The sequence below is a fragment of the Verrucosispora sp. WMMD1129 genome (assembly GCF_029581255.1).
GTDB lineage: Bacteria > Actinomycetota > Actinomycetes > Mycobacteriales > Micromonosporaceae > Micromonospora > Micromonospora sediminimaris.
Window position 1 is genome coordinate 5,377,529 of sequence record NZ_CP120741.1, and the last position, 57,671, is coordinate 5,435,199.

The 57,671-nt window shown below is 71.2% G+C and carries 50 protein-coding genes and 2 pseudogenes (1 of these 52 cut by a window edge); 35 read left to right on the forward strand and 17 right to left on the reverse strand.

The window, feature by feature from the left end; all coding sequences use genetic code 11:
* Positions 1-88: 88 nt before the first annotated feature.
* Positions 89-1,441, forward strand: a complete 1,353-nt coding sequence (locus O7624_RS25115; protein ID WP_282237489.1) for a DedA family protein — start codon at positions 89-91, stop codon at positions 1,439-1,441.
* Positions 1,435-1,767 (forward strand): annotated as a pseudogene (locus tag O7624_RS25120) (lytic transglycosylase domain-containing protein); the annotation flags it as partial. The gene O7624_RS25115 and the pseudogene O7624_RS25120, both read left to right, overlap by 7 nt.
* Here O7624_RS25120 and O7624_RS25125 read toward each other — a convergent pair.
* The gene (locus tag O7624_RS25125) at positions 1,713-3,842 is read right to left on the reverse strand and encodes an efflux RND transporter permease subunit (RefSeq protein WP_282237490.1); all 2,130 of its coding nucleotides are present in this window, start codon (positions 3,840-3,842) and stop codon (positions 1,713-1,715) included. The pseudogene O7624_RS25120 and the gene O7624_RS25125 sit on opposite strands and share 55 nt — an antisense overlap.
* 169 nt (positions 3,843-4,011) lie before the next feature.
* Here O7624_RS25125 and O7624_RS25130 point away from each other — a divergent pair, with 169 nt between their 5' ends.
* From O7624_RS25130 to O7624_RS25140, 3 genes are all read left to right on the forward strand, one after another.
* Positions 4,012-4,527 carry a MarR family transcriptional regulator gene (locus O7624_RS25130; protein WP_282240757.1) on the forward strand — a complete coding sequence of 172 codons (516 nt, stop codon included), beginning with the start codon at positions 4,012-4,014 and terminating at the stop codon, positions 4,525-4,527.
* 3 nt (positions 4,528-4,530) lie between these two features.
* The gene (locus O7624_RS25135; protein ID WP_282237491.1) at positions 4,531-6,222 is read left to right on the forward strand and encodes a CocE/NonD family hydrolase; all 1,692 of its coding nucleotides are present in this window, start codon (positions 4,531-4,533) and stop codon (positions 6,220-6,222) included.
* Positions 6,223-6,385: 163 nt separating this feature from the next.
* Positions 6,386-7,282, forward strand: coding sequence for a hypothetical protein (locus O7624_RS25140; protein ID WP_282237492.1), 897 nt, complete (start codon positions 6,386-6,388; stop codon positions 7,280-7,282).
* Between the two features lie 77 nt (positions 7,283-7,359).
* Here O7624_RS25140 and O7624_RS25145 read toward each other — a convergent pair whose 3' ends face one another.
* Entirely contained in the window at positions 7,360-7,563 is a 204-nt protein-coding gene (locus tag O7624_RS25145; RefSeq protein WP_093401468.1) for a cold-shock protein, read from the reverse strand.
* A gap of 237 nt (positions 7,564-7,800) precedes the next feature.
* Between O7624_RS25145 and O7624_RS25150 the strand changes: the two genes are divergently transcribed.
* Both O7624_RS25150 and O7624_RS25155 read left to right on the forward strand, forming a co-directional pair.
* The gene (locus tag O7624_RS25150) at positions 7,801-8,409 is read left to right on the forward strand and encodes a VTT domain-containing protein (RefSeq protein ID WP_093401467.1); all 609 of its coding nucleotides are present in this window, start codon (positions 7,801-7,803) and stop codon (positions 8,407-8,409) included.
* Between the two features lie 129 nt (positions 8,410-8,538).
* Positions 8,539-8,862 (forward strand): nuclear transport factor 2 family protein, encoded by a 324-nt coding sequence (locus O7624_RS25155; RefSeq protein ID WP_282237493.1) that lies wholly within the window; start codon positions 8,539-8,541, stop codon positions 8,860-8,862.
* 12 nt (positions 8,863-8,874) lie between these two features.
* Here O7624_RS25155 and O7624_RS25160 read toward each other — a convergent pair whose 3' ends face one another.
* Entirely contained in the window at positions 8,875-9,528 is a 654-nt protein-coding gene (locus tag O7624_RS25160; protein WP_282237494.1) for an MBL fold metallo-hydrolase, read from the reverse strand.
* A 6-nt stretch (positions 9,529-9,534) separates the two neighbouring features.
* The gene (locus tag O7624_RS25165) at positions 9,535-10,251 is read right to left on the reverse strand and encodes a maleylpyruvate isomerase family mycothiol-dependent enzyme (RefSeq protein ID WP_282237495.1); all 717 of its coding nucleotides are present in this window, start codon (positions 10,249-10,251) and stop codon (positions 9,535-9,537) included.
* Between the two features lie 258 nt (positions 10,252-10,509).
* On the opposite strand from O7624_RS25165, the gene rsgA reads away from it, so the two are divergent.
* The 3 genes from rsgA to O7624_RS25180 all read left to right on the forward strand — a co-directional run bounded on the left by rsgA (position 10,510) and on the right by O7624_RS25180 (position 15,446).
* Entirely contained in the window at positions 10,510-11,553 is a 1,044-nt protein-coding gene (rsgA, locus tag O7624_RS25170) for a ribosome small subunit-dependent GTPase A (RefSeq protein WP_282237496.1), read from the forward strand.
* 277 nt (positions 11,554-11,830) lie between these two features.
* Positions 11,831-14,773, forward strand: a complete 2,943-nt coding sequence (gene uvrA, locus O7624_RS25175; protein WP_282237497.1) for an excinuclease ABC subunit UvrA — start codon at positions 11,831-11,833, stop codon at positions 14,771-14,773.
* Positions 14,774-14,939: 166 nt separating this feature from the next.
* Positions 14,940-15,446, forward strand: a complete 507-nt coding sequence (locus O7624_RS25180; protein ID WP_093401462.1) for a Rieske (2Fe-2S) protein — start codon at positions 14,940-14,942, stop codon at positions 15,444-15,446.
* Positions 15,447-15,501: 55 nt separating this feature from the next.
* Here O7624_RS25180 and O7624_RS25185 read toward each other — a convergent pair.
* A pseudogene (locus O7624_RS25185) lies at positions 15,502-18,753 on the reverse strand (penicillin acylase family protein).
* Between the two features lie 190 nt (positions 18,754-18,943).
* Between O7624_RS25185 and uvrC the strand changes: the two are divergent.
* A complete protein-coding gene (gene uvrC, locus O7624_RS25190) occupies positions 18,944-21,049 on the forward strand; it encodes an excinuclease ABC subunit UvrC (RefSeq protein ID WP_282237498.1) in 2,106 nt (701 codons plus the stop codon).
* A gap of 86 nt (positions 21,050-21,135) precedes the next feature.
* Here the strand turns inward: uvrC and recQ are convergent, their stop codons facing one another.
* The 5 genes from recQ to O7624_RS25215 all read right to left on the reverse strand — a co-directional run bounded on the left by recQ (position 21,136) and on the right by O7624_RS25215 (position 27,464).
* Positions 21,136-23,016: a DNA helicase RecQ gene (recQ, locus tag O7624_RS25195; RefSeq protein WP_282237499.1), complete on the reverse strand. Its 1,881-nt coding sequence runs from the start codon at positions 23,014-23,016 to the stop codon at positions 21,136-21,138.
* 114 nt (positions 23,017-23,130) lie between these two features.
* Positions 23,131-24,762, reverse strand: coding sequence for an alpha/beta hydrolase (locus O7624_RS25200; RefSeq protein WP_282237500.1), 1,632 nt, complete (start codon positions 24,760-24,762; stop codon positions 23,131-23,133).
* Positions 24,763-24,881: 119 nt separating this feature from the next.
* On the reverse strand, positions 24,882-25,586 hold the full coding sequence (locus O7624_RS25205; protein WP_348774964.1) for a response regulator transcription factor: 705 nt from the start codon (positions 25,584-25,586) through the stop codon (positions 24,882-24,884).
* Positions 25,583-26,758, reverse strand: coding sequence for a histidine kinase (locus O7624_RS25210; protein WP_282237501.1), 1,176 nt, complete (start codon positions 26,756-26,758; stop codon positions 25,583-25,585). Before O7624_RS25210 ends, O7624_RS25205 begins: the two co-directional genes overlap by 4 nt.
* Positions 26,759-26,810: 52 nt before the next feature.
* A complete protein-coding gene (locus tag O7624_RS25215; RefSeq protein WP_282237502.1) occupies positions 26,811-27,464 on the reverse strand; it encodes a hypothetical protein in 654 nt (217 codons plus the stop codon).
* Positions 27,465-27,708: 244 nt separating this feature from the next.
* On the opposite strand from O7624_RS25215, the gene rapZ reads away from it, so the two are divergent.
* From rapZ to O7624_RS25255, 8 genes are all read left to right on the forward strand, one after another.
* Complete coding sequence (gene rapZ, locus O7624_RS25220; protein WP_093401610.1) at positions 27,709-28,581, forward strand: RNase adapter RapZ; 873 nt, start codon at positions 27,709-27,711, stop codon at positions 28,579-28,581.
* Entirely contained in the window at positions 28,578-29,549 is a 972-nt protein-coding gene (gene yvcK / locus O7624_RS25225; protein ID WP_282237503.1) for a uridine diphosphate-N-acetylglucosamine-binding protein YvcK, read from the forward strand. Before rapZ ends, yvcK begins: the two co-directional genes overlap by 4 nt.
* Positions 29,550-29,603: 54 nt before the next feature.
* A complete protein-coding gene (gene whiA, locus O7624_RS25230; RefSeq protein ID WP_093401454.1) occupies positions 29,604-30,584 on the forward strand; it encodes a DNA-binding protein WhiA in 981 nt (326 codons plus the stop codon).
* Positions 30,585-30,832: 248 nt separating this feature from the next.
* Positions 30,833-31,837, forward strand: a complete 1,005-nt coding sequence (gene gap / locus O7624_RS25235) for a type I glyceraldehyde-3-phosphate dehydrogenase (protein WP_093401453.1) — start codon at positions 30,833-30,835, stop codon at positions 31,835-31,837.
* Positions 31,834-33,033 (forward strand): phosphoglycerate kinase, encoded by a 1,200-nt coding sequence (locus O7624_RS25240; protein WP_282237504.1) that lies wholly within the window; start codon positions 31,834-31,836, stop codon positions 33,031-33,033. The genes gap and O7624_RS25240 overlap by 4 nt, the downstream gene beginning before the upstream one ends.
* A complete protein-coding gene (tpiA, locus tag O7624_RS25245) occupies positions 33,033-33,824 on the forward strand; it encodes a triose-phosphate isomerase (RefSeq protein ID WP_093401451.1) in 792 nt (263 codons plus the stop codon). Before O7624_RS25240 ends, tpiA begins: the two co-directional genes overlap by 1 nt.
* A 95-nt stretch (positions 33,825-33,919) precedes the next feature.
* Positions 33,920-34,180, forward strand: coding sequence for a preprotein translocase subunit SecG (secG, locus tag O7624_RS25250; RefSeq protein ID WP_093401450.1), 261 nt, complete (start codon positions 33,920-33,922; stop codon positions 34,178-34,180).
* 136 nt (positions 34,181-34,316) lie between these two features.
* Positions 34,317-34,661, forward strand: a complete 345-nt coding sequence (locus tag O7624_RS25255) for an RNA polymerase-binding protein RbpA (protein ID WP_281603492.1) — start codon at positions 34,317-34,319, stop codon at positions 34,659-34,661.
* A gap of 23 nt (positions 34,662-34,684) precedes the next feature.
* Here the strand turns inward: O7624_RS25255 and pgl are convergent, their stop codons facing one another.
* The 5 genes from pgl to tkt all read right to left on the reverse strand — a co-directional run bounded on the left by pgl (position 34,685) and on the right by tkt (position 41,713).
* Positions 34,685-35,449, reverse strand: a complete 765-nt coding sequence (gene pgl, locus O7624_RS25260) for a 6-phosphogluconolactonase (protein ID WP_282237505.1) — start codon at positions 35,447-35,449, stop codon at positions 34,685-34,687.
* 58 nt (positions 35,450-35,507) lie between these two features.
* Positions 35,508-36,524: a glucose-6-phosphate dehydrogenase assembly protein OpcA gene (locus tag O7624_RS25265; protein WP_210938482.1), complete on the reverse strand. Its 1,017-nt coding sequence runs from the start codon at positions 36,522-36,524 to the stop codon at positions 35,508-35,510.
* 31 nt (positions 36,525-36,555) lie between these two features.
* Positions 36,556-38,127 (reverse strand): glucose-6-phosphate dehydrogenase, encoded by a 1,572-nt coding sequence (zwf, locus tag O7624_RS25270; protein WP_093401446.1) that lies wholly within the window; start codon positions 38,125-38,127, stop codon positions 36,556-36,558.
* A 248-nt stretch (positions 38,128-38,375) separates the two neighbouring features.
* Positions 38,376-39,557 (reverse strand): transaldolase, encoded by a 1,182-nt coding sequence (gene tal, locus O7624_RS25275; RefSeq protein ID WP_282237506.1) that lies wholly within the window; start codon positions 39,555-39,557, stop codon positions 38,376-38,378.
* Between the two features lie 17 nt (positions 39,558-39,574).
* Positions 39,575-41,713 (reverse strand): transketolase, encoded by a 2,139-nt coding sequence (gene tkt / locus O7624_RS25280; RefSeq protein WP_282237507.1) that lies wholly within the window; start codon positions 41,711-41,713, stop codon positions 39,575-39,577.
* Positions 41,714-42,002: 289 nt separating this feature from the next.
* On the opposite strand from tkt, the gene O7624_RS25285 reads away from it, so the two are divergent.
* From O7624_RS25285 to O7624_RS25295, 3 genes are all read left to right on the forward strand, one after another.
* Positions 42,003-42,959 carry a heme o synthase gene (locus O7624_RS25285; RefSeq protein ID WP_282237508.1) on the forward strand — a complete coding sequence of 319 codons (957 nt, stop codon included), beginning with the start codon at positions 42,003-42,005 and terminating at the stop codon, positions 42,957-42,959.
* Positions 42,960-43,150: 191 nt separating this feature from the next.
* On the forward strand, positions 43,151-43,486 hold the full coding sequence (locus O7624_RS25290; protein WP_093401442.1) for a hypothetical protein: 336 nt from the start codon (positions 43,151-43,153) through the stop codon (positions 43,484-43,486).
* A 6-nt stretch (positions 43,487-43,492) separates the two neighbouring features.
* Entirely contained in the window at positions 43,493-44,422 is a 930-nt protein-coding gene (locus O7624_RS25295) for a hypothetical protein (protein ID WP_282237509.1), read from the forward strand.
* Positions 44,423-44,461: 39 nt separating this feature from the next.
* On the opposite strand, the gene O7624_RS25300 is transcribed toward O7624_RS25295, so the two are convergent.
* A complete protein-coding gene (locus tag O7624_RS25300; RefSeq protein WP_282237510.1) occupies positions 44,462-45,415 on the reverse strand; it encodes a COX15/CtaA family protein in 954 nt (317 codons plus the stop codon).
* A 178-nt stretch (positions 45,416-45,593) separates the two neighbouring features.
* Between O7624_RS25300 and O7624_RS25305 the strand changes: the two genes are divergently transcribed.
* The 10 genes from O7624_RS25305 to O7624_RS25350 all read left to right on the forward strand — a co-directional run bounded on the left by O7624_RS25305 (position 45,594) and on the right by O7624_RS25350 (position 53,957).
* Complete coding sequence (locus tag O7624_RS25305) at positions 45,594-46,331, forward strand: HTH domain-containing protein (RefSeq protein ID WP_282240759.1); 738 nt, start codon at positions 45,594-45,596, stop codon at positions 46,329-46,331.
* Complete coding sequence (gene sufB, locus O7624_RS25310; protein WP_093401439.1) at positions 46,328-47,758, forward strand: Fe-S cluster assembly protein SufB; 1,431 nt, start codon at positions 46,328-46,330, stop codon at positions 47,756-47,758. Before O7624_RS25305 ends, sufB begins: the two co-directional genes overlap by 4 nt.
* 56 nt (positions 47,759-47,814) lie before the next feature.
* A complete protein-coding gene (sufD, locus tag O7624_RS25315) occupies positions 47,815-48,957 on the forward strand; it encodes a Fe-S cluster assembly protein SufD (protein WP_282237511.1) in 1,143 nt (380 codons plus the stop codon).
* The gene (locus O7624_RS25320) at positions 48,957-49,283 is read left to right on the forward strand and encodes a non-heme iron oxygenase ferredoxin subunit (protein WP_093401437.1); all 327 of its coding nucleotides are present in this window, start codon (positions 48,957-48,959) and stop codon (positions 49,281-49,283) included. Before sufD ends, O7624_RS25320 begins: the two co-directional genes overlap by 1 nt.
* Positions 49,283-50,056 (forward strand): Fe-S cluster assembly ATPase SufC, encoded by a 774-nt coding sequence (sufC, locus tag O7624_RS25325; RefSeq protein ID WP_093401436.1) that lies wholly within the window; start codon positions 49,283-49,285, stop codon positions 50,054-50,056. Before O7624_RS25320 ends, sufC begins: the two co-directional genes overlap by 1 nt.
* Before the next feature lie 27 nt (positions 50,057-50,083).
* Complete coding sequence (locus O7624_RS25330) at positions 50,084-51,388, forward strand: cysteine desulfurase (protein WP_282237512.1); 1,305 nt, start codon at positions 50,084-50,086, stop codon at positions 51,386-51,388.
* Positions 51,388-51,864: a Fe-S cluster assembly sulfur transfer protein SufU gene (gene sufU / locus O7624_RS25335; protein WP_093401434.1), complete on the forward strand. Its 477-nt coding sequence runs from the start codon at positions 51,388-51,390 to the stop codon at positions 51,862-51,864. The genes O7624_RS25330 and sufU overlap by 1 nt, the downstream gene beginning before the upstream one ends.
* Positions 51,861-52,280 carry a metal-sulfur cluster assembly factor gene (locus O7624_RS25340; RefSeq protein WP_282237513.1) on the forward strand — a complete coding sequence of 140 codons (420 nt, stop codon included), beginning with the start codon at positions 51,861-51,863 and terminating at the stop codon, positions 52,278-52,280. The genes sufU and O7624_RS25340 overlap by 4 nt, the downstream gene beginning before the upstream one ends.
* A gap of 312 nt (positions 52,281-52,592) precedes the next feature.
* The gene (locus O7624_RS25345; RefSeq protein ID WP_282237514.1) at positions 52,593-53,264 is read left to right on the forward strand and encodes a LysE family transporter; all 672 of its coding nucleotides are present in this window, start codon (positions 52,593-52,595) and stop codon (positions 53,262-53,264) included.
* Between the two features lie 30 nt (positions 53,265-53,294).
* Positions 53,295-53,957 (forward strand): acVLRF1 family peptidyl-tRNA hydrolase, encoded by a 663-nt coding sequence (locus O7624_RS25350; RefSeq protein WP_282237515.1) that lies wholly within the window; start codon positions 53,295-53,297, stop codon positions 53,955-53,957.
* Positions 53,958-54,035: 78 nt separating this feature from the next.
* On the opposite strand, the gene O7624_RS25355 is transcribed toward O7624_RS25350, so the two are convergent.
* Positions 54,036-54,947: a neutral zinc metallopeptidase gene (locus O7624_RS25355; RefSeq protein ID WP_282237516.1), complete on the reverse strand. Its 912-nt coding sequence runs from the start codon at positions 54,945-54,947 to the stop codon at positions 54,036-54,038.
* Positions 54,948-55,178: 231 nt separating this feature from the next.
* On the opposite strand from O7624_RS25355, the gene O7624_RS25360 reads away from it, so the two are divergent.
* The 3 genes from O7624_RS25360 to O7624_RS25370 all read left to right on the forward strand — a co-directional run.
* Positions 55,179-56,783, forward strand: a complete 1,605-nt coding sequence (locus O7624_RS25360; RefSeq protein ID WP_282237517.1) for an ABC-F family ATP-binding cassette domain-containing protein — start codon at positions 55,179-55,181, stop codon at positions 56,781-56,783.
* A 146-nt stretch (positions 56,784-56,929) separates the two neighbouring features.
* The gene (locus tag O7624_RS25365) at positions 56,930-57,157 is read left to right on the forward strand and encodes a helix-turn-helix domain-containing protein (RefSeq protein WP_007072022.1); all 228 of its coding nucleotides are present in this window, start codon (positions 56,930-56,932) and stop codon (positions 57,155-57,157) included.
* Positions 57,158-57,215: 58 nt separating this feature from the next.
* Positions 57,216-57,671 carry the 5' portion of an enoyl-CoA hydratase/isomerase family protein gene (locus O7624_RS25370; RefSeq protein ID WP_282237518.1) on the forward strand. It continues 312 nt past the right edge of the window, so 456 of the gene's 768 nt are visible here — the first part of the coding sequence; the start codon lies at positions 57,216-57,218; the stop codon falls past the right edge of the window.

Below are 57,671 nucleotides of genomic sequence, written 5' to 3' on the forward strand. Positions count from 1 at the left end.
TCGGGGTCACCGGAGAGTGGGGCGGCGCGGTGACGGAGGGCACTGTCACACTTGCAGGGCAGTTCTGCCGAGGTGATCCGGGGGCGCCGTGCACGATCTGCTCAGTTCGGTGCAGAGCCTGCCGCCGTCGCTGATCTACGTGGTGGCGGCGCTTATCGTGGCCGCCGAGACGGCACTGATCATCGGGTTGGTCGCGCCCGGGGAGGCGACCCTGCTGCTGGTGGGCTTCCTCACGTACACCGGCACGTTGCGGTTCGGACCGGCGTTGCTGGTGATGATCGCCGCCGCCGCGTTGGGGGACGCGTTGGCGTTCCGCGCCGGCCGGCGCTACGGGCCACGGCTGCGGGCCAGCAGGTGGGGTGCCCGGGTGGGGCCGGAGCGGTGGGCCCGCGCCGACGCGATGCTCGACCGGATGGGTGGGCGAGGTGTGCTGACCGCCCGCTGGGTGGCGTTCGCCCGCACGCTGGTGCCCCGGCTGGCCGGTGCGGCGGGGATGCCGTACCGCCGGTTCGCGCCGTGGAACCTCGCCGGGGTGAGCAGCTGGGTGGGTGCCTCGGTGCTCGTCGGGCATCTGGCCGGGGAGTCGTACGAGACGGTCTCCCGGCTGCTGGGTCGGGCCACCGGAGCGGTGCTGGTGCTGGTGGCGGCGCTGGTCGCGGTGGTGCTGGCCGGTCGCTGGCTGGGCCGAAACCCCGATCCGGCCCGGGCGTTGCTGACCCGGGCGGCCCGGCTGCCGCCGCTGCGGTGGCTGTCGGCCCGCTACGGGCTGCTGTTCTTCCTGCTGAGCCTGCGCCTCGGGCCGGCCTGGGCGTTGCTGGCGAACCTGGCCGTCGGGGTGGTGCTGCTGTTCGTGGTCGCGTTGATGATCGCCTGGGTCCTGCGGGTGGTGGTTCGGCAGAGTGGGTTGGCTCTGGTCGACGGGGCGATCGCGAGCTGGTTCGCGGCGCGGCGTACGCCCGATGCGGTGGAGGCGACCCAGGCGGCGGTGTCGCTGCTGCGTGGCTCGTCGCTGATCGTGATGGTGGCGGTGGTCGCCCTGATTCAGGCGTGGCGGCAACGACCCTGGCGGGCGGACCTGCTCAGTGTGGTCGGTACCGTCGGCGCATTCGTACCGCTGGTGGTGTTGGCGGCCGTGGCGGATTTGGCCGCCGGTGGGCGGGTGGTGCTGTTCTCCACCCAGAACGTCGTGGTGACGGCGAGCCTGTGCACCCTGGCGTGGCTGTTGTCGCGGGGTGCCCGGTGGCCGGTGGCGGTGGCCGCGTGGACCGTGGCGGCGGCCGGTGTGGTCGCCATCGGCGGCGCCCGGCTGTATCTGGGGTTGAGCACGGCCAGCGGTACGGTCGGCGCGGTGCTGCTCGGTGCCGCCTGGACGGCGGTGTTCATGGTCGCCTGGGCCACCCGGGACCGTGCGGTGACGGGCGGTAGGTCCGCCGTCGGGTGATGCCGGACACCGCGACCTGGATGAACCAGCGTTTCGGGCAGAGCTACGACGTCTGGGACTACCAGGACAACGCCTACCTTGGCGGCACCTACCTGGCCTGGCTGACCAAATACATCGGCGACATGTACTTCGACGCCGACTACCGGCTCGACGCCGACCTGTGCACCTCCGAGCTGAACTCGTGCCTGTTGAACGCGATCATCGCGGCCTACAACTACGGGCACGGGGCGGTGGCCCGGGAGGGGGAGCCGCTGACCATCCCGAACCCGAGCTACGTGCGCAACGTCCGGGCGCTGATGTCGGAGTGCGTCTGCCTCGGGTTCTGATCGGCGCTGACCCGGCCGGGCCACCAGAACCGTTCCCCGAGCAGGAACGCCAGGGCTGGGACGACCACCGTGCGGACCAGCAGGGTGTCCAGCAGCACGCCGAGGCAGACGATGATCCCGATCTGGGTCAGGGTGATCAGCGGTAGCACGCCGAGGACGGCGAAGACGGCGGCCAGCAGGATCCCGGCGCTGGTGATCACGCCGCCGGTCACGCGCAGCGCGGAGAGCATGCCCTCGCGGGTGCCGGCGGTGCGGGCGTCCTCGCGGGCGCGGGTGACCAGGAAGATGTTGTAGTCCACGCCGAGCGCCACCAGGAAGACGAACGCCAGCAGCGGCACGGTGGTGTCCAGGGCGGGGAAACCGAGCACGTGGTCAAAGAGCAGCCAGGCGCCGCCGAGGCTGGCGAAGTAGGACGCGACAACGGTGACCACGAGCAGCACCGGGGCGAGCAGGCCGCGTAGCAGCAGGACCAGCACGGCACCGACCAGGAGCAGGATCAGCGGCAGGATGACGCGTAGGTCCTCCGCGTCGGCCGCCGACGCGTCGTACGTGCCGGCCACGGTGCCGCCGACGATGGCGCCGGCCGGGGTGTCGCCGCCTGCCGGGGCGGGCGGCGCGGAGTCGGGTACGGCGGCGACCGCGTCCCGCAGGGCCTCCAGCGTTCGGTCGGAGGCGGTGGTGCCGGGCTCGGCCTCGAGGACCACGTCGACCTGAGCGACGGTGGGGCCGGCGGTGCCGGGACGGGCGGAGGCGACCCCGGGCACCTCGGCGGCGGCCGCGGTTACCGCCGGTACGGTGTCGGGTCGGGTCATCACCGCGACCGGCTGGGTGGTGCCGGCGGGGAAGGCGCGGGCGAGGGTCTCTGCTCCGGCGACCGCTTCGGGCTGTACCCGGAACTGCTCGGTCTCCGACAGCCCGGTCCGCAGGCCGAGGCCGCCCAGGGCAAGCGCGGCCAGCAGCAGCGTGGCCAGGACCGCGACGGGCACCGGTCGGCGGATCACGGCGGCGCCGAGCCGGCCCCAGACCCGGCCCTCCCGACCTTCGCTGCCGACGTGCGGTACGAATGGCCAGAACAGGCGCCGCCCGAGCAGCACCAGCGCGGCCGGCAGCACGAGCAGCGCCGACGCCATGGCCAGGAGGATGCCGGTGGCGCAGGCGACGGCGAGGGCCCGGTTGAGTTCCCGCTCGCTGAGCAGCAGGGTGAGCACCCCGAGCATGACGGTGCCGCCGCTGGCGAGGATCGGTTCGGCGGTGCGGCGCAACGCGGCGCGCATGGCGGCGAAGCGGTCCGCCTCGCGGCGCAGTTCCTCCCGGTAGCGGGCGATCAACAGCAGGGCGTAGTTGGTGGCGGCGCCGAAGACGAGGACGCTGGCGATGCCGGAGACGGCACCGCCGGCGAAATTGATGCCGACGGCGGGGATCACCGTGTCGAGGGCCCGCAGGGCGACCTGTTCGGTGGCGGCCACGACGGCCAGGGGCACCATCCACAGCAGTGGGCTGCGGTAGGTGACGAGCAGCAGCAGCGCGACCACGGCGGCGGTGACGGCGAGCAGGGTGGTGTCGGCGCCCTCGAAGACCTTGGTGAGGTCGGCGGTGAAGGCCGGGGGGCCGGTCACCTCGACTGTCAGTTCGGCCGGCAGCGCCGTCAGCGCCTCGCGGACCTCGGCGACGGTGGCGGCCACCGCTTCCTGACCACCCTCGGTGCTCAACGGCACGGCGACCAGGGCGACGGTGCCGTCGGGGGACAGTTGCGGCGGCGCGACCTGACCGCCGACGGTGAACCCGCCGAGGGCACCGGTGCCGGTGGTGACGGCGGTGCGGTCGGCGTCGGTCAACGGCGCGCGGTCGTCCCGGGTGACCACGACGATGGCCGGCTGGACGTCGCTGGCCGGCAGTTCGTCCTGCAACCGCTCGACCTGGGTGGATTGCCAGCGGTCGGACAGGCCGGTGGCGGAGACGGGTGCCGGGTTGTCAGGGGTCGGCAACCAGAAGACGGCCGCGCCCACGGCGAGCGCCGCGAGGATGGTGAACCAGGCGTTCAGGCGACCGCCCGCCACGCGGGTGAACACGGACATCAGGACCCCCAGGCAAAAGTATCTAGACAGCCGAGATTTTCGCCTATCAAGAGAGACGCTGCAACAGCTCAGTGGTAGAGAATCTCGGCAAACGAGACGAGGGTCTCTCTCGGTTATGCTGCGAACCCGGGACGTCGGGAGGAAGCGGCGGGACGTGGCAGCTCACGGTATGTACCGCAGGCGCGACACGCGCCGGGACGTGTTGATCGCCGAGATCACGGCCGAGCTGCGCCGCTACGGCGTGGACGCGCAGCACGTCGGGCACGCCTTCGCCGGCCAGCACGGCCTCAACGCCACCGACCTGCAGGCGCTGATCGCCGTGATGGACGCCGAGCTGGTCGGCGACCCGATCACGCCGGGTCGGCTCGGCGAGCACCTAGGGCTCTCCTCCGGCTCGGTCACCGCGCTGATCGACCGGCTGGAACGGGGCGGGCATCTGCGCCGGGACCGGGACACCACGGACCGACGCAAGGTCCTGCTGCGCTACGCCGAACGCGGCGCCGAGCTGGCGATGGGCTTCTTCCGGCCGCTGGGCGAGCGCACCGACCGGGTGATGGCCGGATTCCGTGACGACGAACTGGAGGTGGTGTACCGGTTCATGACGGCGATGGGAGCCTCGCTGCGGGAGCACCGGGACGAGGTCCGTGCCGCCCGGACCGAGCCGCACCGCCGCCGGTCGGAGTGAGTCGTGCTTGATCGTCTGGCGGCCGGGCTCGCCGCTGCCGCCCTGCGACTGCCACCGGCGCGGACCCGACGGGTCACCGTCACCCGGGACATCGCGCTGCGGGTACGCGACGGGGTGATTCTGCGCACCGACCACTACGCTCCCGACCTGCCCGCCGCGCCCACCGTGCTGATCCGCACCCCGTACGGTCGGGCCGGACCGATGCGGCTGCTCTGCCGACTCGCCGCCGAGCAGGGATTCCACGTGGTCATCCAGTCCTGCCGGGGCACGGGCGGCTCCGGCGGCGAGTTCGAGCCGTTCGTGCACGAGCGCGACGACGGCCTGGACACGCTCGACTGGCTGCGTCGGCAGCCGTGGTGGATCGGCGCGTTCGGCATGTTCGGCGCCAGCTATCAGGGATTCGTGCAGTGGGCGCTCGCGGCGGACGCGGGCCCGCAGCTGCGCGCGATGGTCGCGGTCGCGACCGCCTCCACCACCCGTGACTCCACGTACGCGGGCGAGTCGTTCGCCCTGGACACGGTGCTGACCTGGGCCGAGCTGCTCCAGGCGCAGACCGTGCCGTGGCTGGCCCGCCAGTGGGAACTCAAACGCGGCCAGCCGAGGCTCACCGCCGCACTGGCCCACCTTCCGTTGATCGAGGCGGACCGGGTCGCCACCGGGGTGACCGTGCCGTTCTTCCAGGAGTGGCTGCGGCATCACACCCCACAGGCCGACTACTGGCGCAGTCGGGTTTTCGACGACCGACTGCACCTGGTCAGCTCCCCGGTGGCGATGGTCAGCGGCTGGCACGACATCTTCCTGCCGGCCCAACTGCGCGACTACACGGCGCTGCGGGCCACCGGTGCCCGTCCACGCCTGGTGGTCGGGCCGTGGACACACGGCAGCCCCGGGCTGTTCATCGCCGCCCTGCGTGAGGGGCTGAGCTGGCTCGGCCTGCACCTGTCCGACGATCAGACTGGTGATCGGCGGGCCGTAGGTGCCGTCCGCCCGCCCGATGATCCGGTGCGGGTGCACGTCGGTGGTGCCGGCGGGGGCTGGCGTGACCTGCCCGACTGGCCGCCACCCGCCGACGTCGTGCGGTGGCACCTGCACCCGGGGGCGACCCTGAGCCCGTCGGACCCGGTGCCGTCACCGCCGGACGGGTTCTGGTACGACCCGGCCGACCCGACACCGTCGCTGGGTGGTCCACTGCTGGTGGCCCAGCGGGCCGGACCGTTCGACAACCGCCCGGTCGAGGCCCGCCCCGACGTGTTGACCTGGACCAGTGAGCCCTTGGCCGCCGGGATCGAGGTGGTCGGGCCGGTCCGCGCCCAGATCCACCTGCGCAGTGAGCTGACCCACCTGGACGTCTTCGTGCGACTGTGCGACGTGGATGGTCGGGGACGTTCGTGGAACATCTGCGACGGTCTGGTCCGGCTCGACCCGCAGCGGTTCCCCGCCGACGACACCGGCGCCGTCGTGGTGCCGGTCGAGATGTGGCCCACCGCCCACCGCTTCGCCCCGGGGCACCGACTGCGGCTGCAGGTCTCCGGTGGGGCCCACCCCCGCTACGCGCGTAACCCCGGGACCGGCGAACCGCTCGGCGCAGCTGTCACACTCCGTGGTGGATTCCGGGAGATCCTGCACGACCCAGATCATCCGTCCGCAGTGGTCCTACCGGTCGTCCACTCTGCCTCTCAGCCTTCTCCAAGCTGAATCAAAGCGCCTCTGAGCTGGGCATTCTCTAACAACCCGAGCTATCGTGGTGATACGCCCGGCGCCGTGCACCCGATCGGCCGGGCCCGCCGGTGAGCCCCTCCACCGCGTACGCGGTGTCACCGTCGCGCCTGGTCCCCAACGAGTATGCGAAGGGGGAGCCATGACGCGGGCCCCGGCAAATCTGCTCGCCGTTCGTAGTCTGCTGCTTGAGCATCTCAACCGTGACCCCAACCGCAGCCGCGACGCCGACCTCGAACCCAACGAGGTCGGCATCGTCGGCGACGCCAACCACCGAGGGGGCTACCACTGCGGGTCGGACCGGGTCGTCACCAACGACTACTCGGTGGTCGAGTCGCCCCGCGACCGCAACGGCCTGACCCTCGACGCGGCCGCTCTGGACGTGGGGACGTTCCAGCTCAGTTCCAACGGCCGTACCCACAACCTGTTCACGTTCTCGGCCTGGTGCGTGGCGCAATGCGTCGCCAACGCCCCGGACACCCGCGACATCCGCGAGATCATCTACTCGCCCGACGGCAAAGTGGTCCGGCGCTGGGACCGGCTCGGTCGCCGCAGCACCGGCGACCGGTCCCACCTGTGGCACACCCATTTCAGTTTCTTCCGGGACTCGATCAAAGCGAACCGCGACCAGCGGCCGCTGTTCCGCCGCTACCTGACCGCCATCGGACTGCTGAACTCCGAGGAGGGGGAGAACGACATGACACCCGAGGAACACAACTGGCTCAAGACCGTCCACCGCAACCTCACCGTCCTGGACGGACGCAACCCGGTCGGGCAGACCTACACCCGGATGGCGATGGGCGAGGATCACAAAGATCCCGACTTCCGGGTCTCCCACCCGACACTGCGCACCATCGGCGCGCAACTCACCGCACTACAGAACACGGTGGACTCGCTGATGAACCGGGACTTCACCGACGAGCAGGCGATCGTCACCGGAGTGCTGGCGGGTCTCACTCCGCAGGAGATAGCGGCGGCGATCCCGCCCACCGTGGCGCAACAGGTCGTCAGCGAGTTGAGCCGCCGACTGGCGGCCTGAGGCGACGCTCCGACGGGTGGCGGCCAGTACCGGCCGCCACCCGCCGCCGTGCGATCAGCCCCGCCGGACCGTACGAGTCAGAGCGGACGGACGTTGTCCGCCTGCGGGCCCTTCTGCCCCTGGGTCACGTCGAACTCGACCTTCTGGCCCTCGGTCAGTTCGCGGTAACCGCCGGACTGGATGGCCGAGTAGTGGACGAAGACGTCGGGCCCTCCGCCGTCCTGCTCGATGAAGCCGAAGCCCTTTTCGGAGTTGAACCACTTCACGGTGCCGGTTGCCATGCGTACTCTCTCCCTGTTCCATGCGGGCGACCGCTGGCTTGCGCGCCGGTGATCGCCCAATACCTTCCCGACAGTAACCGGTGAATAGCGGATTTGCCGGGCGAAGCGCCTCAGGCGTTGCGGCGGATGGGCTCCGACGCGGCGGGCGCGATCAGGGATCACCCTCAGGGGCGCCACCCGGAGGATGGGGAGGAAACCCGATGTCCACGGTGGCGAGCAGGTCTTAGCGTACGAGGCATGGCGGACCAGTTGGCCCAGGTCGGAGAGCTTCCCGTGGTGGTGCTGATGGCGGTGCTCGGGGTGGTCATGCTCTTCGACGCGGTGCCGCTGTTCGGCGTCCTCGTGCCCGGTGACGTGGCGGTGCTCGCCGCAGTGGCGGTCGGCAGCCCCGCCACCGGGTTGGCGACCTTCGTCGCCGTGGTAACCGGCTGTCTCACCGGTTGGTCGTTGAGCTTCCTCGTCGGCCGGCGGTGGGGCGACCGGCTGCGGCGCAGCCGCTTCGGCGGTTGGGTCGGCGAGGCGCGGTGGGCGGCAGCGGAGACCATCCTGCGCCGCGACGGCGGCCGGCTGGTGCTGATCGCGCCCTTCCTGCCGGTGTTCAACGCCCTGCTGCCCCTGGCCGCAGGCGGGCTGCACATGTCGTACCGACGATTTCTCGGGTTCGCGGCGCTCGGCGCGGCCGGATGGGCCGGTCTCTACCTGGTGGTGGGTACGGCGTCGCGGACACTGGCCGGGCTCCTGCCCGCCGGAGCGAGTCCGCTACTGGTGACCATGCTGGGCGGACTGCTGCTGGCGGCCCTGGTGCTGCTCGGCACCCGCCGGCGGTTGCGCGCGGCCACCCGCTGAACCGACCGGTCCGGGAACTCGACGACAGCCTCGGCTCTGATCGAACCCGGGGTGGCTGTCGCACCCGTCGGGCAGGATCAGCAGCGTCCAGCCGCACCTGCTTGAGGCCCCTCGGGAGAGAACCCTGCCATGAACGCCGTACCGGCGCTGATCCGTCGTTACTTCGCGCTCGCCGGCGAAACCGACAGCGACGCCTACTTCGCGCTCTTCGCCCCCGACGCCGTTGTCGAGGACGAGGGCAGGACCCACGAGGGCATCGCCGCGATCCGGGCCTGGCGGCGGGAGGTGCCGCTGGTGTCGTACGAGATCACCGACGTGACGCAGACGCCGGAAGGGACCGTGGTCACCGCCACCATCACCGGTGACTTTCCCGGCAGCCCCTTCGCCGGCCTGCGGTACCGCTTCGAGGATTACGACGACGACCAGATCCGACGGCTGCGCATCGCTCCCTGAGCAGCGCGGCTGTCACCAGCCTCGGGCGCGCCACTCGGCCAGGTGGGGGCGTTCCGCGCCGAGCGTCGAGTCCCGACCGTGCCCGGGGTAGAACCAGGTCTCGTCAGGCAGCCGGTCGAACAGCTTGTGCTCGACATCGTCGATCAGCGCGGCGAACCGCTGCGGATCCCGGTCGGTATTTCCCACCCCGCCGGGGAAGAGGCTGTCGCCCGTGAAGAGGTGCGGCACGCCACCGGGGTCGCGGTAGAGCAGCGCCACCGAACCCGGGGTGTGCCCCCGCAGGTGGATGACCTCCAGGGCGCAGTCGCCGACCGGTACGACGTCGCCCTCGGCGAGGGTCTGCGCCTCGATCGGCAGCCCGTCGGCGTCGTCGGCGTGCACCAGCGCACGGGCGCCGGTCTTGGCCACCACCTCTTCCAGACCCACCCAGTGGTCCATGTGCTGATGGGTGGTCACCACCGAGGTGAGCCCCGCGTCGCCGATCAGCTCCAGCAGGCGGGGCGCCTCGTTGGCGGCGTCGATCAGCACCTGCTCACCGGTGCCGCCGCAGCGCAGCAGGTACGCGTTGTTGTCCATCGGACCGACCGACACCTTGGTGATGGTCAGCCGGTCGAGTTCGCGTACCGCCGGCGGGCCGCCGGGGGTGACTTCTCCGCTGTAGGTCATGGCTCCCTAGATCCATTCGGGCGGGTGGGGCAGCTGCCCGTCGGGGGTGACGGTCAGCGTGGCACCGGGGTCGCGGCCGGTCAACCACGCGGCGAGTTCGGCCGCCGCACCGGTGACGACCGGTGCCTCCGCCCGGTCGCCGAGCACCAGTTCGTGGCTGCTGCCGTCGAAGCGAAGCACCATCGCTGGTACGTCGTCCCGGTCGGCGAAGCCGCTTGTCACCTCGTGCAACAGCCGGTGGCCGAAGTCCGGTGACCAGTCCGTGGGCCGGTAGCCGGCCGCCAGGTCGACATGGTGGATCTCCAGCTCCCGCAGTCGACCCCAGACGAGCAGGGCCGCCGGCTGCGAGCCGCGCCGGGTCTCGACGGTGGCACCCCAGGCCGGCACCGGCATCGCGGCCACGGCCTCGGCGAACCGGTCCGCGCTGCGCCGCAGGTCGTCCAGCTGCTCCTCCGGGGTACGCGTGGCCCCCGCCTCGATGTCGGCGGTCCGGGCGGCGGCGCTGGCGTACATCGGGATCGGTTCGCCGGTGCGGGCCGAGGTGAGCAGGTTGACGAAGCCGTCGGCATTGCGGCAGAGGTGGGCCAGCACGTGTCCTCGGGTCCAGCCGGGCAGCAGAGACGGCGCGGCGAGATCGGCGGCGTCGAAGGTGGCCGCCGTGCGCACCAGGCGAGCCGTGGCCTCGTCCACGTCGCCGGTCAGCAGCAGCGGATCCATCGTCACGGTGCTGACCCTAGTGGCCCGCGCCCACCCGCGTCGCCGGGGAATTCACTTCCGGCGTGGCGTGGCCCGACCTACCGTCTGTGCCAGCGACCCCTTCGATCGGGTCACGCGACGCGGACGGCTCGTCTGCTGCCTCGCGGCCCGGTCACCACCGGGGGAGGTCGACCAGGTTCGTGCGCGGCGCCGGAGCGGAGGAGGTGGTGGTCATGCCGGTCACCGCACCCGTGTATCACCCGCACCGACACCGAACGAGGAGCCATGACCATCTCGCTGACCGCCCTGGGCTGGGACACCGACCGGGCGGCCCACCTGCGACGTATCCGTACCGATCAGCGTCCCGGCCGGGTGGCCCGGGTCGACCGGGGCGTCTGCACCGTGCTCACCGAGGCCGGGCCGGTGCGCGCCTCGACCGGCGGGGCGCTGCTGGCTGCGGCCGTGCGCGACGCGACCCGGCTGCCCGGTGTCGGCGACTGGGTGCTGCTGTGCGCCTGGCCCGACGGGCGGGTGACGGTGGAGGTGGTACTGCCCCGGCGTACCGCGTTGATCCGGCGCACCGCCGGTAAGGACGCCAGCGGTCAACTGCTGGCCGCCAACCTCGACGTGGCCGCCGTGGTGGAGCCGGTGCACCCGGCACCGGACGCCGCCCGGATCGAGCGGCTGCTCTCCCTGGTCCACGAGTCCGGCGCCCGGCCGTTGGTGGTGCTGACCAAGACCGACCTGGCGGCCGATCCGGTGGCGGTAGCGCGTCAACTGGCGGCCCTGGCTCCGGGGGTGCCGGTGCTGCCGCTCAGCGCCGAGCGCGGCACCGGACTGGAGGCGCTGCGCGCCGAGGTCGGCCCCGGCCGCACCCTCGGGCTGCTCGGGCCCTCCGGCGCCGGCAAGTCCAGCCTGGTCAACGCGCTCGTCTCGGCGGTGGTGATGCCGACGCAGGCGATCCGTCGGGTCGACGGCAAGGGTCGGCACACCACCACCTGGCGGGCGCTGGTGCCGCTGCCGGGTGGGGGCGCCGTGGTGGACACGCCCGGGGTCCGGGCCGTCGGCCTGCTCGACGGCGCGACCGGGCTCGACCGCGCCTTCGCCGACATCGCCGACCTGGCCGCCAGCTGCCGCTACGGCGACTGCCGGCACGAGGCCGAACCCGGCTGCGCGGTGCGGGCGGCACTGGATGCCGGCGCGCTGACCGCCCGCCGCTACGACAGCTGGCGCCGGCTGCAACGGGAGGTCGCCCACGAGACCCGTCGCCGCTCCACGCGCCCCACCAGTGTGTCCCGCGCCACCCGCCGGACCCTCCACCCCCGCTGACCACTTTCCACCCCACCCGTGTGTCCCGCGATCATGCAGTTGTGGTCGTCGGTACGGGCGATTTGACTGCTTTGTTGCGTGCCACAACTGCATGATCGGCGCGCAGCTGGGCGGGGCGCGGGTGGGTGGGGGAGGGGTGGGATGTGTGGGTGGGGGAAGTTGTCGGGGGTCGGGTCTACAGTTGCCGGGGCGCACTCTCCGCGCTGACACAACCGCTGGGGTCACCTCAAAAGCGGACAGATCTTCCTCTTCATTCTCACCCGGGAGTACACGGACCGTGGCCGACCGTTTGATCATTCGTGGCGCGCGCGAGCACAACCTGCGTGACGTCAGCCTCGACCTGCCCCGGGACGCCCTGATCGTGTTCACCGGGCTGTCCGGGTCGGGCAAGTCGAGCCTGGCCTTCGACACGATCTTCGCCGAGGGGCAGCGACGCTACGTCGAGTCGCTGTCGTCGTACGCCCGGCAGTTCCTTGGCCAGATGGACAAGCCGGACGTCGACTTCATCGAGGGCTTGAGCCCGGCGGTGTCGATCGACCAGAAGTCCACCTCCCGCAACCCCCGCTCCACCGTCGGCACGATCACCGAGGTCTACGACTACCTGCGGTTGCTCTTCGCCCGCGTCGGGGAGCCGCACTGCCCGGTCTGCGGCGAGCGGATCTCCAAGCAGAGCCCGCAGCAGATCGTCGACCGGGTTCTCGCCATGGTCGAGGGCACCCGGTTCATGGTGCTCGCCCCGGTGGTGCGGGGACGCAAGGGCGAGTACGTCGACCTGTTCGCCGAACTCCAGGCCAAGGGGTACGCGCGGGCCCGGGTCGACGGTGTGGTGCACCAGCTCACCGACCCGCCGAAGCTGAAGAAGCAGGAGAAGCACACCATCGAGGTGGTGATCGACCGGCTCAGTGTGAAGCCCAGCGCCAAGCAGCGGCTGACCGACTCGGTCGAGGCGGCCCTGGGCCTCTCCGGTGGTCTGGTCCTGCTCGACTTCGTCGACCTGGCCGAGGACGACCCCGACCGGGAGCGGCGCTACTCCGAGCACCTGGCCTGCCCCAACGACCACCCCCTCGCGATCGAGGACCTGGAACCCCGGGTCTTCTCCTTCAACGCCCCCTACGGCGCCTGCCCGGAGTGCACCGGCCTCGGCACCAAGAAGGAGGTCGACCCGGAGCTGGTCGTCCCCGACCCGGAACGCAGCCTGCGCGAGGGCGCCATCCAGCCGTGGGCGACCGGGCACAACCTGGAGTACTTCCTGCGGCTGCTGGAGGCGCTCGGCGAGGCCGAGCACTTCGACGTCGACACCCCGTGGCGGGCGTTGCCGTCGCGGGCGCAGAAGACGATCCTGCACGGCTCCGACGACCAGGTGCACGTGCGCTACCGCAACAAGTACGGCCGGGAGCGGTCGTACTACACCGGCTTCGAGGGTGTGGTGCAGTGGATCGAGCGCCGGCACTCCGACACCGAGAGCGAGTGGTCGCGGGAGAAGTACGAGGGCTACATGCGCGACGTGCCGTGCGCGGCCTGCGGCGGTGCCCGGCTCAAGCCCGAGGTGCTCGCGGTCACCCTGGCCGGGCGCAGCATCGCCGAGGTGTGCAACCTGTCGGTAGGTGAGTGCGCCGACCTGCTGGCCGGCATCGAGCTGACCGACCGGCAGAAGCTGATCGCCGAGCGGGTGCTCAAGGAGATCAACGCCCGGCTGCGCTTCCTGCTCGACGTCGGGCTGGACTATCTCTCCCTGGACCGCCCGGCCGGCACCCTCTCCGGCGGTGAGGCGCAGCGCATCCGGTTGGCCACCCAGATCGGGTCGGGCCTGGTCGGGGTGCTCTACGTGCTCGACGAGCCGTCGATCGGCCTGCACCAGCGGGACAACCACCGGCTGATCGAGACGCTGGTGCGGCTGCGTGGCCTGGGCAACACGCTGATCGTGGTCGAGCACGACGAGGACACCATCCGCACCGCCGACTGGATCGTCGACATCGGTCCCGGCGCGGGGGAGCACGGCGGTCGGATCGTGCACAGCGGCTCGGTGCCGGCGCTGCTGGAGAATCCCGAGTCGCTGACCGGGGCGTACCTCTCCGGTCGGCGGGAGATCCCGACCCCCCGGGGACGCCGCCCGCAGACCCCCGGGCGGGAGCTGGTGGTGCACGGGGCCCGCGAGCACAACCTGCGCAACCTGACCGTGAGCTTCCCGCTCGGCCAGCTGATCGCCGTCACGGGCGTCAGCGGCTCGGGCAAGTCGACGCTGGTCAACGACATCCTCTACGCGGTGCTGGCCAACCAGATCAACGGCGCCCGGCTGGTGCCGGGCCGGCATACCCGGGTCTCCGGCCTGGAGCACGTCGACAAGGTCGTCGGCGTCGACCAGTCACCGATCGGCCGTACCCCGCGCTCCAACCCGGCCACCTACACCGGCGTCTGGGACCACGTGCGCAAGCTGTTCGCCGAGACCACCGAGGCCAAGGTTCGGGGGTACGGCCCCGGACGGTTCTCCTTCAACGTCAAGGGCGGTCGCTGCGAGGCGTGCTCCGGCGACGGCACCATCAAGATCGAGATGAACTTCCTGCCCGACGTGTACGTGCCGTGCGAGGTCTGCAAGGGCGCCCGGTACAACCGGGAGACCCTTGAGGTGCACTACAAGGGCAAGACCGTCTCCGACGTGCTGGAGATGCCGATCGAGGAGGCGGCCGAGTTCTTCTCCGCCATCCCGGCCATCCACCGGCACCTCAAGACGCTCGTCGACGTGGGGCTGGGCTACGTACGGCTGGGGCAGCCCGCGCCGACCCTCTCCGGTGGCGAGGCGCAGCGGGTCAAGCTCGCCTCGGAGTTGCAGAAGCGCTCCACCGGGCGGACGGTCTACGTGCTCGACGAGCCGACCACCGGCCTGCACTTCGAGGACATCCGTAAGCTGCTGCTGGTGCTGGAGGGCCTGGTCGACAAGGGCAACACGGTGATCACGATCGAGCACAACCTGGACGTGATCAAGAGTGCCGACTGGTTGATCGACATGGGCCCGGAGGGTGGCCACCGGGGCGGCACCGTGCTCGCCACCGGCAGCCCGGAGGAGGTCGCGGAGGTCGCCGAGAGCCACACCGGGCAGTTCCTGCGTACCGTCCTCAAGCTCGACGGCGCGGCGAAGGGTGCCGTGGCGGCGACCACCAGGGCGGCGAAGGCGAACGGTAGCCGGGCCCGGGGCGGTCGGAAGACCACAGCTGCCGCGCGCTGACGGGCCGACTCCGCCGGGCGGGATACCGACAGGCGGCGGTCGGCGGGTGTCTGACGGTCGGACGGCGTGCCCGGGTGGCCGATCGGGTGAACCGCCGGGCAGAGTGGTGCGTGCAGGGAGAGTAGCGACACATCATGCACCGGAGTGACCGACGGAGGGGCGAGGCATGAGCGAGCCGCAGGGCAGCGCTGGCATTGGCGACGATCAGGTGCCGGCCGGGCCTGGAGTGCGTAGCCGCCGGGCCGTGCTCACGGGCGCGGGGGCGGTCGGCGCGGCGGTGGTCCTGGCCGCCTGCGGCGGTGAGGACGACGACGGCGGCGCGGCACCGAGTCCTGGACCGCAGGTCACCAACACCGGCGACGCTGGCGGCGGGGATCGTGAGGGCGCCCAGTCACTGGCCCGGACGACCGACATCCCGGTCGGCGGCGGCGCCGTCTTCGCCGCCCAGGGCGTGGTGATCACCCAGCCCACCGCAGGTGACTTCAAGGGTTTCGACCCGGTCTGCACCCATCAGGGCTGCCCGGTGTCGAACGTCGACGGCGGCACCATCAACTGCACCTGCCACGGCAGCAAGTTCTCCATCGAGGACGGCTCCGTCACGGCCGGCCCGGCGACCACGCCGCTGCCGGCCAAGAACATCAAGGTCGACGGCGACCAGATCGCGCTGGCCTGAGCCGGCCGAACGACGGTCGCGACCGGGACGTGCCGTCCCGGCCGCGACCGCCGCGTCACTGGGCGTAGACCGACATCTCCCACAGCGAGAAGCCGTAGGAGGTGCCCCGAGTCAGCCCCTACATCCGCACGTACCTGGCCTGTTGCGGGGCGAAGCTGACCACGTCGGTTCCGCCGTTCCCGGCGGTGGTCGACCAGGCCGGCCGCCAGGTGGCGCCGTCGGCGGAGACCTCCACCCGGTACGACCGGGCGTAGGCCGCCTCCCAGGCCAGGACCACCCGACCGACCTGCCGTACGGAACCGAGGTCCACCCGCAGCCACTGGTTGTCCGACCAGGAACTCGCCCACCGGGTGCCCAGGTCACCGTCGACGGCGCGGCCGGCGCCGTTGAACAGTTGACTGCTGGACGCGGTGACCGGGCGGCCGGCGGCCAGGTTGGTCAGGTCGTCGCCACGGCGGGCGGGGAACGAGACCACCTGCTGGTAGGTGGGGCGGTTCTGCCAGGCGATGGTGGCGTGCTTGATGCCGCCCAGCGGTGACTGGACGATGGCGTCGGCGCACCACTGGTCACCGGCGGCGCACGTCGAGTCACCCGGATAGGTCTGCGTGGCCGGCGTCGCCGCCGCCGTCCGCAGCGTGTCCAGCAGGATCTGCCGGCAGGCGGCGAGGTCGCCGTCGCCGCAGAAGGTGCGCCCCGGCCCGCCGGCCACCGGGTCACCCAGCACGGCCCGCAGATCCTTGTCGACCCAACCCCACCACCCGTACTGGAACGCCGAGCCCTTGTGGGTCTGGGCGCTGTTCGCCGACGACGGCAGGTTCGACACGTCGCCCTGCTGGTGGCCGGAGGGTGACTCGTTGACCTGGAGAGTGTTGACCAGGGACTGGTACAGCTCCGTGCCGAGCGGTTCCCGGAACATGCCCCGCACCAGCAGCGGCCACCAGGCGTCGAGGGTCCGGATCGCCTCGGCGTGCTGGTAGACCTTGCTGCCCTCGGCCGTCTCCACCCGCAGCGCGCCGGCCTGCCGCCACGCCTTCAGCCGTGCGATCTCGCTGGCCAGGGCGGTGTCGGTGACCGGTTGGCTCTCCAGTACCCGGATCAGCTCGCCGAGCACTTCGGCGCCGCGTAGATCGGTCAGCCCGGCCCGCTGCACCAGCTCGGTGAGCGAGGCCCGGTCGAAGGTGCGGCCCGCCGCGAGTGCCGCCTTGACCGGCCGGTCCAGCAGGTCACCACGGTGTACGGCACCGAAGCTGAAGTTGCCGTCGGCGGCGCCGAAGTCCTTGGCCTGTTTGTTGTTCCAACTGACGTAGTAGTCCTGGTTCACCGACTGCGGGTGGGCCGCCGCCGGCGCGTACCGGGCGGTGCCGGTCTCCGGGTCGAAGTCCTGCCACTCGTACGCCCGTTCGGCCTTCATCGGCAGGTTCGGGTTGCTGCCGGACGCCCGCAGCGGGTTGAGCCCGGAGTTGAAGTACGCCGACTCGGTGGAGTTGACGTAGAACCAGTTGAACGCGTACTCGACGTTGTTCGCCGAGGCGCGGAAGGCCGCCGCGGAGCCCATCTGGGTCGGGTCGTTGTACATCTGGAAACCGATCGCGGAGTCGGCCTCCCGGCCGTAGGTGGACCGCAGGTGGGTGAAGGCGTGCGGCACCCCGCCGACGGTGCCCCGCCACGCCACCAGGCCGAGCTTGGTACGCCAGGCGACAAGCTTGTACGACCCGGCTGCGGTGCCGTCGGCGACGGTCGGGCTCCACCGGTTGACGTGGGACAACTCCTCCATCGCCAGGCACTGGCCGCGGAACAGGTAGTGGTTGCTGCCCAGCGTCGGCGTGCCACCGCCGGGTACGCAGAGCGGCACCGCGTACGTGTCGGTGATGTCGTGCACGGAGGAGGTGGCGCTCCAGGCGTAGTCCTGGCCCCGGCCGAGCAGGACGTACAGGTTCAGCCCGGCGAAGGCGGCGCCTCGGGCGCTGATGCCCGGCCCCTGCAACTCCTGGACCATCAGCAGTTGGGGGGAGAAGTAGCCGGTCTGCGGCCCGAACACCGCCACCGGGTGCCCGCTGGTGGAGTGCTCTGCCGAGATCACCGCCGCGTTCGACATACCGCGGTGTGCCGGGTCGATGGTCAGCCCGGACAGCGCGGCGGCCAGCTCGGAGCCGCTGTTCGAGGTCGTGGCGGTGGTCGCGGAGCCGGTCGGGTCGGTGAAGACCGGTTCGACCCGGGCCGAGCCGGCGTCCGGCAGCACCACGCTTGGCGCGTCCGGGGAGGCGTCGCCGTACGGAAAGCTCTGCCCGTCGTGCAGCGTCAGCACGGTCTCCGGGTCGTTCTGGCCCCGGAAGCCGTTCCACACCCGGTCGCCCTCCACCGGGCCGAACTTGGCCCGGGCGGCGATGCGGACCAGCGCGGACTGCATCTCGGTGCCGCCCCCACCGCCGAACAGGCCACCGACCACGCCGGCGATGGCGACCAGGTCGGTCAGCACGAACGGCTCGGGCCCACCGGCGTTGGTGATCGCGTCGAGGTGCCCGGTGAGCACGTACTCGCCGGGGCAGTTGCGGTTGGCCATGCAGGTACGGATGTAGGCGTTGATCCCGGCGATGTACTCCTGCACGTCGGTGTAGAGCTGCTCACCGCGGTCACCCTTCTGCCGCAGCGCGGCGACCTGCGCCGTCAGGTCGGCCTCGGTGTACGGGGAGGTCCGCCAGACGCTCTGCTCCAGCGCCCGGTTGCCCGGTGCGCCTCCCGCGAACGGGGTAAGCGTTCCCCGCCCGACGTGCCGCAGCAGATCCATGGTGAACAGCCGGTCCTCGGCCCCGGCGTAGCCGGCGCCGAACATGGTGCCGGCGCGGGTGGTACCGGTGATGTGCGGGACGCCGGTGGCCCGGTCCCGCAGGATGCGGACGTCGGAGCGGGGTGAGTAGTCGCGTTCGACCTGGCTGGGCGCGACGCCGAAGGAGGCGTCGTTGAAGAAGGCGTCGATCTGGTCCTCGCGCAGTCCGGCATAGCCGTAGACGAGGTCGGCGTACCTGTCGAGCTGGTCGGCGGAGTGCCGGGGCAGGGTGCCGAAAGCCTGGTTGCCCAGAATCTCGACGAGGGTGGCGTTGCCGTTCTGGCCCGGCGGCAGGATCTCCGAGCATTCCCCGAGGCAGTAGTCGTTGGCGGCGAAGGCGTTGGCGACGTTTGTCGCGAGGGTGCTCCCGGTCGGGGTGCTGGCTGCGGTGGCGGTGGTCGGGGCCGCGACGAGGAGGGCGGCGACGGCGGTGGCGGTCGTGGCACCGGCGAGCAGCCGGCGCGCGGGGGTGTGACCGGTCATGGCGATCCTCTGTGGACGGGGGCCATCGGACGGGACCATTACATGAAGAACATTCGGTTACTGGATGGTAGGCCGCCACGCTCGATATTGGAAGGAGTCGATAAGTGCTCCGGTGCTGCCATCGCGGCGCGGGGAGAACGGGCATCAGGGGACGATCCGGGCTGTCGGGGGCGGCGACTAATCTCGGAGTGTGGCTGATCCGTCGACCTACCGTCCCGCGCCGGGCACGATTCCCGAGGCACCAGGGGTCTACCGCTTCTACGACGGCACCGGCCGGGTGATCTACGTAGGCAAGGCGAAGAACCTGCGCAGTCGACTCAACTCCTACTTCGCCGACCTGTGGGGGTTGCACCAGCGCACCCAGCAGATGGTCACCACCGCCGAGGCGGTCGACTGGGTCACCGTGGGCACCGAGGTCGAGGCGCTCCAGCTCGAATACCTCTGGATCAAGCAGTACGACCCGAGGTTCAACGTGCGGTACCGCGACGACAAGTCGTACCCCTACCTGGCGGTGACCCTCGACGAGGAGTACCCACGGCTCCAGGTGATGCGCGGCGCCAAGCGCAAGGGAGTGCGCTACTTCGGGCCGTACTCGCACGCCTGGGCGATCCGCGAGACACTCGACCTGCTGCTGCGCGTCTTCCCGGCCCGCACCTGCTCCGCCGGGGTGTTCAAGCGGGCCGGCCAGGTCGGCCGCCCCTGCCTGCTGGGTTACATCGGCAAGTGCTCGGCCCCCTGCGTCGGCACCGTCTCCGCCGAGCGGCACCGCGAGATCGTCGACGACTTCTGCGACTTCATGGCCGGGCGCACCGACACCATGGTCCGCAAACTGGAACGCGAGATGGCCGAGGCCAGCGAGCAGCTGAAGTTCGAGCGGGCGGCCCGGCTGCGCGACGACGTCGCCGCGCTGCGCCGGGCGATGGAGAAGCAGACGGTGGTGCTCGGCGACGGCACCGACGCCGACGTGGTGGCCTTCGCGGACGACCCGCTCGAAGCCGCGGTCCAGGTCTTCCACGTGCGGAGCGGCCGGGTACGCGGCCAGCGCGGCTGGGTGGTGGAGAAGACCGAGGAGCTGACCATGGGCGACCTCGTGCACCACTTCTGCACCCAGGTCTACGGCGGCGAGCACGGCGAGGCCGATGTGCCGCGTGAGTTGCTGGTGCCCGAGCTGCCCGCCGACGCCGACGCGTTGGCCGACTGGCTCTCCACCCACCGGGGCGGCCGGGTGACGCTGCGGGTGCCGCAGCGCGGCGACAAGCGGGCCCTGATGGAGACGGTGGAACGCAACGCGAAGGACGCCCTGGCCCGGCACAAACTCAAGCGGGCCGGTGATCTCACCACCCGCAGCAGGGCCCTCGACGAGATCACCGAGGCGCTCGGTCTACGGACTGCGCCGCTGCGCATCGAGTGTTTCGACATCTCGCAGATCCAGGGCACCGACGTGGTGGCGAGCATGGTCGTCTTCGAGGACGGCCTGCCCCGCAAGAGCGAGTACCGCCGGTTCATCATCCGGGGGGCCACCGACGACCTCTCGGCGATGTCCGAGGTGCTGCGCCGCCGCTTCGCCCGCTACCTCGACGCCCGCGCCGAGACTGGGGAGGCAGGAGTCGAATCCGCCGCCGACCTCGCCATCCCGGCCGCCGCCATGGACCGCGCCGACATGGACCGCGCCGTCGTGGACACGGTTGCCGCTGACGCCGCTGCCCGTGAGTCGGCCGCCGCCGACAACCCCGGCGGCGCGCCGGTCGCCATCGGCGGTGGTGACGCAGGCGTCGCCAGCGACGAGCCGCGGATCGGAACGTTGGTGGACCCGACCACCGGCCGGCCACGCCGGTTCGCGTACCCGCCGCAGCTGGTGGTGGTCGACGGCGGAGCGCCGCAGGTCGCCGCCGCCGCGCAGGCCCTCGCCGAGCTGGGCATCGACGATGTGGCGCTCTGCGGGCTGGCCAAGCGGTTGGAGGAGGTCTGGCTGCCCGACGACGACTTCCCGGTCATCCTGCCGCGCGCCTCCGAGGGGCTCTACCTGCTGCAACGGGTACGCGACGAGGCCCACCGCTTCGCCATCACCTTCCACCGGCAGCGCCGCTCCAAGCGGATGACCACCTCGGCGTTGGACAACGTCGCCGGCCTGGGCGAGGTTCGCCGCAAGGCGCTGCTGCGTCACTTCGGCTCGCTGAAACGCCTCTCGGCCGCCACCGTCGAGGAGATCACCGAGGTCCCCGGCGTCGGCCGCCGTACCGCCGAAGCAATCCTCACCGCCCTCCGCACCCCCACCCCCGAACCTCCCGCAAGCTGACAACATCGGGGATGTTGCGGTCTCCACGGCGTCTGGGACAGCAAGAACCCTGAAGTTGCGCGGATCTTGATGGGGGATGCGGTACCTCAGGTGGTGTTGGCGAGCACGCCGAGGAGTTGCTCGCCGTACTTGGCCAGCTTGTTCTCGCCGACGCCGCTGATCCGGGACAGCTCGGCCAGCGACGACGGCGCGTCGGCCGCGATCTGGCGCAGCGTCGCGTCGTGGAAGATGACGTACGCGGGTACGCCCTGCTCCTTCGCGGTGGCCGCCCGCCAGGCCCGCAGCCGCTCGAACGTGCCGGCCGCCTCCGCCGGCAGCTCGGCGACCACGGTGGCCGCGCCGCGGGGCTTGGCCGCCTTCGCCGGGCGCGCCGCCTCACGACGCAGCATCACGGTACGACGCCGGCCGAGCACCTCGGCGCTGGCGTCGGTGAGTGTCAGGGTGCCGTAGTCGCCCTCGACGGCGAGCAGTCCCTCGGCGAGTAGTTGTCGGACCACGCCGCGCCACTCCGCCTCGCTCAGCTCCCCGCCGATGCCGAACACGGTCAGCGAGTCGTGTCGATGCTGGCTGATCTTGTCGGTGGTTCGACCGAGCAGGATGTCGATGCAGTGCCCGGCGCCGAACCGCTGGTTGCGCTCCCGGTCCAGCCGAAAGACGGTGGAGAGCAGCTTCTGCGCGGCCACCGTGCCGTCCCAGGACTCGGGTGGCTCCAGGCAGGTGTCGCAGTTGCCGCAGCCGCCCGTGGCCGGCTCGCCAAAGTACTCCAGCAGTTGCGCCCGGCGGCAGCGGACCGTCTCGCAGAGCGCCAGCATCGCATCGAGGTGGGCGGCGAGATTGCGCCGATGCGCCAGGTCACCCTCGGACGTGTCGATCATCTTTCGCTGCTGGACCACGTCCTGAAGCCCGTACGCCAGCCAGGCGGTCGACGGCAGGCCGTCGCGGCCGGCGCGACCGGTCTCCTGGTAGTAGCCCTCCACCGACTTGGGTAGGTCGAGGTGGGCGACGAACCGTACGTCGGGCTTGTCGATGCCCATGCCGAAGGCGATCGTCGCCACCATCACCACGCCGTCGGCGCGCAGGAAGCGCTGCTGGTTGGCGGCGCGGGTGGCCGCGTCCAGGCCAGCGTGGTAGGGCAGCGCGTCGATGCCGTTGGCGACCAGAAAGTCGGCGGTCTTCTCCACCGAGGCGCGGGACAGGCAGTAGACGATGCCCGCGTCGCCGGGATGTTCGTCGCGCAGCAGGGCCAGCAGCTGCTTGCGCGGCTCCCGCTTCGGCACGATCCGGTACTGGATGTTGGGTCTGTCGAAGCTGGCCACGAAGTGCCGCGCCTCGGTGAGGCTGAGCCGGGTGGCGATCTCGGTCCGCGTGGCGCTCGTCGCGGTGGCGGTCAGCGCGATGCGGGGTACGCCCGGCCAGCGTTCGTGCAGCATCGACAGGTTCAGGTAGTCCGGCCGGAAGTCGTGGCCCCACTGCGACACGCAGTGCGCCTCGTCGATGGCGAACAGGCTGATCCGCCCCCGGTCCAGCAGGCCCAGCGTGGCCCGGCTGGCCAGCGCCTCCGGCGCGAGGTAAAGCAGGTCGATCTCGCCGGCCACGAACTCCGCCTCGACCAGCCGGCGGGTGTCCAGGTCGAGCGTGGAGTTGAGGAAACCGGCCCGCACCCCGACCGCGGTGAGCGCGTCGACCTGGTCCTGCATCAGCGCGATCAAGGGCGAGATCACCACTGCGACACCGTCCCGGACCAGGGCGGGAATCTGGTAGCACAACGACTTGCCGCCACCGGTGGGCATCAGCACCAGCGCGTCGCCGCCGGCCACCACATGGTCGATGACCTCCCGCTGGAAGCCCCGGAACGAGTCGTACCCGAAGACCCGCCGCAGCACATCGAGCGTCGCTGTCACCTTCTCGGCGGTGGGTGCGTCGGAGCTGGCCAGGTCGGTGACGCTCACGTCGGCGGGAGAGACCATCCGAGGATTCTACGAGCCACGTTGGGCGACACGGGTTGCGGCATGTCGCGGTATCCGCGCTGGCGGAAGCCACGACATGCCGCATCTCGCGTACCGGGTAGATCGATGACGCGGTTACCCCGCCGGTGCCGCGCCGGCGGACCCGGACGGCGAGGGCCCCAGCGGCCGGGTGGTGGCGGGTGGCACGGCGTCGCACACGGTGCCCTCGGCGGGTAGCACTCCGTCGATCAGCGCGGCGTCGATGGCCGCGTCGACGCACGGGCCGCTGGTGCGGTAGGAGGTGTGGCCGATGCCTTCGCGGGTGAGCAGGACGGCGTCCTCCAGCCGCTCCGCCATCGCCTCGGCCCAGTGGTGCGGGGACACGTTGTCCAACCGGCCGCCGACCACCAGGATCGGCGGGGCGCCCGCGCCGGTGAGTTCCCGGGTGACCCGGTCCTCGTTCTCGACGGGCCACAGCGCGCAGTTGAGCGCACTGTAGGCGGCCCGGCTGCCGAGCCGTTCGCCGCGTTCGGTGATCTTCTTGGCCGCGACATGATGCTCGGACAGTTTGTCCAGCTTCGGCCAGTCGACGCACCGCACGGCGGTGTGCGGTTCCTGGAGGATCGCGAACGGGCCACCGAACGGTGCAACGGTGACGAATGAGACCACGAAGTGCAGGCCCGTGCCATCACCCTGCTGCGCGCCCAGGAGGCCCGCGGTGAGTACGGGCCAGAGTGCCCGGTTGCCCGCGGCGGCCCGTGCGGCCTCCAGGGCCATCGCCCCGTCGAGCGTGCCACCCGGCGTCAGGCCCTCGACCGGGGGGACCACCAGCGGCTTCGCCTCCAGCTTGGTGATCAGGGCGTCGAAGGCGGCCCGCGGGTCGCCGTCGCCGAACGCGCACACCTGCACGCCCTCGGCGCGGCAGGTGTCGAACCAGGCGTCGAGCGTCTCTTCGTTGGAGCGGGCGACGTCGTCCAGGAGTCGCAGCGGGTCGTTCTGCCACAGGTCGGTGTCGACCGGGGCGTCGATCACCATCTGGCGTACGCGGTCGGGGAAGAGTGTGGCGTACATCGGACCCACCACCGTGCCGTACGAGGCACCGTAGAAGGTGATCTTCTCCTCGCCGAGCGCGGCACGCACCTGGTCCAGGTCGCGGGCCACGTTGTCGGTGGACAGGCTCGCCAGGAACTCGGGGCTCTGCTGGTCCAGACAGCCCTTGGCGAAGGTGCGGGCGTCGATGAGCAACTTCCCGAACGGCTTCCCACCCGGGATGCGTGGGTCGCGGTTCTCGGTCGCCTGCTCGGCTCGCTGCTCGTCGGTGAGGCAGCGCACGGCACCGGACTGACCGACACCGCGCGGGTCCATGCCGACAACATCGAACCGGGCGACGACCTCGGGCGTGTAGGGGCCTGTGTCGTTGGCGGCGTCGATGGACGCGACCGTCTCGGTAGCCGGCACCCCCGGACCACCCGGATTGATGAACAGGCTGCCGATGCGCCGCTCCGGATCGGTGGCCCGGTGCCGGGTCACGGCGAGGCTGATCTGCTCCCCGTCGGGTTCGGTGTACTCCAGCGGCACCTCGACGGTGGCGCAGTCGAGGCTCGGCCCGCACTCCTCCCACTGCACCGGGTCCGGGATCGGGGCGGGCACGGTCGGGCCGGAGGAAGGCCGGCCCGCTGCCGCCGTACTGACCCCACCGGTGCAACCGGTCAGGGCAAGCACGGCGGCGGCCAGCACCGCGGCGGTCCGTCGGGGTACCGGTGACACGCGGGTATGTCGGAGTGAAGGTGGCATGACATCGACGCTAGGCGGGCCGGCTGGCTGCGTTCTCCGTCCAAGGCTCCGGATCCACAAACCAAAGTAGGAACGTGCCCGGTGCTGCCCGATCAGTCCGGGGGAACGAGCCCCGCCTCCTGCACGAGGAGTGCGACCTGCACGCGATTGTTGAGATCCAGCTTGGTGAGGATCGCCGACACGTGGGTCTTGACCGTGGTCAGGCCGAGGTGGTGCCGCGCGGCGATCTCCGCGTTGGTGCGCCCAGCGCCGATCTCGACCGCGACCGTCCGCTCGCGGTCGGCGAGTACGTCGAGACGGCGTCGGGCGATGTGCTGCCGGCCGTCCTGCCCCGACTCCGCGACCCGCGCGATGAGTCGACGCGTCACCTCGGGCGCGAGCACGGGACGCCCCTGTGCCGCGTGCCGGATCGCGACGACGAGTTCGTCCGGCGGCGTGTCCTTCAGCAGGAACCCGGCCGCGCCCGCCCGTAGGGCACGCAGCACGTGGGCATCGGCGTCGAAGGTGGTGAACACGATGACCTGCGGCGCGGACGATTCGCCACGCAGCGTTTCCGTGGCGGTGAGCCCATCGGTGCCGGGCATCCGGATGTCCATCAACACCACGTCGGGTCGGTGACGCCGGGTCAGTTCCACCGCCTCCGCGCCGTCGCTCGCCTCAGCCACCACCCGCAGATCGGGAGCTCCGCTCAGCATCATCTTCAGCCCGAACCGGACCACCGGGTCGTCGTCGACCACCAGTACGTCGATGACTGGCTGGCCGCCGACCGCGTTGTCGGCAGGCATCGGGTGGGTCACGACGGCCAGGGTAACCGGAGCCGGACCCGCCAGCCGCCCGACTCCGTCGGGCCGTGGTCGAGCTGCCCGCCCACGAGCCGGGCGCGCTCACCAAGCCCGCGCAACCCCGCCCCGGAACCGTCGGGGCGCGAGCGTGGACCCGCCGGCCGGGCGTTCACCACCTCGGCGGTCACGTGGTCGCCGGGCCGCCCGGTGATCCGGACCACCACCGGCGTACCCGGGGCGTGCTTGCGCACGTTGGTCAGGCCCTCCTGCACGAGGCGGTAGAGCGTGCGACCCGGCGTCGCCGGGAGGATCCGGTCATCGGTCGTCACCCCGGCCTCGTCCCGCAGCTCGACCGGTGTGCCGGCCTGGCGAGCCTCGTCGATCAGCTCCAGAACGTCCACGACGCCCGGCAGCGGCAGCTCGCCCACGGGGGCTCGGAGTACCCCGATCACCTCGCGGAGATCCTGCAGGGCGCGGTGCGCGTTCTCGCGGACCACCTCGGCCGCCCGCGCCCGGTCCTCGGCCGGCGCGTCGCGGGAGTAGGTGAGGGCGCCCGCATGGACGCTGAGCAACGAGAGCCGGTGTCCGAGGACGTCGTGCATCTCCCGCGCGAGCGCCTCCCGAGCCTCCCGCGCGGCGTGCTCGGCCCGCAGCAGCGCCTCGACCTCGGCTGCTGCCGCCCGCTCCCGCAGGGATGCGACCAACGCCCGGCGGCTGCGCACCGACAGTCCCCACGCCACGGTGGCGAGGTGCCCCAGCACGATGATGATGAACACCGTCAACGGTGGAGCCGTCGTCTCGGGCCACTGCAGCTGATACGTGCCGAGGGCGGCGAGACTGATCGTGCACACCACGACCGTCGCCCTGATCGAGCGGTGCACCGCGACGGTGAACAGCGCGACGATCGCGGCCGGGGCGACCGTTTCGGAAAATGAACTCGCCACGGCCAGGACGACGCCGAGCACGACCGGGAACCGGCGTCGCCACCACAGTGCGAGGTAGCCGAGCGCCCCCGTGACCCAGTCCGCGTACCGGAGCCAGGCGGAAACCGGCGTGGGGTCGTTCACCTGGTCGACCACCGTGATCAGTCCCACGGTGGCGGCCAGCACGATCAGGGTGGCGTCGACCGTCCGGTCGCCCACCGCCTCGCGGAAGGTCCGCCCCGAAAGTTGCGTTGCTCCGGCCATCGGCCCGAGCTTAGAGCGCGTTGCAGCCCGAGCGAGGTTCCGTGCTACGCCGTCATGGGGTAGGCGGGACGGGGACGCGTTTGGCCCAGCGGACGTCGCCGTCGGGATCGACGTAGCAGAACGCCACCACCAGGCGGGACGGGTCGGTCAACGGCAGGGCGCCGGGCAGCAGCCGGAAGACAGCGATCAGGCTGCCGTCGGCGGTCGCGCGGGTGCCCACCGCGCCGACGTGCGGCGGGGTGGTGAACGTGCCCTCGGGGTCCTCGCGGGTGGCGGTGTCGGCGAGCCAGGCGTACCGCTCGGCCAGCACGTCGTACGCCCCGGCCCAGTTGGAACCGGTGTCGCCGTCGGCGTCCCAGCCGGCGTACGGCTGTACCACCCTCGCCGGTTCCACCCGGCCGTCGAGCAGGATGACCTGGTAGTGGCCCTTGCGGGGCGGCCCGGACCAGCGCAGCCGCAACACCACCGACCGCCGGTCGGGGTCGCCGACGACGTTGTCCGCCGGTTTAGGCCAGCCGAAGGCGACGACCGCGTCCGCCACCTGGTCCGGCTCCGGCAGCACCGCCTCGACGGTCACCGCCACCTGGTCGCCGCCGCGAGCCCATTCGCGTTCGCGGTCGACGTACCGGTCCACCGTGGCCAGCACGGCGATGGTGACCGACACCAGGGCAACCACCCAGCGCAGCCGCGCCCCGTGCCTGCCCATGGCCGGAGGATAGCCGCGTCGCGCGTCGCGCGCCGTCAGTCAGCCGACACGACGGGTGCGCGCTTCCGGTGGCTCTGCGGCGTGGCGGCGGTACGTCCCCCCGGAGCCGGACACCGGCGAGCTAGAGTCGCTGCTTGACCATGCCCGGCCGGATCGGCCGGGGCGGCACGGTTGGAGGGGCAGACGGGTGGGCGAGGCGCACACGACCGGTCACCGTGCGGGCGTACCCGGTGAGCAGACCGCGGTGCCCGCCGAAACGGACACCACACTGGTCGTGGTCACCGGTCTCTCCGGTGGTGGACGCAGCACCGTGGCCCGGGCGCTGGAGAACGTCGGCTTCTACGTCGTCGACAATCTGCCGCAGGCGCTGCTGCTGGACATGGCCGAGCTGGCCGTGAAGGCGGGTGGGGCGGCCCGGCGTACCGCGATGGTGCTGGACGTGCGCTCCCGGGCCTTCTCCACCGATCTGGCCGAGGCGATCCGGGAGCTGAAGGAGCGTGGCTACGCCCCCCGGGTGGTCTTCGTCGACGCCGACGACGAGGTGCTGATCCGCCGGTTCGAGAGCGTGCGACGCTCGCATCCGTTGCAGGGTGACGGCCGGCTCGCCGACGGCATCGCCGTCGAGCGGGGACTGCTGGAAGAGGCCCGCGACCAGGCCGACGTGATCATCGACACCAGCCACCTCAACGTGAACCAGTTGCGCCGCCGGGTCGAGGAACTGTTCGGCGGGGAGGACGCCCGCCGGTTGCGGCTCACGGTGATCTCCTTCGGCTTCAAGTACGGCCTGCCGCCGGACGCTGACTTCGTGATGGACGCCCGGTTCCTGCCCAACCCGTACTGGGTACCTGAACTGCGCGAGCACACCGGGCGTGAGGAGGCGGTCAGCGCGTACGTGCTGGGGCAGGAGGGCGCTAACGCCTTCGTCGACGCGTACGCGGACCTGGTGAACGCCACCACGGCCGGCTTCGAGCGGGAGGGCAAGCGGTACCTGACCGTGGCGGTCGGTTGCACCGGCGGCAAGCACCGCAGCGTGGCGATCGCCGAGGAGTTGGCGGCCCGGCTGCGCCGCGCCGGGCTGGCCGCCAACGCTCAACACCGCGACCTGGGGCGGGAATGACGATCCGGGTGGTGGCGTTCGGCGGCGGGCACGGCCTGTCCGCCTCGCTGCGAGCCTTGCGGCGCTCCGCACCGGAGCTGGATCTGGACATCACGGCGGTGGTGACCGTCGGCGACGACGGCGGCTCCAGCGGCCGGCTGCGCGCCGAACGGGGCGGACTACCCCCCGGTGACCTGCGGCAGGCGCTTGTGGCGTTGGCCGGCGACCACCCCGCCACCCGACGCAGCGCGGGGTTGTTCCAGCACCGCTTCGCGGACACCACCACGGGCGGCCGGGGCGACGGGCTGGCCGGGCACGCGGTGGGCAACCTGGTGCTCTGCGGTCTGATGGAGCTGCTCGGCGACCCGGTGGCCGCCCTGGAGCACGCGGGAGCGATGCTCGGCTCGGTCGGCCGGGTGCTGCCGATGTCCCGCCAGCCGGTCGACATCGAGGCCCGGGTCCGCGGGGCCGACCCGGCACGTCCCGACGAGGTGTGCACCGTACGCGGACAGCATCAGGTCGCGGTCACCACGGGCCGGGTCGAGTCGCTTCGGCTCACCCCGCAGGCGCCGGCGGCGTGTGTCGAGGCGGTCGCCGCGATCGGCGTCGCCGACTGGCTGATCTTCGGGCCGGGCAGCTGGTACACCAGCGTGCTGCCGCACCTGCTGGTGCCGCAGCTGGCCGCGGCGATCCTGGCCAGCCCGGCCCGGCGGCTGGTCACCCTCAACCTCGCCGCCGAGAAGGAGACCCTCGGTCTCTCGGTCGCCGACCACCTGGCGGCGCTGCGCTGGTACCTGCCGGAGCTGACTGTCGACTTCGTGCTCGCCGACGCCAAGGCGGTCGGTGACCCCGAACCGGTCCACGGTGCGGCAGAATCCCTGGGAGCCCGGCTGGTCCTCGCTCCCGTCGCGGTCGACGACGGCACGCCCCGTCATGATCCGGCTGCTCTGGGCGCCGCCCTGGTGCCTGTACTGGGCGCCGATCGTTAGACACGTACGTAATCTCCGGCGACACGCCGGAACCGGTCCGTGAGGGGACGCACAATGGCGATGACGGCTGCGGTCAAGGACGAGCTGAGTCGGGTCGACGTGCCCAAGCCCTGCTGCCGGCGGGCGGAGATGGCGGCGCTGCTGCGGTTCGCCGGTGGGCTGCACATCGTGTCCGGGCGGGTGGTGGTGGAGGCCGAGCTCGACACCGGCGCGGTGGCCCGGCGGTTGCGGCGCGAGATCGCCGAGGTCTACGGCTATCCGAGCGAGATCCACGTGCTCGCCTCCGGTGGGCTGCGCAAGGGCAGCCATTTCATCGTCCGGGTCGTCAAGGACGGCGAGGCCCTGGCCCGGCAGACCGGGCTGCTCGACGTGCGCGGCCGGCCGGTACGCGGGCTGCCGCCGCACGTCGTCGCCGCCAGCGTCTGCTGCGCGGTGTCCGCCTGGCGGGGCGCGTTCATGGCGCACGGCTCGTTGACCGAGCCGGGCCGGTCCAGCGCCCTGGAGATCACCTGCCCCGGGCCGGAGTCGGCGCTGGCGCTTGTGGGCGCGGCCCGGCGGTTGGGCATCACCGCCAAGAACCGCGAGGTACGCGGCGTCGACCGGGTGGTGGTCAAGGACGGCGACGCGATCGCCGCGCTGCTCACCCGCATCGGCGCCCACTCCAGTGTGCTGGCCTGGGAGGAGCGCCGGGTCCGGCGGGAGGTGCGGGCGACGGCCAACCGGCTGGCGAACTTCGACGACGCCAACCTGCGGCGTTCGGCCCGCGCGGCGGTCGCCGCCGCGGCCCGGGTGACCCGGGCGCTGGAGATCCTCGCCGACGACGCGCCGGAGCACCTCACCTCGGCCGGCCGGCTACGCCTGGAGCACCGGCAGGCCTCTCTGGAGGAGCTGGGTGCGCTGGCCGACCCGCCGCTGACCAAGGACGCCATCGCCGGGCGGATCCGCCGGTTGCTGGCGTTGGCCGACAAGCGGGCCCGCGACCTCGGCATCCCGGATACCGAAGCGGCCGTCACGCCCGACATGCTCGTGGTCTGATAGGACGGTGGGGCGACCACCCGGCGCAGCGTGGCTCAGCGCGCTCGGATAAGGTCGCTGCGTACGGCAAGGGGGCCGGCACCGGTGTTCCCCGCCGTATCCACCGCCTCGACGGCGGTCAGGTCCCTCGGACCGCGGCGGGGTGGCCGGGATGAACCGTCAACGGCCGGCTCCAACGGTCGGCGCACACAACTTCGCCGGCCGAGGGTCTCCACGCCGGCGGACCAGAACGCGAGGAGATGGGACCTGTGACCATCCGGGTTGGCATCAACGGCTTCGGCCGGATCGGCCGTAACTTCTTCCGGGCAGTGCTGGCGTCCGGCGCTGACGTCGAGGTCGTGGCCGTCAACGACCTGACCGACAACGCGACGCTCGCCCACCTGCTCAAGTACGACAGCATCCTGGGCCGCCTCCCGCAGGAGGTCAAGGCCACCGCCGACGAGATCACCGTCGGTGGCAAGTCCATCAAGGCGTACGCCGAGAAGGACCCGGCGGCGCTGCCGTGGGGCGACGTCGGCGCGGACGTGGTCATCGAGTCGACCGGCTTCTTCACCGACGCCACCAAGGCCAAGGCGCACATCGACGGCGGGGCCAAGAAGGTCATCATCTCCGCTCCGGCGAAGAACGAGGACGTCACGGTCGTGATGGGCGTCAACGACGGCCAGTACGACCCGGCGAAGCACAACATCATCTCGAACGCCTCCTGCACCACCAACTGCCTGGCGCCGATGGCGAAGGTCCTGCACGACACGTTCGGCATCCAGCAGGGTCTGATGACCACCATCCACGCGTACACCCAGGACCAGAACCTCCAGGACGCGCCGCACAAGGACCTGCGCCGGGCCCGTGCCGCCGCGCTGAACATCGTGCCGACCTCGACCGGTGCCGCGAAGGCCATCGGCCTGGTGCTGCCGGACCTCAAGGGCAAGCTCGACGGGTACGCGCTGCGGGTGCCGATCCCGACCGGCTCCGCAACCGACCTCACCGTCACCGTCGGTCGGGAGACCTCGGTGGACGAGGTCAACGCCGCGCTGAAGGCCGCCGCCGAGGGCCCGCTGCGGGGCATCCTGACCTACAACGAGGACCCGATCGTCTCCGCCGACATCGTCACCGACCCGGCGTCGTGCATCTTCGACGCGCCGCTGACCAAGGTCATCGGCAACCAGGTCAAGGTCGTCGGCTGGTACGACAACGAGTGGGGCTACTCCAACCGCCTGGTCGACCTGGTGAAGCTGGTTGGTTCGTCGCTGTGAGCATCCGTAACCTCGACGATCTGCTCGCCGAGGGGGTCTCGGGTCGGCGCGTGCTGGTGCGCGCCGACCTGAACGTCCCGCTCGACAAGCAGACCGGTGCGATCACGGACGACGGTCGGATCCGGGCGGTGCTGCCGACCCTCGGCGCGCTGACCGAGGCCGGTGCCAAGGTCGTCGTCTGCTCCCACCTGGGTCGGCCGAAGGGTGCGCCGGACCCGCAGTTCAGCCTCGCCCCGGTCGCCGGGCGGCTCGGTGAGCTGCTCGGCACGCCGGTGCACGCCGCCACCGACACGGTCGGCGAGTCCGCCCGGGCGACGGTGGCGGCGCTCGCCGACGGCGAGGTGGCGCTGCTGGAGAATCTCCGCTTCAACAAGGGGGAGACCAGCAAGGACGACGCCGAGCGGGGCGCCTTCGCCGATCAGCTCGCCGCTCTCGGCGACGTGTACGTCGACGACGCCTTCGGCGCGGTGCACCGCAAGCACGCAAGCGTCCACGACGTGCCCGCCCGGCTGCCGCACTTCGCCGGCCGGCTGCTGCTGCGCGAGGTGGAGGTTCTCTCGCAGCTCACCGGCGACCCGCAGCGGCCGTACGTGGTGGTGCTCGGCGGGTCGAAGGTCTCCGACAAGCTCGCGGTGATCGAGGCGTTGCTGCCGAAGGTCGACCGGCTGCTCATCGGTGGTGGCATGTGCTTCACCTTCCTCAAGGCCCAGGGCCACGAGGTCGGCTCCTCCCTGCTGGAGGCGGAGATGGTGGAGACCTGCCGCAACCTGCTGGAGCGTTCCGAGGGCAAGATCATGCTTCCGGTCGACGTGGTGGCCGCCGACGCGTTCGCCCCGGACGCCGCGCACGACACCGTGCCGGCCGACGGCATCCCCAGCAAGCGGGTGGGGCTGGACGTCGGCCCGAAGACGGTGGCGGGCTTCGCTGCCGCGCTGAAGGGCGCCCGGACGATCTTCTGGAACGGCCCGATGGGCGTGTTCGAGATGCCCGCCTTCGCGCACGGCACCCGTGGGGTGGCCGAGGCGATCGCCGGCTCGGACGCGTTCAGCGTGGTCGGTGGTGGTGACTCCGCCGCCGCGGTGCGGGCCCTGGGTCTGGACGAGAAGTCCTTCGGGCACATCTCGACCGGCGGTGGCGCGTCCCTGGAGTACCTGGAGGGCAAGACCCTCCCCGGCATCGCGGCTCTGGAGAACTGATGGCGAGCGCCCCCCGCCGGCCACTGATGGCCGGCAACTGGAAGATGAACCTCAACCACCTCGAGGCGAACCTGCTGGTGCAGAAGCTGGCCGCCAGCCTCACCGAGAAGCAGCTGACCGAGGTGGAGACGGTGGTGCTGCCGCCGTTCACCGACCTGCGCACGGTGCAGACCGTGGTGGAGGGCGACAAGCTGCTCATCGGCTACGGCGGACAGGACCTGTCACCGCACGCCTCCGGCGCGTACACCGGGGAGGTCTCCGGCGCGATGCTGGCCAAGCTCGGCTGCACGTACGTGGTGGTCGGGCACTCCGAGCGGCGGCAGTACCACCGTGAGGACGACGCGTTGGTGGGCGCCAAGGTGCAGGCGGCGCTGACCCACGGGCTCACCCCGATCCTCTGCGTGGGGGAGGGACTGGACGTCCGGGAGCAGGGCACCCACGTGGCGCACTGCACCGACCAGCTCGACGCTGCCCTCAAGGGGCTCAGCCCGGAGCAGGTGCTCCGGGTGGTGGTCGCGTACGAGCCGGTCTGGGCGATCGGCACCGGCAAGACGGCCACCCCGGAGGACGCCCAGGAGGTGTGTGGCGCGCTGCGGGCCCGGTTGGCCGAGACCGTGGACCAGGCCACCGCCGACGGCGTACGCATCCTCTACGGCGGCTCGGTGAAGTCGTCGAACGTCGCCTCGATCATGGCGCAGCCGGACGTGGACGGCGCCCTGGTGGGCGGCGCCAGCCTGGACGCCGAGGAGTTCGCGAAGATCTGCCGGTTCCCGGAGCACATCTCCGGCTGATCGCTCGCTATCCTTGACTCCGCCCGTCCGCCGGTCGGTGCCGCCGTGCCCGAACTGCCCGGGCGAGGATCGTAACGAGAGGACTGACCCCCGCCATGCCGATCTGGTTCGCCTACACGTTGATCGTGTTGCTGGTCATCACGAGCGTCCTGCTCACCCTGCTGATCCTGCTGCACCGAGGCAAGGGCGGTGGGATGTCCAGCATGTTCGGCGGTGGCGTCAGCTCCAGCCTGGCCGGCTCGTCGGTGGCCGAGAAGAACCTGGACCGCTACACCGTGCTGGTGGGCATCGTCTGGTTCGCCTGCATCATCGGGCTCGGTCTCTGGCTCCGGCTTGAGGTGGGTACGGGCGTCTGATTCGACCCCCGAGGCGTACAATCTGCGCGCGGTCCGTCACCCGACGGGCCGCGCGCAGTCCGTTTCACCCGCTGCACCGCGTCGCCCGCCGTCCACCCCCCGACGGCGGTCCCCTCCGACGACAGGAGTCAGCGCCGTGCCGAACGGCCACGTCATCCGGGGCGCCCGCGTCGGGTCCGCGCCCCCACGTCCCCCCGAACGCCACCAGCCGGTCCCGTGCCGGTCGGTCAGCTACTGGTGTCGCAACGGGCACCGCACCGACATCCGGATCGTCGCCGACGTGGCGGCCCCGACCGTCTGGGACTGCCCCCGTTGCGGGCTGCCCGCCGGTCAGGACGCCCAGGATCCGCCGGGCCGCGCCCGGGCCGAGCCGTACAAGACCCACCTGGCGTACGTGAAGGAACGTCGTACCGACGCCGAGGGGGAGGCGATCCTCGCCGAGGCTCTCGCCGCGCTACGCCAGCGCCGCGGCCGGTCGTAGCTTCGGGCCCGCCGCCGGCCGCGTCAGCGCAGGCTGCGGAAGCGGGCCGGCAGGTCGGCCGCCGCGGCCCGGTCCAGCAGCCAGAGGGTACGCCCGGTGCCCTGCACGCCGGCCGCCGGCACCTGTACCGGGCCGGCACCGGACAGCGCCATGCCGACCGCGTGCGCCTTGTCGCCGCCACCGGCCACCAGCCACACCTCCTCGGCGGTGTTGATCGCCGGGAGGGTGAGGGTGATGCGTACCGGCGGCGGCTTCGGGCTGCCCCGCACCGCGCTGACGGGTCGGCTCTCGTAGTGGACCGGGTGCTCCGGGAAGACCGAGGCGACGTGCCCGTCCTCGCCGACGCCGAGCATCAGCACGTCGAAGTGGGGCAGCAGGGCGGTGCCGGGCCGGGCCGCCTGGGCGAGTTCTGCCGCGTACCGGGCGGCGGCCTCCTCCGGGTCGGCGCCGCCGTCCGAGGCCGGCATGGCGTGGATCCGGGCCGGGTCCACCGGCAGCGCGTCGAGCAGCGCCGCGCGGGCCTGGGTCTCGTTGCGCTCCGGGTCTCCGGAGGGCAGGAACCGTTCGTCGCCCCACCAGAAGTCGACCCGGGACCAGTCGACCGCGTCCCGGGCGGGCAGTGCGCCCACCGCTCGGTAGACCGCCGCGGCGATCCGACCGCCGGTGAGCACCACCGACGCCTGGCCGCGTGCGGCCTGGGCGTCGAGCAGTCGCACCACCAGTCGGGCCGCGACCGCCTGCGCCAGCAGGTCGGCGTCGGCGTGGACGGCGACACTCGCCTCACTCATGGTGTCCTTCCGCGACCGCCGGGCGGTCGGTGTCGTGCGTACCGGAGGGGTGGGAGGGTCAGGAGCCGGCGTTCGTCGTGGCGTGGGCGGTGACGCCGGCCTCGGCCCGCTGGGCGGTGGCCGGGTCCTTCCAGACGTGCACCCGCTGACTGGGCCGTCGATCCAAGTTGTTGAGCCCGGCGAAAGCGCCCAACGCCTCCGCGTACACCTGGTCGGTGCCGAGCCGGCGCAGCTCCTCGGCCAGTTCGTCGCCGAGCGGCCGGCGCACCAGCGGCAGGATCCGATCCTCCTGGCCGGTACGCCGGAACGTGGCCACGCTGTCCTCGCGGGTCAGCGTCAACTCGTCGCCGTTGGCGCAACGCAACTGGACCTCCCGCATCCGGGGGAACTCCCGGGTCCGGTCCCAGCGCGGCTTGATGCCGAGCCGGCTGCGCAGCCAGCCCCGCATCAGCGCGGCGGTCGGGTCGGTGGGTGGCGCGACCACCGCCGCCTCGGTGAGCTGGGCGTCCGTGGTGTCGAACGCGCCGGCCACCAGGGTGCGCCACGGGGTGATCCTGGTCCAGGCGAGGTCGGTGTCGCCGGAGAAGTAGTCGCGGGCCCGCTGCCGCAGTGCCGCGATCGGGTCGGCGGCCTGCGCGGAGTCGGTGATGCGCCGGTCGGCCACCACACCGAGGAAGTCGGTGGCGATCTCCTCCGGCGGCTCACCGTGCCACCAGGTGACCACCGGTACGTCCGGCACCAGCAGCGGCATGACCACGGACTCGGCGTGCAGCGCCAGCCGCCCGTACATCCGCATCACCACGGCCTCGCAGGGGCCCAGCCGCCCGCCGACCACGATCTCGGCGTCGAGCCGGTTGCGGTCGCGGTCCACGTCGGAGCGAACCACCACCAGCAGCCGGCACGGGTGCGCGGCGGCGGCGATGGTGGCTGCCGCCTCCGCCTCGCGGACCCGCTTCTCGTCGACCACCACGATCAGGGTCAGCGCCATGCCGCTGGCTACCCCGCCCGCGCTTCGTCGTTCCGCGGCGAGCGCCTTGACCACCTCGTTGCCGGTGGTGTCCCACAGTCCGATCACCGCAGCCTCCTGCTTCGCTCGCCTCGCTCGCTCACGCCCGCCGCCAGGCCCGGCCCTCGCGGGCCAGCATCTCGTCGGCGGCCCGGGGGCCCCATTCGCCGGACCGGTAGGGCTCGGGCTTGGTGCCCTCCCAGGCGTGCTCCAGCGGGTCCACCACGGCCCAGCTCTGCTCGACCTCGGCGGCGTCCGGGAACAGCGTCCGGTCGCCGATCAGCACATCCAGCACCAGCCGCTCGTACGCCTCCGGGCTGGACTCGGTGAACGCTTCGCCGTACTGGAAGTCCATCGCGATGTCGCGGACCTCCATCGTGGTGCCGGGCACCTTGGAACCGAACTTGAGCACCACGCCCTCGTCCGGCTGGACCCGGATCACCAGCTGGTTGTTGCCGAGCATCTCCATGTCGGCCGGATTGAACGGCAGGTGCGGCGCCTGCTTGAACATCACCGCGACCTCGGTGACCCGCCGCGGCAGCCGCTTGCCGGCCCGGATGTAGAACGGCACCTCCGCCCACCGGCGGTTCTGAATGCCCAGCCGCACCGCCACGTACGTCTCGGTGGTCGACGTCGACGGGACGCCGTCCTCCTCCAGGTAGCCCCTGGCCCGCTGCCCGCCGACCCAGCCGGGCAGGTACTGACCGCGTACCGTGCCCTGGGTGACGTCCTTCGGCAATGTGATGGCCTTGAGCACCTTGAGCTTCTCGGCCCGGATCTCGTCGGCGTCGAAGCTGGTCGGCTCCTCCATCGCCACCAGGGCGAGCAGTTGCAGCAGGTGGTTCTGCAACACGTCGCGGGCGGTGCCGACCGAGTCGTAGAACCCCGCCCGGCTACCGATACCCACGTCCTCGGCCATGGTGATCTGCACCGAGTCGACGTACTGCGAGTTCCACAGCGGCTCGAAGAGGCTGTTGGCGAAGCGTAGGGCGAGGATGTTCTGGACCGTCTCCTTGCCCAGGTAGTGGTCGATGCGGAAGACGTCCTGCCGGGTGAAGACGTCGTCGACCAGGTCGTTGAGCGCCTTGGCCGAGGGCAGGTCGTTGCCGAACGGCTTCTCCACCACCACCCGGCGCCAGCCGCCGCACTTCTCGTTGTCGGCCATGCCGGTGCGGGCCAGCTGCTTGAGCACCACCGGGAACGCCGCCGGTGGGATGGAGAAGTAGAAAGCCGCGTTGCCGTGGATGCCGTGGCTGTCGCGCAGACCGTCCAGGCAGCGGGCGAGGTTGTCGAAGGCGGTGTCGTCGTCGAACGACCCGCCGACGAACTTGATGTTGTGTTCGAGTCGCGACCACACCTCCTCCCGCCACGGGGTTCGGGCGTGGGCCATCGCCGCCTCGCGGGCCAGCGAAGCGAAATCGCCGTCGCCCCAGTCCCGCCGGGCGAACCCGACGACCACGAAGCCGGGCGGCAGCAGCCCCCGGTTGGCCAGGTCGTAGACCGCAGGTAGCAGTTTCTTCTGAGCCAGGTCACCGGTCACCCCGAAGATCACCAGAGCACACGGCTCCGGAATTCGGGGCAAACGCCGATCCTGCGGGTCGCGCAGCGGGTTCACGCCGCCTCCTCGCTCCGCTCGTCCACGTCGTCCATCGTCATGCCCGTAGCGACCCATCGCGCCAAGGCCCGCCGACCGATCGGTCGGATGCCGGTGCGGCAGCGGACGTCACCGACCGGCCAGGGGCGCCGGCCACCGCCGGCGACTCCCCGACAGGAGTACGGATTGCCGGGCACCGGTAGATCAACGTCGACCGTACCGGTTGTCTGAAGAAAGCTACCCACCTGCGAACCGTTCGCGTAGCGCCACCGACCCACGCCGCCACCCGGTGCAGGTGGCGGCGTGGGTGCTGCCGGACGGCACCGTCACGCATTTCCTCCGGCGCGCGCGGCGGCGTCGGCGTTGCCCCGGGCGGCGTCGCCGGGACTGCTGTTGCCCTGACCGGCGGCGGCCAGCGACTTGCGGACGCCGTCGAGCAGTTCCTGCCAGCTCGCCTCGAACTTCTCCACACCCTCCCGCTCCAGGGTGGCGATCACGTCGGCCAGGTCCACGCCCACCGACTCCAGGGCGGCGAAGACCCCCCGGGCGTCGTCGTACGCGCCGGTGACCGTGTCCGGGTGGGTCTCGCCGTGCTCGGCGTAGGCGTGGATGACCGGCTCCGGCATGGTGTTGACCGTGCCGGGCGCGATCAGCTCCTCGACGTAGATGACGTCCCGGTAATCCGGGTTCTTGGTCGAGGTGGAGGCCCACAGCGGGCGCTGCGGGTGGGCACCGGCGTCAGCCAGCGCCCGCCACCGGTCGGTGGAGAAGACCTCGCTGTAGCGCTCGAACGCCAACCGGGCGTTGGCCACCGCCGCCTTGCCACGCAGCGCCTTGGCCTCGGTGGAGCCGATCTTCTCCAGCCGGGCGTCGACCTCGCTGTCGACCCGGGAGACGAAGAACGAGGCCACCGAGCCGATGGTGCTCAGGTCGTGGCCGTTCGCCTTGGCCTGCTCCAGCCCGGCCAGGAACGCCTCCATCACCTGGGAGTAGCGGTCCAGGCCGAAGATGAGCGTGACATTGACGCTGATCCCCTCGGCCAGCGCCGCGGTGATCGCCGGCAGACCGGCCTCGGTCGCCGGGATCTTGATGAACAGGTTCGGCCGGTCGACCAGCCACCACAGCGCCCGGGCCTCGGCCACGGTGCGTTGCGAATCGTGGGCCAGCCGCGGATCCACCTCGATGGAGACCCGGCCATCGACGCCGGCGCTGGCGTCGTACGACGGGCGCATCACGTCGCAGGCCCACCGCACGTCGTACGTGGTGAGCATGCGGACGGCCTCTTCCACGTCGACGCCCCGGGCGGCCAGGTCCCGCAGCTGCCAGTCGTACTCGTCGGCGTCGCTCAACGCCTTCGCAAAGATGGTCGGGTTGGTGGTGACCCCGACCACGTGCTTGTCCCGGCGCAGCTGGTCCAGCCCGCCGGAGTTCAGACGTACCCGGGATAGATCGTCGAGCCAGACCGCCACTCCCGCGGCGGTCAGCTCGCCCAGCCTGTCGGTCGTCATGTGCGCCAACGCCTCCCTCAGTTGCCGGTCGTGAAACCGGTGATGTCGCCGACCCGGGTCTGCGCCGCGTGCGCGGCGGCGACGATCCGGTCCGGCGTGAAGCCGAACTGCTCGAAGAGCACGGTGTGCGGGGCACTCGCGCCGTAGTGCTCGATGCTGACGCTCTCGCCGCAGTCGCCGACGATCCCGCGCCAGGACATCGCGATGCCCGCCTCCACGCTCACCCGGGCCTTTACCCCGCGCGGCAGCACCGACTCGCGGTACGCCTCGTCCTGCTCGAAGAACCACTCCTGGCACGGCATCGACACGACCCGGGTGGGGGTGCCGTCGGCCTCCAGCCGCTCCCGGGCGGTGAGGCAGAGCTGCACCTCGGAACCGGTCCCGATGATGATCACCTCGGGCTTGCCGTTGGACGCCTCGGCCAGCACGTAGCCGCCCTTGGCGACCCCCTCCGCGCCGGCCAGCTGGGTGCGGTCCAGGGTCGGCAGCGCCTGCCGGCTCAGGGCCAACGCGGTCGGCCGGTCGGTGTGCTCCAGGGCCTGCCGCCAGGCCCAGGCGGTCTCGTTGGCGTCGGCCGGGCGGACCACGTCCAGGCCGGGAATGGCCCGCAGCGCGGTCAGGTGTTCCACCGGCTGGTGGGTCGGGCCGTCCTCACCCAGACCGATGGAGTCGTGCGTCCAGACGTAGACCACCGGCAGCTTCATCAACGCGGCCAACCGGACCGACGGCCGCATGTAGTCGCTGAAGACCAGGAAGGTTCCGCCGTACGGGCGGGTGCCGCCGTGCAGGGCGATGCCGTTGAGGATCGCGCCCATGGCGTGCTCGCGGATGCCGAAGTGCAGCGTGCGGCCGTACTCGTGGCCGGGGAACTCCTTGGTGGCGTACTGGCTGGGCACGAAGGAGGGCTCGCCCTTCATCGTGGTGTTGTTGCTCTCGGCCAGGTCGGCGGAGCCGCCCCACAGCTCGGGCAGCACCGGCGCGAGCGCGGCCAGCACCTTGCCGGAGGCGGCTCGGGTGGCGACGCCCTTGGCGTCGGCGGGGAACTCCGGCAGGGCGTCGGCCCAGCCCTCGGGCAGCGCCCGGCCGGCCAGCCGGTCGTAGAGGGCGCGGCGCTCGGGGTTGGCCTTCGACCACGAGTCGAAGGTGGTCGTCCACTCCTGCTGTGCGGCCTCGCCACGCCGCAGCGCCGACCGGGTGTGGCCGAGCACCTCCTCGGTGACCTCGAAGGTGCCGGCCGGGTCGAAGCCGAGGATCTCCTTGGTGGCGGCCACCTCGTCGGCGCCGAGCGCCGAGCCGTGGATCTTGCCGGTGTTCTGCTTGTTCGGTGCCGGCCAGCCGATGATGGTGCGCAGCGCGATGAACGACGGACGGGCGGTCTCCGTCTTGGCGGCCAGCAGTGCCTGGTACAGCTCCTCGACGTTCTCGTGGTAGTCGCCCTTCTCGGCGTCGCCGCGCCGCCAGTCGACCGTCTGCACGTGCCAGCCGTACGCGGCGTAGCGGGCCGCGACGTCCTCGCTCAGCGCGATGCGGGTGTCGTCCTCGATCGAGATCTCGTTGTCGTCGTAGATCACGCAGAGGTTGCCCAGCTGCTGGTGCCCGGCCAGGGCGCTGGCCTCGTGGCTGATGCCCTCCTCGATGTCGCCGTCAGAGGCGATGCACCAGATGTGGTGGTCGAAGGCGGACTCACCGGCCTCGGCCTCCGGGTCGAACAGGCCGCGTTCGCGCCGCGCCGCCATCGCCATGCCGACGGCGTTGCCCAGGCCCTGCCCGAGCGGGCCCGTGGTGGTCTCCACACCGGGGGTGTGCCCGTGCTCGGGGTGCCCCGGGGTGAGTGAACCCCACTGCCGCAGCGACTTGAGGTCGTCCAGGCTGAGCGGGTAGCCGGCGAGGAAGAGCTGGATGTAGAGCGTCAGGCTGGAGTGCCCGGCGGAGAGCACGAAGCGGTCCCGGCCGGGCCAGTTCGGATCGGCGGGGTTGTGCCGCATCACCCGGTTGAACAGCAGGTACGCCGCGGGGGCGAGACTCATCGCGGTGCCCGGGTGGCCGTTGCCGGATTTCTCCACGGCATCCATGGCCAGTACGCGGACGGTGTCCACGGCACGGCGGTCGAGGTCGGACCAGTCAAGTGCGGGGTGCGCGGGTCGGTTGGCAGCCACGGTGGTTTGTGCTCCTCGGCGAGATGGGCGGAACCCTCAGTGGTGACCCTATCGAGCGCGGCTAAACGTGCGCCCGAGGATCTCAGCATGCTGGTCTGTACGTTTCGGGTGCGCTTCGCGGTTCACCCTCGTCACGGGCCCGCCCGCCAGCCTCCGGTGTGACGACTGGCACCGTTGCCGGGTCGCCCGGGCAGCCAAAACGACGACGCGTAGTGTGTGGGTCGGTGTGTGGACCCGAGTCGGTCCCGCCGCCGTGACCTCCCCTCCCGACGCCGGAAGGTGGCAATCCGTGAGCATGATCACCGAGCGCCCCGTCAGTAACCCTGCCGGGCAGCCGCCGGTGCGTACGGCCGGGGAGACCCCAGCCCGCCCCCGCGACCTGCGGGCGGTGGTGGCGGCGTACGTGACGCTTACCAAGCCGCGGATCGTGGAGTTGCTGCTGGTCACCACGGTGCCGGCGATGATGCTCGCGGATGGCGGGTTGCCCTCGCTGTGGCTGGTCGCGGTGGTGCTGGTCGGTGGCTCGCTCGCGGCGGGCGCGGCCAGCGTGCTCAACTGCTACATCGACCGGGACATCGACCAGTTGATGCGGCGGACGAAGCGACGTCCGCTGCCGGCGCACACCGTGACGCCCCGCAACGCGCTGGTCTTCGGTCTGGTGCTGGCGGTGGTCTCGGTCGCCTTGATGGCGGTCTTCACCAATCTGCTCGCCGCCGGGCTCACGCTGGCCGCGATCGTCTACTACGACGTCGTCTACACCCTGTGGCTCAAGCGCACGACGACGGCGAACACCTTCTGGGGCGGCGCCTGCGGCGCCGCGCCGGTGCTGATCGGCTGGGCCGCGGTGACCGGCTCCCTGTCGCCGGTGGCGTGGGGGTTGTTCGGGGTGGTCTTCTTCTGGCAGATGCCGCACTTCTACCCACTGGCCATGAAGTACAAGGACGACTACGCCCGGGCCGGCATCCCGATGCTCCCGGTGGTCGCCTCGGTCCGGCGGGTCAACGCCGAGATCGTGCTGTTCGCCTGGCTGACCGTGCTGACCTCGCTGGCCGTGTGGGCATTGGGGCTGAGCGCGGTCTACGGCGTCCCGACGCTTGTGGTCGGCGCGATCTTCCTGGCCGAGGCGCACCGGCTCGCCGGTCGGGCTCGTCGGGGCGAGCCGGTCAAGCCGATGCGGCTGTTCCACTGGTCGACGTCGTACCTGACCATCGTCTTCGCCGCCGCGGCCCTCGACGCCCTGCTCTGACGGCTGACCGCGCCGGACCTCCAACCCTGCGAAGCCCGCTTGGTGACGTTTTGCGCTCCGATTGACCCGGTTTGGTGCTGATAAATACGGGCGAAACGTCTTTGGTCTTCCTTAAACCTGCGGGTAATGGGTATCAGAAAAGGTTGATGGTTCTCGCCCTTCCGAGTGCATCTCTGCTTAGTCTTCACGTTATGGCAGATGGTTCCGATACGACGCTGACGACTGATCAGACCGCCTCCGGGCAGACCCCCAACGGGTTGGTCGCGGGCATCAAGTCGTTCGCCGCTGAGCATGGCGGGGCGAAGGCGGTCATCGAGTACGTCGGCAAGCGCGGTGCCCGCATCGTCCTGGTGGGCGCCGACGGCGCGTGGGGCGACCAGTTCGCCGAGGACACGGTGACCGCCCGCGAGGCCTGCGCGCAGGCCGGGGTCGCCGTGGAGAACGCCTGGGAACGGGAACTGATGGACCAGATGCGCCCGAGCAACGACCTCTGGCGTTCGATGGCCCGCCGCACGATGGCCCGTTGAGATAAATTGACCGATCACCACCAGCCGACCCGGGGGAAACCCCGGGTCGCTCTCATTACCTGCACCGACCTGGCCGACCTGCACGACGACGATCGTCTGGTGGTGGCCCCGCTGGCCGCCCGGGGGATCGTCGCCGAACCCGTCGTCTGGGACGACCCGGCAATCGACTGGGCCGGCTACGACCTGGCCGTGCTCCGCTCGACCTGGGACTACACGTTCCGCCGGGACGAGTTTCTCGCCTGGGCGGCGCGGGTGCCGCGGCTGGTCAACCCGGCCGACGTGGTGCGCTGGAACACCGACAAGCGCTACCTCGACGAGTTGTGCACGGCCGGTGTGCCCACCGTCCCCACCGGCTGGGTGTCGCCCGGCGAGCCGTGGCAGCCGCCCGCCGACGGTGGTGAGTACGTCATCAAACCGACGGTGAGCGCGGGCAGCCGGGGCACCGGCCGTTACGACCTGGCCGACCCGGAGCACCGGGATCTCGCGGCGGCCCACGTACGCAGGCTCGGCGCGACCGGTCGGGTGGCCATGGTCCAGCCGTACCTGAGCGCGGTCGACACCGTCGGTGAGACCGCGCTGCTCTTCCTCGCCGGCCCGGCCGGGCTGGCCTTCAGCCACGCCGTCCGCAAGGGGCCGATACTGACCGGGCCGGAGCAGGGTGACGACGTGCTGAACGGGGCCGAGGAGACCAGCGCCCGCACCGCCCAGCCGGCGCAGCTCGCCGTCGCCGCGCAGGCCCTCGCGGCCGTGCCCGGCGGGACCGAGCGCCTGCTCTACGCCCGGGTCGACCTGATCCCCGCTGCCGACGGCGCCCCGGTGCTCGTGGAACTCGAACTGACCGAGCCCTCACTCTTCCTCGCCCACGCCGACCACGCCCCCGACCGCCTGGCCGACGCCATCCTCACCCAGCTGTCCCACCCCACCCCTTCTCGTTGATCATGAGGTTGATCTTCTCAGGTGCCGCTAGCCTCATGATCAACGAGAAGCTCGGGCGGGGGTCAGGGTTTCGGTGGGGGTCTGGGGGTGGGGGAGTTGGGTGGGGTGGCGTTCGTGGGTTGACCAGAGCAGGGCGAGGGTGGCGAGCCAGACCAGGCAGGAGCCGAGCATGTGCAGGCCGACCAGCAGCGCCGGCAGGTTTGTGAAGTACTGCACGAAGCCGATCACCCCCTGCCCCAGCTCGACCAGGAGCAGGGTCAGCGCGGCCCGGACGGCCCGCGCCGGTGCGCCGACCGCGCGCAGCGCCAGCCACAGCCCCACGGTCAGGCCGACGAGCAGGAACACCAGGTCGGCGTGGACCTGGGAGATCGTCTGCGGGTCCAGGCCGTTGCGGACGGCGTCCGCGTCGCCCGCGTGCGGGCCGCTTCCGGTCACCGCCACCCCGACAACGATGACCGCCGCGCTGGCCACCAGGGTGATCCAGGTCAGGGACCGCAGCGCCGGCGGCACCACCGGCACCTTGCGGCCGTCCGGCTCGCTCACCCGACGCCACAGGGCGTACGCGACGAGCAGCAGCAGCATCGACACCACGAAGTGAATGCCCACGATCGAGGGATGCAACTGGGTGCGGACGGTGATCCCGCCGATCACCGCCTGCGCCACGATGCCGAGCACGACGGCCAGCGCCAGGGGCACCGCACCGCGACGCCGGGGACGGTACGCCAGCACGGCCAGCAGGGTCGCGCCCGCGATCAGCACCAGCACGAAGGTGAGCAGGCGGTTGCCGAACTCGATCACCCCGTGCATGCCCATCTCGGCGGTGGTGGTGTACGACTCGTCGGTGCACCGGGGCCAGGTGGGGCAGCCCAACCCGGACGCGGTCAACCGCACCGCCCCGCCGGTGACGACGATCGCGGCGTTCGCGACGATGTTGGCGAACGCCAGACGACGCAGCAGGGTGCGGGAGACCAGGGAACGGTCGGGTCGCTTCACGAAGCGAATCCTACGCAACGTAGTTGTCGCCGATCGGGTGACTCCGCCCGTGCGGTGGTTCGGATCACCGGGGTCACGTTTGCGGGCCCTGGTCGAATTACGTAACGTGGGCGTTGTGAAAAAGGCGGCGGCGCTCACCGGGCACCAGCCGACGACCGCTGTGGTCGCCGGCCGGTCGCTGTCAGGTGTCGACGTCACGCCTGAGCAGCCGGCTCCAGCCGGCACGCTCGCCAGTGAGCCGTCGACCCGGGACCGGGTCACCCTGCTGCTTCTGGAACGCCGCGCCGCGACCGCGGCGCAGTTGGGCGACGCGCTCGGGCTGAGCCCGGCGGCGATCCGCCGGCACCTGGACGCGATGCTCGCCGACGGCGACGTCGTGGCCCGTGAGCAGACCGTACGCGGTCACCGCGGGCGGGGCCGGCCGGCCAAGGTGTTCCTGCTCACTGATGCCGCCCGCAGCCGGTGTGGCACCCACCATTACGACAACATGGCCACCGCCGCGCTGCGCTGGATCGCCCGCACCGGTGGCACGCAGGCGGTGGAGCGCTTCGCCGCCGAGCAGGTGGCCGCCCTGGAGACACGCTGTCAGGCCGCGCTGGCCGACGCCGGCGACGATCCGATGGCCCGTGCCGAGGCTCTCGCCGCGGCGCTGACCGCCGAGGGATACGCTGCCAGTGCCTCCACGATCGCCTCCGGCGGCCAGCTCTGCCAGCACCACTGCCCGGTGGCGCACGTGGCCGCCGAGTTTCCCCAACTGTGCGAGGCCGAGACCACGGTGATCTCCCGCCTGGTCGGTACCCACGTGCAGCGCCTGGCCACCATCGCGCACGGCGACGGGGTGTGCACCACGCACATCCCGGGTTCGCCGCACGCCCAGTCCGGTAAGACCGTCACCACTGTGAGGACAGATAGATGACCGAGCAGATCGTCCAGCCCCTGACCCAGGAGGAGCAGCTCGCCGCCCTGGGCAACTACGAGTACGGCTGGGCCGACCCGGACGTCGCCGGAGCCTCGGCTCAGCGCGGCCTCAACGAGGCGGTGGTGCGGGACATCTCGGCCAAGAAGAACGAGCCGGCCTGGATGCTCGACCTGCGCCTGAAGGGCCTGCGGCTGTTCGAGCGCAAGCCGATGCCGGCCTGGGGCGCCGACCTCACCGGGATCGACTTCGACAACATCAAGTACTTCGTACGCTCCACCGAGAAGCAGGCCGCCAGCTGGGAGGACCTGCCCGAGGACATCAAGAACACCTACGACAAGCTGGGCATCCCGGAGGCGGAGAAGCAGCGCCTCGTCGCCGGTGTCGCCGCCCAGTACGAGTCCGAGGTGGTCTACCACAAGATCCGTGAGGACCTGGAGGAGCAGGGTGTCGTCTTCCTCGACACCGACACCGCCCTCAAGGAGCACGAGGATCTGTTCAAGGAGTACTTCGGCACGGTGATCCCGGTCGGCGACAACAAGTTCGCCGCGCTGAACACCTCCGTGTGGTCCGGCGGCTCGTTCATCTACGTGCCGAAGGGTGTGCACGTGGAGATCCCGCTACAGGCGTACTTCCGGATCAACACCGAGAACATGGGCCAGTTCGAGCGGACGCTGATCATCGTCGACGAGGGTGCGTACGTGCACTACGTCGAGGGCTGCACCGCGCCCATCTACTCCTCGGACTCGCTGCACAGCGCGGTGGTGGAGATCGTCGTCAAGAAGAACGCCCGGTGCCGTTACACGACCATCCAGAACTGGTCGAACAACGTCTACAACCTGGTCACCAAGCGCGCCGTGTGCCACGAGGGCGCGACCATGGAGTGGATCGACGGCAACATCGGCTCCAAGGTCACCATGAAGTACCCGGCGGTCTACATGACCGGCGAGCACGCCAAGGGCGAGGTGCTCTCGGTGGCGATGGCCGGCGAGGGGCAGCACCAGGACGCCGGCGCCAAGATGGTGCACGCGGCACCGCACACCAGCAGCACCATCGTGTCGAAGTCGATCGCCCGGGGCGGCGGCCGGACCTCGTACCGGGGGCTGGTGCAGGTGCTGGAGGGCTCGTACAGCAGCGCCAGCACGGTCAAGTGCGACGCCCTGCTGGTGGACACCATCTCCCGCTCCGACACCTACCCGTACGTCGACATCCGCGAGGACGACGTGTCGATGGGGCACGAGGCGACCGTCTCCAAGGTCAGCGAGGACCAGCTTTTCTACCTGATGAGCCGGGGCCTGAGCGAGGACGAGGCGATGGCGATGATCGTGCGCGGCTTCATCGAGCCGATCGCCAAGGAACTGCCCATGGAGTACGCCCTGGAGCTCAACCGCCTGATCGAGCTGCAGATGGAGGGCGCGGTCGGCTGACCCTGGCCGCCACCAGAGCACCGGACACCGTCGTCATAGACACAAACAAGGACGAGATGACTACCCAGGCTTCCGCGCCGCCCAGCACCAAGTCGCAGGCGCTGCGTTCGTACGATGTCGCCGACTTCCCGGCCCTGACCGGCCTGGAGGAGGAGTGGCGTTTCACCCCGCTCAAGCGGCTGCGCGGGCTGGTCGGTGACGATCCGACCGCCACCGGCACGGTCCGGCACGAGTACGCCGATCTGCCCGAGGGCGTGTCCGTGGAGCGGGTCGGCCGCGACGACCCACGGGTCGGCAGCGTGCTCACCCCGTTCGACCGGGTCAGCGCGCTGGCCTACGGCGGGGCGGAGCAGGCGCTGCTGGTCCGGGTGGCGCAGGACGCGGTGATCAGCGGTCCGGCGATTCTCCGGGCGGTCGGTGCGGGCGTCGAGGGCCTGGCCTTCGGGCACACGGTCATCGAGGTGGGCCGGTTCGCCGAGGCGATCCTGGTGCTGGAGCACGTCGGCTCGGCCACCCTCGCGGACAACGTCGAGGTGTCGGTGGGCGACGGGGCGAAGCTCACACTGGTCACCGTGGCCGACTGGGCTGACGACGCGGTGCAGGCGCAGCACCTCAAGGTGCGGTTGGGGCGCGACGCGCGGGTGCTGCACGTTCAGGTCACCCTCGGTGGCGATCTGGTCCGGCAGTACACCACTGTCGAGTACACCGACCGCGGTGGCGAGGCCGAGCTGTACGGCCTCTACTTCGCCGACTCCGGCCAGCACCAGGAGCACCGCCAGCTGGTCGACCACACCGTGCCGGACTGCCGCAGCTACGTCGGCTACCGGGGTGCGTTGCAGGGGGAGAGCGCCCGTACCGTCTGGGTCGGCGACGTGCTGATCCGGGCCGAGGCGACCGGCACCGACACGTACGAGATCAACCGGAACCTGCTGCTCACCGACGGTGCCCGGGCCGACTCCGTGCCGAACCTGGAGATCGAGACCGGCGAGATCGCCGGCGCCGGTCACGCCAGCGCCACCGGCCGCTTCGACGACGAGCAGTTGTTCTACCTGATGGCCCGGGGCATCCCGGAGGCCGAGGCGCGCCGGCTGGTGGTGCGCGGCTTCTTCGCCGAGCTGCTGAACAAGATCCCGGTGGAGTCCCTGCGTGAGCGGCTGGGGGACGCTATCGAGGCGCGGCTGACGAAGGCGGGCGCCTGATGATCCGCATCTGCGCCAGCGAGGACGTGCCGAAGGGCACCGCGATCAGCGCGGACGTCGACGGCACCCAGATCGCGCTCGTGCACGGCGAGGACGACCAGTTCTACGCCGTGTTCGACGAGTGCTCGCACGCGGCCGTGGCGCTCTCCGAGGGCGAGGTCGAAGGCTGCACGCTTGAGTGCTGGCTGCACGGCTCCCGTTTCGATCTGCGTACCGGCGAGCCGACCGGGCTGCCCGCCACCGAACCCGTACCCGTCTACCCCGTCGAAGTCCGCGACGGTGACATCTACGTCAGTCTGACGCCGAGCAATGGAGTGACCCGATAATGAGCACCCTGGAGATCCGCGACCTACAGGTGTCGGTGAAGCTGCCCGAGGGTGAGCTCAAGCCGATCCTGCACGGTGTCGACCTGACCGTGAAGTCGGGGGAGACCCACGCCATCATGGGCCCGAACGGCTCCGGCAAGTCGACCCTGGCGTACTCGGTCGCCGGCCACCCGAAGTACGAGATCACCGGCGGCTCGGTGACCCTGGACGGCGAGGACGTCCTGGAGATGTCCGTCGACGAGCGGGCCCGCGCCGGCCTCTTCCTCGCCATGCAGTACCCGGTCGAGGTGCCCGGCGTGTCGGTGGCGAACTTCCTGCGTACCGCCAAGACCGCCATCGACGGCGAAGCGCCGAAGCTGCGCACCTGGGGCGGCGAGCTGCGTGGTGCCATGGAGCGGTTGCACATGGACCCGGCCTTCGCCCAGCGCAACGTCAACGAGGGCTTCTCCGGCGGTGAGAAGAAGCGCCACGAGATCGTGCAGTTGGAGCTGCTCAAGCCGAAGATGGCCATCCTCGACGAGACCGACTCCGGCCTCGACGTGGACGCGCTGCGTGTGGTGAGTGAGGGCGTGAACCGGGTGCGCGACACCGGCGACACCGGCCTGCTGCTGATCACCCACTACACCCGGATCCTGCGCTACATCAAGCCCGACTTCGTGCACGTCTTCGTCGCCGGTCGGATCGTCGAGCAGGGCGGCCCGGAACTGGCCGACAAGCTTGAGGAGTCCGGCTACGAGCGGTACGCGGCCGGGGCCGGTCCGGCGCGGGTCTGATCTGCGAAGGAAGGACCGGTCACGACGATGACCACCATCGCGATCCCGCCGGGGATGCCGCAGTACGACGACGTGCCCCGTTACGACGTGACGGCGGTGCGCGCCGACTTCCCGATCCTCGACCGGGAGGTCAACGGGCATCCGCTTGTCTACCTGGACAGCGCCAACACCTCGCACAAGCCGCGCCAGGTGCTCGACGTGCTGGCCGAGCACTACGCCCGGCACAACGCGAACGTGTCCCGCTCGGTGCACACGCTCGGCACCGAGGCGACCGAGGCGTACGAAGGGGCCCGGGCGAAGGTCGCCGCGTTCGTCAACGCGCCGAGCGTCGACGAGGTGGTCTTCACCAAGAACTCCACCGAGGCGATCAACATCGTGGCGTACGCGTTCTCCAACGCCTCGCTGCGGGCGGACGCCGACCCTCGGCTCCGGCTCGGGCCGGGTGACGAGATCGTCATCTCCGAGATGGAGCACCACTCGAACATCGTCCCGTGGCAGTTGCTGGCCGAGCGTACCGGCGCGACGCTGCGCTGGTTCCCGGTCACCGACAACGGCCGGCTGGACGAGTCGGGCCTGACCGACCTGGTCAACGAGCGGACGAAGATCGTCTCACTGGTGCACATGTCCAACATCCTCGGCACCGTCAACGCCACCTCGCGGATCACCGCCCGGGTCCGTGAGGTGGGGGCGCTGCTGCTGCTGGACTGCTCGCAGTCGGTGCCGCACATGCCGATCGACGTGGTCGACCTGGACGCGGACTTCATCGTCTTCACCGGGCACAAGATGTGCGGACCGACCGGGATCGGCGTCCTCTGGGGCCGCATGGAGCTGCTGGCGGCGATGCCGCCGGTGTTCGGTGGCGGTTCGATGATCGAAACGGTGACGATGGGCGGCTCCACGTACGCCGCGCCACCGGCCCGGTTCGAGGCCGGTACTCCGCCGATCGCCGAGGCGGTCGCGCTCGGCGCGGCAGTGGACTATCTCTCCGGCATCGGCATGCGGGCGATCCAGTGGCACGAGAAGCAGCTGACCGCGTACGCGCTGGACGCCCTGGGTGCCGTGCCCGGCCTGCGGATCTTCGGCCCGGAGGTGCCGGTGGGCCGGGGCGGCACCATCTCGTTCGCGCTCGGCGACGTGCACCCGCACGACGTGGGTCAGGTGCTCGACTCCCTCGGCGTGCAGGTGCGGGTGGGCCATCACTGCGCCCGCCCGGTCTGCACCCGGTTCGGGGTGCCGGCCACCACCCGGGCCTCGTTCTACCTCTACACGACGACCGAGGAGATCGACGCGCTGGTGGCGGGCCTGGAGCAGGTGCGGAAGGTGTTCTGCTGATGCAGCTTGAGTCGCTGTACCAGGAGATCATCCTGGACCACTACAAGCACCCGCACGGTCGCGGGCTGCGCGACGCCGAGGACCCGGCCGACCGGGTCGGCGAGGCGCACCACGTCAACCCGACCTGTGGGGACGAGATCACCGTTCGGGTGGCCACCGACGGTGCGACGCTGCACGACGTGTCGTACGACGGGATGGGCTGTTCGATCAGCCAGGCGTCCGCCAGCGTGCTGCACGAGCTGCTGACCGGCCGGGGCGCGACGGAGGCGTTCGAGGTGCACGAGGCGTTTCTGGCGCTGATGTCCGGTCGTGGTCAGGTCACGCCGGACGAGGACGTGCTCGGTGACGGGGTGGCGTTCGAGGGCGTCGCCCGCTATCCCGCCCGGGTCAAGTGCGCGCTGTTGCCGTGGATGGCGTTCAAGGACGCTGCGGCACGCGCCGGTGTGGGCGCGAGCCCGACGGAGGTGAAGGCATGAGCGAGAACACTGCGACCGAGGCGACCTCGGCGGCCGGCGAAGGCACGGCGACCGGCCCGGTGGCTGACGGCAGCGTCGCGCCGACCGGCGGCAAGGCCGCCGTCGCCAACATCGAGGAGGCGATGAAGGACGTCGTCGACCCGGAGCTGGGCATCAACGTGGTCGATCTCGGCCTGGTGTACGGGGTGCACGTCGACGATCAGAACGTCGCCACCCTGGACATGACGTTGACCTCGGCGGCCTGCCCGCTCACCGACGTGATCGAGGACCAGGCCCGCCAGGCGCTGACCACCGGGCCCGGCGGTGGTCTGGTCGACGACATCCGGATCAACTGGGTCTGGCTCCCCCCGTGGGGCCCCGACAAGATCACCGACGAGGGCCGCGACCAGCTCCGCTCTCTCGGCTTCAACGTCTGACAGTTCCTCCGGGCAGGCTCAACAGTTCCGCCTCGGGCGCGGCATCCACCGGATGTCGCGCCCGACGTCGTCTTGTTCTCGGCCGGGGCCGTACTCCCGACTGCGGAATACCGCAATGTGGCGTCGGGCTGCCTGCGACCGACATGCCGCAACTCGGCCCGGCCCGGAAAAGCCGTGGCGCCGGTGCGGCGAATCGCCGCAGGATGACGCGGTGAGTGAGGCGTACCCGATGAAGCTGAGTCCTGTCGCCGTGGCCACCGCCGCGCGCCGACAGCGGCTGGCGTCGGGCCGCGTCTCGGCACGGCGTCCGTCGTGACCGGCGCGTTCCTCGCCGGTCTGGTCGCCGGCTACGGCGTGGCCGTCCCGGTCGGCGCGATCGCCGTGCTCATCCTCGGGCTCACCGCGCGGACCTCGTTCCGGGTCGGTGCGGGGGCCGCACTCGGGGTGGCCACCGCCGACGGACTGTACGCCGGTGTCGCGGCGCTCGGTGGCGCGGTGGTCGCGGGCTGGCTCGCGCCGGTCGCCGGGCCGCTGCGACTGGTCGGCGCGACGGTGCTGCTCGCCCTCGCCGCCCACGGCGCGTGGCGCGCCCTGCGGTCACCTGGCACGCGCCGTTCTCCCGAGCGGTCACCGGTGCACGACGGCTCGCCCGGGCCGGGTGAACCGTTGGCGCGGCGTGGACTGGACACGCCGGCCCGGGCGTTTGTCGGGATCCTCGCGCTGACCCTGCTCAACCCGGCGACCGTCGTCTACTTCACGGCCCTGGTGCTCGGCCGGGCGGACCTGGCTGGCTCCGGCACGGCCGTCGCGGTGGTCTTCACCCTCGGGGTGTTCATCGCCTCGGCCAGTTGGCAGCTGCTGATCGCCGGGGGCGGCTCGCTGATCGGGCAGGTGCTCACCAGCAACCGCGGTCGCCTGGTCACCGCCCTGCTGTCCAGCGCGATCATCACCGTGCTCGCCGTCGCCTTGCTCCTCGGTGGCTGACCCGAGCTGGCCGTGCCGTACGGTCGGGTGATGAGCAGCCGACCCGCCGCCGGGGGCGGCCGGTGGGTGGAGGTCGATCCGGGCCGGGCCGCCCGCTGGGTCGCCGGTTTCGCCGACCGGCACGGCCCGCCCACCGTCGGCGTGCAGGAGTACGGCCTGCTGCTGTCCGCTCCCGACGGTGCCACCGCCGAACTGCACGCGCCCCCGGGCTCGTCGCCCGCCACCGATCTGGCGGGTTTCGTGGCGGCGGTCACCGTGCCGCGCCGGCTCGGGCTGCTGCTGGTCCGCAAGGGCGCGGTCGCGGTGGGCATCGCCGAGGGGGAGCGGCTGCCGGTGCACAAGGTGGACACCCGCTACGTTCAGGGGCGCACCGCCGCCGGCGGCTGGTCCCAGCAGCGTTTCGCGCGCCGCCGGGACAACCAGACCAAGGCGGCGCTGGCCGACGCCGTCGAGTTGGCCGTCCGGCTGCTGCTGCCCGCGGTCGACCGGCTGGACGCGCTTGTCGCCGGTGGGGACCGGCGGGCCGTGGACACCGTGCTGGCCGACCGTCGACTCGCCCCGCTGGCCGCGCTGCGCGCCGACCGCCTGCTCGACGTCCCCGAACCCCGGCACGCGGTGCTGCTGGCCGCGGTGGCCGCCGCCCGGGCGGTTCGCATTCTGGTCCGCGAACCGCAGCCGGAAGCCGGCCGCTAGCACCGGCCCGGCGGACCGGGCGCGTCGGGCGGCTGCGGGCCCGGTCACCAGTGACCGGGCCCGCAGTGTGCCGGTTCGTCAGACCGCGCCGCTGAACGTGTCGCAGGAGGCCGGGTCGCCGCTCTCGTAGCCCTGGTTGAACCAGCGCTTGCGGTCGGCGGACGAGCCGTGGGTGAACTCCTCCGGGTTGACCGGCCGGTCGGCGCGCTTGGAGATGGCGTCGTCACCGATCGCCTCGGCGGTGTCGATGGCCTCGGCGATGTCCTGCTCGGTGATGCTTGTGAAGATCTTCTGGCCGCTCTCGTCGGCGGTGCCGGTGGCGTTCTTCGCCCACGCGCCCGCGTAGCAGTCGGCCTGCAACTCCAGCCGTACCGACAGGTCGTTGGCGTTGCCCGGGTCGCGTTGCTGCTGGCGGCGCACCTGCTCGTTGGTGCCGAGCAGGTTCTGCACGTGGTGGCCGTACTCGTGGGCCAGCACGTACGGCTGGGCGAACTCACCCTCGGCACCCAGCTGCGTGGCGAGTACCTCGTAGAAGGAGAGGTCGATGTAGACCAGCGAGTCGGCCGGGCAGTAGAACGGGCCGACGCCGGAGTCGGCCTGACCGCAGGCGGTGTTCACGGCCTGGCTGAAGAAGACGGTGCGGGTCGGGCGGTACTGCTCGCCGAGGGCCTGCGGCAGGGCGGTGCGCCAGTACGCCTGGATCGAGTTGACGTAGAGGGTGTTGCGGCAGTCGAGTTGCTCAAGGGCGTTCTCAGCGGAGCAACGCTGCTCCAACGCGGCGTTGTCGCCCTGCTGGTCGCCACCGGTCATGGCGTTCAGGCCGAAGCCGCCACCGACGAGGGCCACCAGCACGGCGATGACGATGCCGACGATGCCGCCGCGTCCGCCGCCGATCGGAATGGGGATGCCCATCCCGCCGCCGCCTCCGCCGCTGCCTCGCCGGTCCTCCACCTGGCTGGTGTCGATCCGTGCGTTCTCGTTCAGCTCCATGGTGACCCCGATCAGTCAGTGGCTCGTGGGCCGGAACCGGTCCGGTCGGCGATCCGGTACCCGACGATCTTGGTCGGTAATCCGCAGGGGCTGCCGGCCGGGGCCCGGTACACTTGACGCCGTGCTGCGCTGCGAAGGCTGAACGCCCCGCGCCGACGGGTCACCGGGATCCGCCGGCGCTTTCGTGTGCCCTGAGTCAGCCCTTCGGATCCCGAGAGCGAGTACCTGAAAATGATCACTGCCACCGGCCTGGAACTGCGCGCCGGAGCCCGGATCCTGCTGTCCGACACCACGCTGCGGGTGCAGCCGGGCGACCGGATCGGTCTGGTCGGGCGCAACGGCGCCGGCAAGACCACCACCCTGAAGGTGCTCGCCGGGGAGAGGCAGCCGTACGCCGGGCAGGTCGACCGGCGCAGCGCCGTCGGCTACCTCCCGCAGGATCCGCGTACCGGTGACCTGGACGTCACCGGCCGCGACCGGGTGCTGTCCGCCCGCGGGCTGGATGCGCTGATGGCCGGGATGAAGGAGCTGGAGGCGCAGCTGGCCGAGGATGCCGACGAGCGACTGGTGCGCCGCTACGGCGCGCTGGAGGACCAGTTCGCCGCGCTCGGCGGGTACGCGGCGGAGGCCGAGGCGGCCCGCATCTGCGCCAACCTGGGGCTGCCCGATCGGGCCCTGGCGCAGACCATCGGCACCCTCTCCGGCGGTCAGCGTCGCCGGATCGAGCTGGCCCGGATCCTGTTCCGGGACGCGGGCGAGAACGGCGGCGGGATTCTGCTGCTGGACGAGCCCACCAACCACCTCGACGCCGACTCGATCACCTGGCTGCGAGGTTTCCTGGCCAACCACAAGGGCGGTCTGATCGTGATCTCTCACGACGGCGACCTGCTGGAGTCGGTGGTCAACAAGGTGTGGTTCCTGGACGCCACCCGTAGCGTGGTCGACGTCTACAACCTGGGCTGGAAGGCGTACCTGGAGGCGCGGGAGACCGACGAGCGTCGCCGCCGCCGGGAGCGGGCCAACGCCGAGAAGAAGGCCGGCGCGCTGATGGCCCAGGCCGACAAGATGCGGGCCAAGGCCACCAAGACGGTCGCCGCCCAGAACATGGCCCGCCGCGCCGAACGGCTGATGTCCGGCCTGGAGGAGGTCCGCGTCGCCGACAAGGTGGCCAAGGTGCGCTTCCCCGCACCGGCACCGTGCGGAAAGACCCCGCTGACCGCGACCGGCCTGTCCAAGTCGTACGGCTCGCTGGAGATCTTCACCGACGTGAACGTGGCGGTGGACCGAGGTTCCCGGGTGGCCATCCTCGGGCTCAACGGTGCCGGCAAGACCACCCTGCTACGGATGCTCGGCGGCCTGCTGGAGCCGGACACCGGCGAGGTGCGCCCCGGTCACGGGTTGCGACTGGGCTACTACGCTCAGGAGCACGAGACGCTTGATGTGGAACGGACCGTGCTGGAGAACATGCGGGCGGCGGCGGTCGAGCAGACCGACACCGAACTGCGGAAGATCCTGGGGGCGTTCCTCTTCTCCGGCGAGGACGTCGACAAGCCCGCCGGCGTGCTCTCCGGCGGGGAGAAGACCCGGCTGGCCCTGTCCACCCTGGTCTGCTCGGGCGCCAACGTGCTGCTACTCGACGAGCCGACAAACAACCTCGACCCGGTCAGCCGCGAGCAGGTGCTCGACGCCATCGCCCGCTATCCCGGCGCGATCGTGCTGGTCACGCACGACCCGGGCGCGGTTCTCGCGCTCAAGCCGGACCGGGCGATCCTGCTGCCGGACGGTGACGAGGACGCCTGGAGCGACGACCTGCTGGAACTGGTCGAGCTGGCCTGAGCCTCGTGCGGCATCACCTATCGGGAAGCTGACATTGCATAGCGTGTCGGTTGGCGAATAGTTGATATCTGGCGCATGATCGTTCGAGACGGTCTAATAGGTGGGACCGTATCCGAACCGCACAGTCTGGGACGTGAGGACACAGCATGGCAGCCACTGGCACAGCCACCAGCACTGAGAAGGGTCGCCGGATCGTCGGAGCCGAGCGTCAGACGCTCGCGAAGGACCTCGTCAAGCGGTACACCGGGGGCGAGAGCATCCGGGCGCTCGCGGCCTCGACCGGGCGATCGTACGGGTTCATCCACCGCGTACTCACCGAGTCCGGGGTGCAGCTGCGGCAGCGCGGCGGCGCCCGGCGCCGCAAGAAGGCGTGACCCGCCCGTCAGCGTCGTCCAGCAGCACCGCCACCACCACCGCGACCCGGGCCGCCTGGTGACCGCCGAGGCGACCGGGGTCCGGCTGGAATGCGACGGGCCGGTCGCCACGGTCACCCTGTGCCGGCCCGACGTGCTCAACGCGCAGACCGCGGCGATGTGGCGCGCGATGAGCGACTTCTCCCGGGAGCTTCCCGGTGACGTGCGGGTGGTCGTGGTACGCGGCGAGGGGCGTGCCTTCTCCGCCGGTCTCGACCTGGCCGTCGCCGGTGCCTCCGGGCCCGGCTCCTTTGCCGAGCTGACCACCCTGTCGGAGCAGGAGTGCGCCGACAAGATCGCTGAGTACCAGGGCGGATTCACCTGGCTGCACCGCCCCGACGTGATCTCGATCGCCGCCGTCCAGGGGCACGCCATCGGTGCCGGTTTCCAACTCGCCCTCGCCTGCGACCTGCGGGTGCTTGCCGAGAACGCGACGTTCTCCATGGCCGAGGTGACGTTGGGCCTGGTTCCTGAC

Coding starts and splice junctions, on each gene's coding strand:
- O7624_RS25125 (WP_282237490.1), bottom strand. CDS start 3,842: ATGTCCGTGTTCACCCGCGTGGCGGGCGGTCGCCTGAACGCCTGGTTC.
- O7624_RS25130 (WP_282240757.1), top strand. CDS start 4,012: ATGTACCGCAGGCGCGACACGCGCCGGGACGTGTTGATCGCCGAGATC.
- O7624_RS25140 (WP_282237492.1), top strand. CDS start 6,386: ATGACGCGGGCCCCGGCAAATCTGCTCGCCGTTCGTAGTCTGCTGCTT.
- O7624_RS25145 (WP_093401468.1), bottom strand. CDS start 7,563: ATGGCAACCGGCACCGTGAAGTGGTTCAACTCCGAAAAGGGCTTCGGC.
- O7624_RS25150 (WP_093401467.1), top strand. CDS start 7,801: ATGGCGGACCAGTTGGCCCAGGTCGGAGAGCTTCCCGTGGTGGTGCTG.
- O7624_RS25155 (WP_282237493.1), top strand. CDS start 8,539: ATGAACGCCGTACCGGCGCTGATCCGTCGTTACTTCGCGCTCGCCGGC.
- O7624_RS25160 (WP_282237494.1), bottom strand. CDS start 9,528: ATGACCTACAGCGGAGAAGTCACCCCCGGCGGCCCGCCGGCGGTACGC.
- rsgA (WP_282237496.1), top strand. CDS start 10,510: ATGACCATCTCGCTGACCGCCCTGGGCTGGGACACCGACCGGGCGGCC.
- O7624_RS25180 (WP_093401462.1), top strand. CDS start 14,940: ATGAGCGAGCCGCAGGGCAGCGCTGGCATTGGCGACGATCAGGTGCCG.
- recQ (WP_282237499.1), bottom strand. CDS start 23,016: ATGGTCTCTCCCGCCGACGTGAGCGTCACCGACCTGGCCAGCTCCGAC.
- O7624_RS25210 (WP_282237501.1), bottom strand. CDS start 26,758: ATGGCCGGAGCAACGCAACTTTCGGGGCGGACCTTCCGCGAGGCGGTG.
- O7624_RS25215 (WP_282237502.1), bottom strand. CDS start 27,464: ATGGGCAGGCACGGGGCGCGGCTGCGCTGGGTGGTTGCCCTGGTGTCG.
- yvcK (WP_282237503.1), top strand. CDS start 28,578: ATGACGATCCGGGTGGTGGCGTTCGGCGGCGGGCACGGCCTGTCCGCC.
- whiA (WP_093401454.1), top strand. CDS start 29,604: ATGGCGATGACGGCTGCGGTCAAGGACGAGCTGAGTCGGGTCGACGTG.
- tpiA (WP_093401451.1), top strand. CDS start 33,033: ATGGCGAGCGCCCCCCGCCGGCCACTGATGGCCGGCAACTGGAAGATG.
- secG (WP_093401450.1), top strand. CDS start 33,920: ATGCCGATCTGGTTCGCCTACACGTTGATCGTGTTGCTGGTCATCACG.
- pgl (WP_282237505.1), bottom strand. CDS start 35,449: ATGAGTGAGGCGAGTGTCGCCGTCCACGCCGACGCCGACCTGCTGGCG.
- zwf (WP_093401446.1), bottom strand. CDS start 38,127: ATGGGTCGCTACGGGCATGACGATGGACGACGTGGACGAGCGGAGCGA.
- tal (WP_282237506.1), bottom strand. CDS start 39,557: ATGACGACCGACAGGCTGGGCGAGCTGACCGCCGCGGGAGTGGCGGTC.
- O7624_RS25290 (WP_093401442.1), top strand. CDS start 43,151: ATGGCAGATGGTTCCGATACGACGCTGACGACTGATCAGACCGCCTCC.
- sufB (WP_093401439.1), top strand. CDS start 46,328: ATGACCGAGCAGATCGTCCAGCCCCTGACCCAGGAGGAGCAGCTCGCC.
- sufD (WP_282237511.1), top strand. CDS start 47,815: ATGACTACCCAGGCTTCCGCGCCGCCCAGCACCAAGTCGCAGGCGCTG.
- O7624_RS25320 (WP_093401437.1), top strand. CDS start 48,957: ATGATCCGCATCTGCGCCAGCGAGGACGTGCCGAAGGGCACCGCGATC.
- sufC (WP_093401436.1), top strand. CDS start 49,283: ATGAGCACCCTGGAGATCCGCGACCTACAGGTGTCGGTGAAGCTGCCC.
- O7624_RS25330 (WP_282237512.1), top strand. CDS start 50,084: ATGACCACCATCGCGATCCCGCCGGGGATGCCGCAGTACGACGACGTG.
- sufU (WP_093401434.1), top strand. CDS start 51,388: ATGCAGCTTGAGTCGCTGTACCAGGAGATCATCCTGGACCACTACAAG.
- O7624_RS25340 (WP_282237513.1), top strand. CDS start 51,861: ATGAGCGAGAACACTGCGACCGAGGCGACCTCGGCGGCCGGCGAAGGC.
- O7624_RS25350 (WP_282237515.1), top strand. CDS start 53,295: ATGAGCAGCCGACCCGCCGCCGGGGGCGGCCGGTGGGTGGAGGTCGAT.
- O7624_RS25355 (WP_282237516.1), bottom strand. CDS start 54,947: ATGGAGCTGAACGAGAACGCACGGATCGACACCAGCCAGGTGGAGGAC.
- O7624_RS25360 (WP_282237517.1), top strand. CDS start 55,179: ATGATCACTGCCACCGGCCTGGAACTGCGCGCCGGAGCCCGGATCCTG.
- O7624_RS25365 (WP_007072022.1), top strand. CDS start 56,930: ATGGCAGCCACTGGCACAGCCACCAGCACTGAGAAGGGTCGCCGGATC.